We start from the raw sequence: 40,399 nt of genomic DNA, 5'->3' as shown, positions 1-40,399 counted from the left end.
TGGGTGCTTTTTGTGGGGTCCCCGCGGGTGGGGGGGCGGGGGGGGGGGGGGGCGGGGCCCCCCGGGGGGGGGGGGGGGCCCCCCCCCGGCGGGGCGGGTCAGGAGGGGAGCGAACGCCGGTCGGTCAGCGGCGTCATACGGGCCCGCGCGAGCAGCCGCGACAGCGTGCCGGCGTCCGTCAGGGGTCCGTCGATGCCGACCGAGGCGGTGTCCAGCAGCCGTTCGGCCACCGCGACACCGGCCGCGTCGGAGGACCCGCCGCGGTCGTGCAGCCCCAGGACGAACGCGGGCTCCTCGTCCGGGTCACCGGCCACGTCGACGAGCCGTACCACGAGGTCGTCGCGGTGGAAGACGGTCGCGGCGAGGACCGGGCCGTCGGGGGTGTAGACGGCGGAGGCGTCCTGCCGGGCCAGCAGCCGGGCGAGTTCGGGACCCGCGCCGGGCCGCACCGGGTAGAGCAGCGCGCACCGCTGCGGGCGGGCCTCGGCCCCGGTCGCGGACGCCACGTGGTGGACGGCCGGCATGGCCGCCAGCGTGAAGAACCGGCGGGCGGAGTGCGGGTCGTTCAGGTCGCGGTCCTGCTCCAGGTAGGGGTTGAGGGCCTCCTCGACGGCCCGCACCCCGGGCTGCCGGGCGACGTGGCGCAGCGCGGACTGCAGGTCGCCCCGCACCTCCACGGCCCGCACGATCCGGTTGCCGTGCATGAACAGCGACGTGCGCAGCAGCCGGGTGGCCTCGTCGACCTGGGCCTCGGGTGAGGCGTAGTTGGACAGCAGCTCGGCGACCTTGGCCTCGCTGCCGGGCCGCACGGTGAAGGTCAGGGCGTGCCGGACGACGTTGCTCCCGACCCGGGGAGCGGCCCGCAGCTCCTCGCCGGCCGCGGCGGGTGCCTCGGTGCCGTCGGCCAGGGTCTCCCGCAGCACGCTGTAGCGCAGGGAGCGGGTGTCGCGGACGCAGGTCTGCAGCGGCTCGACCGCCGACAGGTGCTCGTCGCTGTTGACCCACGCCAGGAAGGGCGCCGCGCTCTCCCATTCGCTGGTGAGGAGCCACTGCGTGGGGTTCTCCAGGGACTGGCACAGCTGGTCGCTGACGTGTCCCGGCACGGCCGCGACCCGGTGACGGATGCGCTCGTAGGCGTTGAGGAACTCCTGCTGCATGCCGTCGTGGATGTCCAGCATCAGCACGACCCGCACGCGGGATCCGTCGAACGCCGATATCGAGACGCCGCCCGCGTCCGCGGACACGGCGGCCGTCGCCCCGGCACCCATGGCTGCGGCATCCGCCGATCCGGCATCCGACGACACGACGGGAGAGACCGTCATCCGGCCCACCTCTTCTCGGGGGAACTTCCTCGTGGACTGGGGGAGTACGACCGTCGCCGCGCGCGCCGCGTACGGCGGGGTGCGCCGGTCGCACAAACACGATCGTGGGCCGTGCCCGCGGGGACCGCGAACCAGGCGGGACAAGCGGGTGAAGCCTGAGCCGCCGCGGGCGTCACGGGGCATGCATGAAGCCCCGGCCCCTGCATGTCACGGGAGCTGCCACTCGACGACGGCCCGACCGCGGCCCGACGCAACGGAGGACGAGCGATGAACGAAAGAGCCGGTCGATCGGAAGCCGGGGCCCACCGCGTCCCGGTATTGATCGTCGGAGGCAGCCTGGTCGGCCTGTCGACCTCGGTTTTCCTGGGTCGGCTCGGTGTCCGGCACACGCTGGTGGAGCGCCACGCCGGCACCTCCATTCATCCCCGGGGACGGGGCAACAACGTCCGCACGATGGAGCTCTTCCGGGTGTCGGGCACCGAGCCGGACATCCGGCGGGCCGCCGCCACGCTGGCCGACAACCACGGCATCCTCCAGACGCCGACCCTGGTCGGCGACGCGGGGGAGTGGCTGTTCAAGAAGATCGACCCCGGCAACGGCCTGGCCCGGTTCAGCCCCAGCGGGTGGTGCCTGTGCAGCCAGAACGACCTGGAGCCCGAACTCCTCACCCACGCCCGCCGGCTGGGCGGCGACCTGCGCTTCGGTACGCAGCTGCAGTCGTTCGACGCGGACGCCGACGGGGTCACGGCGGTCGTCGAGAACCGTGAGAGCGGCGAGCGCACCACGATCCGCGCGGACTACCTGGTGGCGGCCGACGGTCCCCGCAGCCCCGTGCGCGAGAAGCTCGGCATCGGACAGAGCGGCCCCGGCGACCTGTTCCACAACATCAGCATCACGTTCCGCTCCCGCCGGCTCGCCGACGTCGTGGGCGACCGCCGCTTCATCGTCTGCTACCTCACGGCCCCGGACGCGGACGGCGCCCTGCTCCCGGTGGACAACCGCGAGAACTGGGTCTTCCACGCCCCGTGGCACCCGGAGAACGGCGAGACGGTGGAGGACTTCACCGACGAGCGCTGCTCCGACCACATCCGCCGCGCGGTGGGCGACCCGGACCTCGACGTCGAGATCACCGGCCGGGCCCCGTGGCACGCCGCCCAGCGCGTCGCCCGCAGCTACCGCTCGGGCCGGGTCCTGCTGGCCGGCGACTCGGCCCACGAGATGTCCCCGACCGGCGCGTTCGGCTCCAACACCGGCATCCAGGACGCCCACAACCTCGCCTGGAAACTGGCCGCCGTCCTCGACGGCTGGGCCGGTGACGGCCTCCTCGACACCTACGACGGCGAACGCCGCCCGGTCGCGGAGGCCACCAGCGCCCGCGCCGCCGCCCGGTCGGCCGAGCACAGCCACCCCGGCTTCGCCCCGCCCCCGGCCGCGGGAGGCGGCGGCGGCCCGCAGCGCGGCATCCTCAACGTCGCCCTCGGCTACCGCTACCCCCAGGGCGCGGTCGTCGGCGCCGACCCGGCGACGCCGGTGGTCCCGGAGGAGCTCTCGCTGACCGGCGAACCCGGCAGCAGGGCCCCGCACCTGTGGCTGCTGCGCGGCGAGGAGCGCGTCTCCACGCTCGACCTCTACGAGCGTTCCCTCGTCCTGCTCAGCGACGCCACCGAGCCCAGCGGCTGGCACGAGGCGGCGACCCGGCTGGCCCACGAGATGAGCCTCCCGCTGACGCCGTACCGGGTGGGCAAGTCGCCGGACGCCGACCTGCTGCCCGAGAACGACGACACCGACTGGGCGAAGGCCCACGGCGTGACGCGCGGCGGGGCGGTCCTGGTGCGCCCGGACGGCTTCGTGGCGTGGCGGTCCCCGGGGCCCGCGCCGGACCCCGCGGCGACGCTGCGTCAGGTGGTGAGGTCGGTCCTGTCCCTGGCCTGACCCGCGGGCCGGGGTCCACGCCGTGCCGCCGGGCGCGTCCCCGCACGGACGTCCCGGCGGCCGGTCCCGCGGTGCACGCCGTCACCGGAGCGGCCGCGGGGCGCGGTCAGTGGCCGCGCAGCCGGGCGAGCGTGGCGTCGAGGTCGGCGCGGTGGGGCCGGTTGTGGGGGAGCCTGCCGAGCAGGGCCGCCATGCCGCAGGTGTCGGTGAGCGCCGAGAAGACCAGCCCGCCCGCGATGCCCGCGGACAGCAGCTGGAAGGCCGGGTGCACGAGCAGGCCGAGCAGGAGTCCGAGCAGGACCAGGGTCCCGGCGGTGAACCGGACCTGGCGCTCCATGCCCCAGCGGGCCTTCTGGCCGCCCGCCGGCCGGTCGAGCGGGTGCCCCTGCGCGGCCCAGGCCCCGGTGCCTCCGACGAGGGTCGCGGCCCGGACACCGTGCTCGGCGAGGACGCGGCAGGCGTTCGCGGAGCGGTTGCCGGAGGCGCAGACGACGAGCACGTCCCCGCGCTCGGCGGCGGCCCGCAGCTCGGGCAGGGCCTGCCGGAGCCGGTCCAGCGGCACGTTGTGGGCGCCCGGCAGGTGACCGCCGCCGTACTCGCCGGGGGTGCGGACGTCGACGACGGTGAGTTCGTGCAGGCGGGAGTGGGCCTGGCGGGGGTCCAGGGTGTCGGGGGCGGCGGGGGTGGTCATGGGGAGGTCCTTCCTGTGGAGGTCGATGGTGCTGCGGGGAGAGGTGCCGTCGTCGCTCACGGGAGGAGCGCGTCGACGAGCATGAAGAGGGCCACCGCGAGGAGCGCGTAGGCGAAGACGGTCTGCAGGGTCCGGCCCTTGACCTTGTCGGCCAGGCGTCTGCCGTCCCAGGCGCCGAGGACCGCCGCCGCGGTGAAGGGCCCGACGACGGCCCAGTCCAGGTGCGTCCCGGTGCCCGCCCGGGCGCCGAGGGCGGCCAGGGAGTTGACGGTGATGACGAGGAGGCTCGTGCCGACGGCCCGGCGCATGGCCAGACCCAGCACGCCCACCAGCGCCGGGACGGCGAGGAAGCCGCCGCCCACGCCCAGGAACCCGGTCACCGCACCGAGCCCGGCACCGACGGCACCGGCCTTCCCGGGGCGGACGGGGCGGCCGGACGGCTCGGTGGCCGGGGACCGCAGCATCCGCCGGGCGGCCAGCGCGGCGACGGCCGAGAAGGCCACGACCAGCGCCGTCTCGGGCACCCGGCCGGCCAGTGCGCCGGCGAGCATCGCGGGCACGACACCCGCGGCGGCGAACAGCAGCCCGGTGCGCCAGGCGACGTTGCCGTCCCGGGCGTGCCCGGTCAGCGCGGTGACGGAGGTGAGGGTGACGATCACGAGGGCGGCCGTCGTCGCGTCGGCCGGGTCGAAGTGGAGCAGGTAGATCAGGGCGGGCACGGCGAGGACGCTGCCGCCCCCGCCGAGGCCGCCCAGGGCCAGGCCGACGACGGCACCGGCGACGAGCGCGGCGATCAGGGCGGTCATGCCGCGCGGTCGGTCCGGTCGGTCACCGTCAGCCCGGCGGCGCCGGCGGCGTCGAAACCGTCGTCGACGGCCACGACGTCGCGTCCCGCGGCGTCCAGCAGCGACGCGGCGATCGCGGCCCGCATGCCGCCCGCGCAGTGCACCCACACGGTGCCGGCCGGCACCTCGTCCAGCCGCTCGCGCAGCTCGTGGACCGGGATGTGCACGGAGCCCGCGATGTGTCCGGCGGCCCGCTCGGAGTCCCGCCGTACGTCGAGGACGACCACGCCGTCCGTGCCGCGTCCGGCCAGTCCGGCGAACGTCGACCGCGGGAACGACACCGGCCGCCCGCCCTCGGGCACCCACTCCTCGGGCGTCCCGGTCGCGGCGCTCGCGGGGCGGTCGATGCCGACCCGGACCAGCTCGCGCTGGGCGGCGGCCACCTGTTCCGGCGACTCGGCGAGCAGCGTGACGGGCTTGCCCCAGGGGATCAGCCAGGCGAGGTAGGTGGCGAGCTTGCCGTCCGCCTCGAAGTTGTACGACCCGGCGACGTGGCCCTCGGCGAACGCGACGCGGCTGCGCAGGTCCACCACCCACTCGCCCGCCGCCAGCCGGGCGGCGATCTCGTCGGCGTCGGCGACGGCCGGCGGGGTCAGGTCGACCGGGGCGGGACCGCCCGCGTTGGCCGGGCTCATGTGGGTGTAGTAGGCGGGCACGTCGTCCAGCTCCGCCAGGAGCCGGGCCACGAAGGCGTCGACGTCCTCGGTCAGCGCGGCGTTGACGGCCTTCTCCCGGCCGATCGTGGTGGCGTCCCCGTCGGCCTGCGCGGAGGAGCAGAAGCTCCCGAAGCCGTGCGTCGGCAGGACGGACGTCTCGTCCGGCAGCTCCGCGGCCAGGCGGTGCGCGGAGGCGTGCTGGGCCCGGGCCAGCCGCTCGGTCAGGCGCGGCTCGACCAGGTCCGGACGCCCCACGGTGCCGATCAGCAGCGAGCCGCCGGTGAACGCCGCGACCGGCACGCCGTCCTCCCGCAGCACGTACGAGGTGTGGTGCGGGGTGTGGCCCGGGGTGGCCACCGCCCGCAGCTCCAGCCCGGTGTCGACGCCGACCGTGTCACCGTCCGCCACGGGCACCCGCGAGAAGGAGACGCCGGCGCCGGCCGGCACCAGGTACACGGCACCCGTCACCCGGGCCAGCTCCAGACCACCGCTGACGTAGTCGTTGTGGAGGTGGGTCTCCACCACGTGGGATATCCGCACCCCGCGCCGTGCGGCCACCGCCAGGACCTGGTCGATGTCGCGCGGCGGATCGACCACGACCGCGTTCCGCGCGCCGCCGGCCAGGTAGGAACGGTTGCCGAGACCTTCCAGCTCGAGGGTGTCGACGAAGAACATCCGGAAACTCCTTCACAGGGAAGATTACCCCCCCGGGTATGTCTTCCACCGTAACACGGGTACCCCGGGGGGTATATTCCATCGTCTTCGGCCACGGTCGCCGGCCGTGCGGGGACGGACGTTCGCCGCCCCGCGCCACCTGTCCCGGAGCCGTGAAGTGCGGCACTGTGTCCCCCGACTGCCCGCGCCACTCCAGGGGGGAATCCGCGTTGTGGGAGCAGCTGCCCGCGCTGACCGGTGTCGTCGTAGGAGCGGCCGGCTCCTACCTGGCCACCAGCCTCACGGAGCGGAGCCGCTGGCGGCGGGCCCGCGCGGAACGCTGGGACCAGCGCAGACTGGACACCTACGCCGCCTACGCCAACGCCCTGAAGCACCAGATCAACATCGCGCAGCGCATGGGGGCGGCCCGGGGGTTCCGGCACGCCGTCGACCCCCTGGACCCGGAGCAGGGCCTCGCCCAGCTCGCCGAGGCCGAGACGCGGCGCGCGGCCGAGTGGGAGTCCGTGCTGCTCGTCGGCGACGCCGAGACCGTCGCGGCGGCCCGCGCGTGGCACGAGGCCGTGTGGAACGTCGAGCTCTACGCGCGCGGCGACCGGGACGACCCCGCCGGCTGGGAGGACGCCGTCCGGCGCATGAGCCGGGCGCGTGACGCCTTCTACACCCTCGCCCGCCGCGACCTGGGCATCGCGGGCCCGCCCCCGCCGTCCGGGAACTGGCCCCGGGTCTGGCAGCGCGACGGGACGGCCTGACGCCCGCGGCCGGCCGCGTGATCAGTGTTGTCAGCGTTGTCAGTGCTGCCTGCCATCATCCGGCCATGCTGAACGACGCCTTGGGGACCCGGGACCGGGAAAGGGGCCCGACGGGCCCCGCCGACCTGCTGATGCGCGCGCTGACCGACCCGGACTTCGGCGAGGACGGCCACCCCGACCCGGCGGAGGTCTCCGACGAGGAGCTCGGCACCCTGCTCGTCGCGGCCCTGCGGACGGACCCCTCGGCCCCGCGCACGATGCGCACGGCCGGCCAGGCGATACGCGCCGAGGCCAGGGAACGGCAGCCGCGCTTCACACCCGCCGCCTGCCGCCGGCTGTTCGACCTGCTCGTCGAGGAGTCCGAGGAGCACGGCGGGGCCGACCTCACCCTGGGCCTGGACGCACTCCAGCACTGCACGGGACCGCTGCCCGACGTGTCCCGGCCGGCCCGCGCCCTGGTCGGGGCGCAGCTGGAGAAGGACAGCGTGCGCCGGCCGTACGCGCTGCTCGCGGTCGCGACGCTCGCCGGCGACGAGACGCTCGGCGCGGCCGTGGCACGGCTCTCCCGCGACGTCGGCCCCATCGTCGCCGACGAGACGGCCGTCATCGCCGGACTCACCCTGCCCGAACAGACGGCGCTGTCCGGGACGGACCGGGACAGCAGGTTCGTCCCGCCGCACGTCGACGCGTGGCGGCGGTCGGCCGACAGCCCGGCGTACGTGGCGTTCGCCCGCCGCGCGCTGGAGGCGGCCGCCGACCGCACCGACGCGATCCGCGCGGGCGAGATCCCCTACCGGGCGGACAAGGCCTTCACCGACCGCGAGATCACCTCGCTCGGCCAGGCCCTGCGGGTCGCACTGCTGCGCGACGAACCCTGGCTGCCCGGTCTGTTCGACCGGCTCCTGCCCGGCCTCGCCCTCGCCCCGACGGCGGCGAGGACGCTCCCCTCCCAGGCCCTGCTGTACGAAGTGGTGCGCGCCGCCCAGGACTTCCCGACACCCGAGCTGGTCACCGCGATCCGCACCGTGCGCCGGACCGTCCGGCACGCCGGGGTGCCCAAGCAGCTGGGCAGGATGCTCAAGAAGGTGGACGCCGCCCTGGCCGAACGCACCGACGTGGCACTGCGGCTGCCCCGGACGGACTTCACCGCCGTCGACGGGGGCTCCGCCGCGGGCGGCGTCCTGCGCCGGACGGCCGGGGACTACGAGGCGGTCGTCACGGTCACCGAGACCGCCACGCTGACCTGGGAGAAGGACGGCCGCCCGCTGCGTTCCGTACCGGCGCCGGTCCGCCGCGACCACGCCGCCCTGGTCAGGGAGCTGCGTGACCTGGTGAAGCGGCTGAACGCCCAGCTCGCCACCCTCCTGCGGGCGCTGGAGGGCGGCTTCACCGTCGACACCGTCGACACCGTCCCCCCGTACGGCCGGTGGCGCGCCGAGCTGGCCGGCCATCCCCTCGCCCGGACCCTCGTGGGCCGGCTGATCTGGGAGATCGAGGTCGCGCCCGGCGAGTGGCGGGCCGTGCTGCCGGAGACGGGCGAGGACCTCCCCGACGCGCCCGACGACGCCGCCGTACGGCTCTGGCACCCGCTGCGCTCCGAGCCGGACGCCGTACGGGCCTGGCGGGAGCTGCTCACCGAACGGCGCGTACGGCAGCCCTTCAAGCAGGCGTACCGCGAGATCTACCTCCTCACCCCGGCCGAGGAGCGCACCGGCACCTACTCGAACCGCTTCGCCGCCCATCTCGTCCACTACCGCCGGATGTTCGCCCTGTTCCGGGCCCGGGGATGGTCGAGCCGCCTGCTCGGTCCCTGGGACGACGGGGACGGCGACGAGGCCGAGCGCACCCTGGCGGCGGGGGAGTGGCGGGTCCGCTTCCGCCACACCTGGTCCGAATCCGTCGGCGACGACGAACTGGCCTCGACCGACCGGGTGTGCTTCGACCACCGCACGGAGGGCGCCTGGCGCGAGGCACGCCTCGCCGAGGTGCCCCCGCTGGTGTTCAGCGAGGCCATGCGCGACGTGGACCTCTTCGTCGGAGTGACCTCGATCGCCGCCGACCCCGACTGGACCGACGGGGGCGCCGGGCGCGCCTACTGGGAGCGGACCGCGTTCGGCGAGCTGACCGAGAGCGCCCTGGCACGCCGCGACGTGCTGGAGCGGCTCCTGCCCCGGCTGAAGATCGCCGACCGCTGCACGCTCGACGGCCGTTTCCTGCGGGTCCGGGGCGAGCTGCGCACGTACCGGATCCACCTCTTCTCGGCGAACATCCTGATGGAACCGGACGACAGCTACCTGTGCGTCGTCCCCGCCAGGCGCCCGGCGGACCGCGCGGTGTTCCTGCCCTTCGACGACGAACGGCTCGCCCTCATCCTCAGCAAGGCGTTCCTGCTGGCCGCCGACGACGCCATCACCGACGAGACCATCCTCCGCCAGATCCGGCGAGGTGCCTGATGGGCTCCGTGACCTTCCGGGACGAGACGGCGACGGGCAGGCTCGTCGCCGAGTGGGCGATGACCGGGCTGCCCGGACGGATGACGGTGCGGGAGCTGATCGGGCTCCGGGTCGGCGAGGAGGCCGCCCGGTACGACGCCCGCCCCGGCGACCGCTTCGACGGCCTGGTCCGCCCCGACGGCGCCGCACCGGACTCCGGCGGCCACCGTCTCCGCGCGCCCCGCCGCGTCGACGCGCGACGCCAGACCGAGGCGGCCGAGCGGGCCTTCCTCACCAACGGCTTCTTCGTCCTGAACGGCGACCGGCAACTGGAGCACCTCGACGACACCGTGGACCTCACGACCGGCCCCGTCCTGGTCTTCGTCAAGCTGATGGCCCTCGCCGGCGGCTGAGCCGGCACGTGAACCGGTGCTCGCCCGGCGGGAGGGCGGGCGCCGGTCCGGACGGCCGGGCCGCGCGCCTTCGCCACCAGGCGACCAGTACGCCGGTGAGCATGCAGCACACCAGGCCGGTCCGTGGCCCGGGTGTGCCCGGGGAGCGGCGCGGGGCGCGGGAGCCGGCCGACTCCGGCCGCCCGCGGAGCGGACTCGCCGGGGCGGCCTCGGCGGTGCCGGCCAGTTCCCGCTCGATACGCCGCCACACCCGGCCCGGAGGGGCCACGGGAAGATCCGCCTCCTCGACCGAGCGGACCGCGGTGACGATCCGGGTCATCACCCGCAGGTCCTCCCGGCAGCGTTCGCACCCCGCGATGTGCCGCAGGGCACGCACGTCGTCGGGCGGGACTCCGTTTCCCAGGGCCAGCTCCGCCAGGTGCGCCGGGTCGACATGTGGCACCGTCACCCTCCCGCCGGCTCCGCGGTGACGATCAGATTGGCCTGGTAGCCGCCGTCCTCGGGGACGAAGGGCGGCGCACAGGTGATCAGGGTCAGGACCGGTGGCCCGCCGCGGCGGAAGGCCGAGGCCGGGATGGCGTCCCTGGGCACCGTCGCGCGCGCCACGATGCGGTAGCCGGCCGGGTCGGCACCGGCCCGGCGGACCTCGACCCGGTCCCCGGGCTCCACGTCGTAGAGCGACGCGAACTCGCCGAGCTCTCCGGTGTCGCCGTCGACGTGCCCGACGAGCACCGCCGAGCCGTGGGCGCTCCCGGGGGCGGGGCCGAAGCGGTACCAGCCCGCGACGCCGGGGTCCGGCGGAACGGCCATGTCGCCCGCCCCGGTGACGCCCACCGGGCTCACCCGGGCGTCGAGACCCACCGAGCGCACCAGCACGCGCACGGGAGCGGCCGCATCGTCCACCGGCCGGGGGGAACGCGCCGCGCCCACCTGGACCGGCCGGTCGGGCGCGGCGGCGGACCGGGCGGGGGAACGGCCGAAGTCGGCCGGGGGCGACGCCTGCCGCGACGGCGCGGAGACGAGCGTGACGGCCGCCGCCCGAGCGGCGGCCGTCACGCCGAAACCGGTGAGCCGTCGTGCCACGTCACCCACGCCGGCCCGCGACCCGGCGCATCACCATCACGCCCGTGAGCGTGACCGCACCGGTCGCGGCAGCCCAGGCCAGCCACTGGTCGGAGGAGTTGGTGGAGGCCGCCGCCGCGCCGCTGCCGCCCGCGTGGACGCCCTTCGGCGCCGATTCCATGCCGCCGAGCGTCTGGGTCGCCAGGGCGAGGTTCTTGTCGGCCGCGCTGCCCCAGGCGTAGACGACGGTGTTGGTGCCCTCCTTGAGGTTCAGGTCGGCCGGGCCGATGGCCACGGTGTCGGTGCCGGCGAGCACCACGTCGGCCGAGACGGTGCCCGCGTCGACCACGGTGGTGTCCTGGTGGGGATTGGTCAGGCCCTTGAAGACCGGCTGTCCGCCCGCCCGGACGTCCACGGCCGGCGCGGCCGCCACATGGCGCACCGTCAGCCGGGACTGTCCGGCACCGACCTGGGAGACGTCGTTGACGAAGGACGTCAGCTCGGGCTTGCCGGCGGCGGAGAGGTGGGCGGCGATCGTGGCGTTCGCCCCCTCCGGTACCTTGACCTGCTTCTCGATGGTCGGGGTGCCGTCGGGCCCCTGGCCGGCCGGGAAGATCTTGATGTCGTAGGTGCCGGCGTCGAGGGACTGCGGGGCGGTCACCGTTCCGGGCTTGAAGTCGCCGAGGAGCTTGGTGCCGTTGGCGTAGACGTCGACGGTCAGTCCGGGGACGCCGTGGAAGACGGACACCGAGGCCTGGCCGGCCCCGCCCGCCGAGGGGGCGGCCAGGGCGGGGGCGGCGACGGAGAGCGCGAGGGCGCAGGCTCCGGCCGACGCGCCGAGGATGAGGGGGGTCCGGGAGTTCATGGGGATCATCCCTTCGAGGAGTTGCGTCGTTCGCGCAGTCTCATGAGTGGTTTCGGGCTCCGGCGCCGCCGCGGATGCGGGGGACGGGACCTTCTCGCGGCGCCCTAGGCGGCGGCCTCGTCGGCCCGGCCCCGGACGACCGCCTCGCGCAGCCGGTGCAGGCCCCGGCGGGTGTGGCTCTTCACGGTGCCCAGGGGCATGCCGGTGCGCTCGGCGATCTGGGCCTGGGTGAGGTCCTGGTAGAAGGCCAGGCACAGCACCTCGCGCTGGCTGCGCGGCAGCCGGGACAGCGCGTCGACCAGGAGCACGCGGTCCAGGACCTCGTCCGCCGCGCCGGCCTCGGGCCGCCCCGCGTCGGCGTCGTGCGTGACGGTGTCGATCAGGGTGAGGCGCCTCGTCCGGGCGGCCAGCGCGTCGACGATCTTCCGGCGCGTGATGCCGACCAGCCAGCCGCCGAGCGGCCCCTTCTCGGGGTGGTAGCCGTTCCGTCCGCGCCAGGCGCCGAGGAACACCTGCTGGGTCACGTCCTCCGCCTCGTGCGCGTCACCGAGCGAGCGCGTGGCCATGCCGTGGACGAGCGCGCCCCAGCGCCGGTACACGGCCGCGAACGCCCGCTCGTCGGCGGCGAGCAGACCGCGGGCGAGTTCGTCCTCGTACCGGGTCTCCTGCGGGGCGCGAGCGGGTGCGGGTGCGTCGGTGTGTCGCGTGTTCGTGGTCATGACCTGTTCCTCCTGCCGTCGGTGCCGTACGTGGCGGAGGGCCGCCCGCGGAGCGGAGGGAGACGGCGTGTGCGCCGTTGTCACCGGCTCGTGCGCACCACTCTTCAGAGGCGAAACGACGCAAGCAACATGCGTCGCTTGTGCGTCGTAAGCTGGGTGTGTGGACATCGACGACGGCACGGACGACGAAACGGGCGGGGGGCCGGCCACCGGCGGGCTGACCACCGGCGAGGTGGCGAGGCGGCTGGGGGTGGCGCCCACGACGATCCGCTCCTGGGACCGCCGCTACGGACTCGGCCCGGCCGCGCACACCGGCGGCCGGCACCGGCGCTGGACCGCCGGGGACCTGGCCCGCCTGGAGCGGATGTGCGCCCTGACGGCGACCGGACTGCCCCCGGCCGAGGCCGCCCGCCTGGCCCTCGGCGGGACGGACGCGGTCACGCCCCCGCGTGCCGAGGACGGCCCCCCTGCCCCGCCGCCGGCGGCCCGCGCGCGCAGCCGGGCCGGAGCGGGGCTGAGACTCGGCGACGCCCGCCAGGAGTGCCGGGGAGTCGCCCGCGCGGCCCTGCGCCTCGACGCCGCCGCCCTCGACGACCTGCTGACCGGCGCGATCGAGAGGTACGGCCTGGTCACCGCCTGGACGGAGGTGATCATGCCGACCCTTCAGGCGGTCGGCCGCAAGTGGGAGAGCTCGGGGGAGCGGTACGTCGAGGTCGAGCACTTCCTGTCCTGGCACGTCTCCGGTGCGCTGCGCCGCCACGCGCCTCCCGTGCCGGCCGACCGCCCCGGCACCGTCACCGTGCTCGCCTGCGCGCCGGCCGAGAACCACACCCTGCCGCTCGAGGTGCTGGCCGCCGCCCTGACCGAACGCGGCCTGCCGATCCGCATGTTCGGCGGCTCGCTGCCCGTGGAGTCCCTCGTGGCCGCGGTCCGCAGGACGGGCCCGGCCGCGGTGGGCCTGTGGGCGCAGTCCCGGACCACGGCCAGCCGCCCCCTGGCCCGGCACATCGCGGCGATGGAGTGGGGCGTGCGGGGCGCGCGCAGGAAGCCGGCCGTCCTCACGCTCGGACCCGGCTGGGCCGGGCAGACCGCACCCGGGCTGCCGCACCCTCCCGGACTGGCCGAGGCCGTCGCGGTCGTCGAGTCCGTCGTACGCAGGTGACACGACGCCCCTCCTCGGGTACGCGCATGCGGCGGCCCGGTGTTCCGGCATCCGGGTGACAGCCGGCCGGATCACGGAAGCCGCATCCGGGGACGCCCGGCGCGGAGAACAGACGATGGAGCAAGAAGAACCGGTGCCCTTGCCTGCGACTGGGAGCGGAGTGTGGACCTCGACGGCGCGCGCGTACGGGTGGCCGGTGCCACCGGTGTCCGGGGCGGTGCGCCCGCCCCCGTGGCGGCGCCCGGCGCCCCGTACCCGACCGTGCCGACCAGCGGCCTCCGCGCCCGGCGGACCGGGCCCGGACGTGCGGTGCCGGCCCCCGCCGGCGCCGCGGACCCGGACGCCGGAGCGCCGCGCACCGCCGCAGGCACCGACGCTGGAGCGCCGCGCACCGCCGCGGACCGGGCACCCGCCGCCGAACGGCGCGCCGGGTGAGCCGGCCCCCCGAGGCCGCCGGGGAACGGTGCGACGTGGCCGTCCTCGGCGGCGGCGCCGCCGGACTCAGCCTCGCCCTCCGGCTCACCGCGTCCGCCTCCCCCCTCACCGTCACCCTCGTGGAGGCCCCCGACGGACCGCTGCGCCCTCCCGAACGGACCTGGTGCTACTGGGACCGCGGCACCGCCGACTTCGACGAGGCGGTCAGCGCCTCCTGGGCCACGCTGCGGGTGCACGGCGCCGACGGCCGCCCGGTCACCGTCCGGCCGTCGCCGCTGACCTACCGCATGCTCCGGTCCACGGACTTCGAGCGGCTGGTCCACACCCGGCTCGCCCGCACCCCGGGCGTACGCGTCCTGCGCGCGACGGCCGGCCCGGTGCGCGACACGGCCGACGGCGCGGAGGTGCCCTGCACCGGCCCCGACGGCCGGACGCTGTCCCTGCGGGCACGCCACGTCTTCGACTCCCGGCCGGACCCCACGCTTCCGCCCGCCCGCACACGGCTCCTCCAGCACTTCCGCGGCTGGTTCGTGCGCACCCGCACGGACCGCTTCGACCCCGGCGTCGCCGACCTGATGGACTTCCGGGTGCCGCAGCCGCGGCACGGGCTCGCCTTCGGCTACGTCCTCCCCACGGCCCCGGACCGGGCCCTCGTCGAGTACACCGAGTTCTCCCGCACACCGCTGACCACCGAGGCGTACGAGGCGGCACTGGCGCACTACTGCCGCGACGTCCTGCGGCTCGGCGCGTTCACGGTCGAGTCGGCGGAGCAGGGCGTCATCCCCATGACCGACGCCCGCTTCGCCCGGCGGGTCGGGCCGGCCGTCTTCCGGATCGGCACCGCCGGCGGCGCCACCCGCCCGGCGACCGGCTACACCTTCGCCGCCGTGCAGCGGCAGAGCCGGGCCATCGCCGCCGCCCTGCACGCGGGACGCGCGGACGTCCCCCCGCCGCACGGGCGCCGGGCCCTCGCCATGGACGCCGTGCTGCTGCGGGCCCTGGACACCGGGCGCGTCGACGGCCCTCGCTTCTTCACGGACCTCTTCCGCCGTGTCCCGCCCGAACGCCTGCTGCGCTTCCTCGACGGCGACACGACCCCCTGGGAGGAGTGGGGCATCGGCCTGCGCACCCCCGTCGGTCCCATGCTCCGGACCGCCGTCGAACTCCCCTTCCTGCCACGCCGTCCGCCACCCGCCCCACGAACCGGAGAGAACCCCCGATGACACTGCTGCGCGACCACGAACTGGCACGCGCCTTCGACCGCGCCTCCCACACCTACGACCGCCTGACGTCCCTCAACCCCGGCTACCGCACCGACCTGCTGCGCTCCGCGCACCGCCTGCGGCTGCCCCGGGCCGGGGCCGGGCTGCACGTGCTGGACCTCGGCTGCGGCACCGGCGCCTCCACCGCGGCCCTCCTGCGGGCCGCGCCGCGCGCCCGGATCACGGCCGTCGACGCCTCCTCCGGCATGCTGCGGCGCGCACTGGCCAAGCCGTGGCCCGACCGCGTGCGGTTCCGGCACCTGACCGCCGAAGAGGTGGCGACGGCCCAGGAGGGCCCGTACGACGCCGTGTTCGCCGCCTACCTGTTCCGCAACGTCACCGACCCGGACGGGCTCCTCGGGGCCGTCCGCTCGCTGCTGCGGCCGGGCGGCCGGCTCGCCGTCCACGAGTACAGCCTCAGCGGCTCCGCCGCCCACCGGGCCCTGTGGACCGCGGTGTGCCACGGCGTGATCATCCCCGCGGGCACGCTGAGCGGCGACCGCGCCCTCTACCGGCACCTGTGGCGCAGCGTCCTCGACTTCGACACCGCCCCCGCCTTCACCGCACGCCTGGCGGACGCGGGCTTCACCGGCGTACGCGCCGCCCCCGTCGCCGGATGGCAGACCGGCATCGTGCACACCTTCACGGCCCGCAACGGCACCGGCGGCCCGGCCGCGGAGGACGCCCGATGACCGCCCGCCGCGGACGCGACCGCAAGGCCGAGATCCTCCAGCCCCCGCCCGGCCGGGCCCGGTTCGCCCCCGGCGACGCGCCCCGCGTCGCCGTGGCCGGCGGGGGCATCGCCGGCCTCGCGGCAGCCACCCTGCTGGCCGAACGGGGCGCCCGCGTCACCCTCTACGAGCGCGAGGAGTCGCTGGGCGGGCGCCTGGCCGGCTGGCCCACGCGGCTCTCCGACGGGTCCCCGGTGACCATGAGCCGCGGTTTCCACGCCTTCTTCCGCCAGTACTACAACCTGCGCGGCCTGCTGCGGCGCACCGACCCCGGCCTCGACCGCCTCCGGCCCCTGCCCGACTACCCGCTGCGGCACAGCGGCGGACTGACCGACAGCTTCGCCCGCGTCCCGCGCACCCCGCCGTTCAGCGCGCTCGGCTTCGTCGCCCTCAGCCCCACCTTCGGCTGGCGCGACCTCGCCGGCATGGACGCCCGCGCGGCCCTCCCGCTCCTCGACGTCCGCGTGCCGGAGGTCTACGAGCGCTTCGACGGCACGAGCGCCACGGCGTTCCTGGAACGCGTCCGCTTCCCCAAGGCCGCCCACCACCTGGCCTTCGAGGTGTTCTCCCGCAGCTTCTTCGCCGACCCGCGCGAACTGTCCGCCGCGGAACTGCTGCTGATGTTCCACATCTACTTCCTCGGCTCCGCGGAGGGCCTGCTCTTCGACGTCCCCGCCGAGCCCTTCCCGCAGGCCCTGTGGGAGCCGCTCGGCGACTACCTCCAGCGCCTGGGCGCCGACCTGCGCACCGGCACCCCCGTGCGCGGCGTCCACCCCGACGACGCCGGGGGAGTCCAGGTGCGGACGGACGGCACCCTGGACCGCCACGACGCCGCGGTCCTCGCCCTCGACCCCGGCGCACTGCGCGGGGTGATCGCCGCGTCGCCCGACCTCGGCACGGAGCCCTGGCGCGACGACGTCGCCGCCCTGACGACCGCCCCGCCCTTCCTCGTCTCCCGGCTCTGGCTCGACCGGCCCGTCTCCGCCCACCGGCCCGGATTCCTCGGCACCAGCGGCTACGACGGCCTCGACAACATCAGCGTCCTCGACCGCTACGAGGGGGAGGCCGCCCGCTGGGCCGCCCGCACCGGCGGCTCCGTGGTCGAACTGCACGCCTACGCCGTCGCCGCCGGAGCGGCACCGGAGACCGTGCAGAACCGCCTGATCGCCGGCCTGCACCGGGTGTACCCGGAGACCCGGCGGGCGCGGATCGTGGACGCCCGGCACGAGTGGCGCGCCGACTGCCCCTTCTTCCCGGTCGGCTCCCACACGCGGCGCCCCACCGTCGCGACCCCCCACCCGAGGGTGACCCTGGCCGGCGACGCGATCCGCAGCGACCTGCCCGTGGCCCTGATGGAACGCGCGGCCACCACCGGGTTCCTGGCGGCCGGACGGCTCCTCGCGGACTGGGGGGTGCGCGGCCAGACGCTGTGGACGGTGCCCCGGGCCGGCCGGTCCGCGGCCCTGCGCGCCCTGAGCGGCATCGGGGGCGGCCGAGCAGCCCTCGGGGGGTGATGGGGGCGGGCCGGGCACCGCCCCCGGCCCTCACCCGGGGAAGCGGCCCGTACTGCGCAGCGCCCAGCGCCGCTCGGCGTACGCGAGGTCGTCGCGCCACAGCCGTCCGGCGGTCCGGCGCATCAGCGGGCGCAGTGCGGGCGCCGCGGCCCGCGCCAGGGCGAAGCCGCGCCGGTCCGAGGCGGCGACGACCGCCTCGACGACGGCGGTCCGCGGCCGGTCGGCGCCCGCGGCCGTCAGCGGCGTGGCGTGGGTCTCCACCACCGAGGTCCGGCCCTCCCCCTCGGTGATGCGCATGACGACCGTACGGGGCTCGGGCGCGGTGAACTCCGCCCGCACCGGCACCACCAGGCGGTCCGTCACCCGGAAGGAGACGTCGACGACGAAGGCGTCGTCGTCCTCGCCCCGGGGCGGCCGGGCGACGGTCAGGTCGACGAACGAGTAGGGGTGGAACCACGACCCGTGCCAGGGGTCGAGCCGGTTGGCGACCACGTCCTCGGGCTCGCACCGCCCGACGGCCGTGAAGACGGCGTCCACCCCGCTGCCCGCGGCCGGCCGCGCCGGGACCACGGGGCGTTCCGTCGGCTCCTCACCGCCGACCGAGTCCAGCCGGACCCACACCAGCACGCCGTCGTCGTGCACCGGGTAGGGGGCCCAGCCCGCGAACGGGCCGCCGTCCAGGCCCAGTCCGTGCCAGTGGCACACCAGCGTCCCGCACACCACCCGGCTGTCCCGGAGCGGCGCACCGAGGTGCGGGCACACGCCCGGGCCCGCGCGCAGCTCCCCGGAGTCCGACCGCCACAGCACGACCTCCGTCCCGCCGACGGTCCTGCCGTACGGGCGGCCCGCGCGCACCTCGCGCGAGGCGCCGACGACGAACCAGTTGCCGGAGGGACGGGCCGAGGCCCGTTTCAGCGCGTCGGCGATCAGCGCAGGCCGGGCCTCCCGCCAGGTCGGCGACTGGTTCGCCCAGTCCGCCCGGCGGCGTCGCCGCAGCGGCGGTGTCCAGCGGGCCCGGTCCGCCCGGTCGCTCATCCCACGGTTCCCTTCGACTCGAGCGGGGCGGCGTCCGGGCGGGGCGCCCGGCGCCCGGTGCGGGCCGCACGCCGGCGCGCGGCGGCGATCTGCACGACGCCGGCCGCCGCCACGGCCGCGCGGCGCCGGCGCGACACCACCGCCCGGCGGTGCAGGACCGTGTACCCCTGGTCCGCGATGGCGTCGAGGATGCCGCCGTAGAGGGTGAACGCCGTGCGGATGCAGGGGCGCGTGCGCGGGTCGAGCATCGGGATGCCCGCTTCGGCGGCCCGGTACTCCCGTCTCGTCAGGTCCTCCGCGGCGACGAGGGCCGCCCGGATGCGCGGGTCGGTGCGGCCCGTGCGCCGGCTCCACTCCAGCAGCGGCCGGTCCACGCCGTGGGCGCCGAGCAGATCCGCCGGCAGGTAGACGCGGCCCCGGTCCAGGTCCTCGCCGACGTCCCGCAGGAAGTTGGTGAGCTGGAAGGCCACCCCGAGGGCGGCCGCGTGCGGGGCGGCCTCCTCGCGGGGGACGACCGTGCCCAGCACGGGCAGCATCTGCAGTCCGATCACCGCGGCCGAGCCGTGCATGTAGCTCCGCAGGTCGGCGTAGGCCGGGTAGTCCGTGACGTGCAGGTCGCTGCGCATCGAGGCCAGGAAGTCCGCGAACAGCGTGTGCTCGATCCCGTACCGCCCGGCGGTGTCGGCCACCGCCCGCACCACCGGTTCGTCGCCCGCGCCGGTGCGCAGCCCGTGCGCGAGGTCCCCCTCCAGGGCTTTCAGCAGCCGGTCGCGTTCGGCGGGCGTCCGGGGCCGGTCGAGGTCGTCCACGATGTCGTCCGCCCAGCGGGCGAAGCCGTACAGCGCGTGCACGGCGGGCCGGCGCTCCACCGGCAGCAGGCGCGTGGCCAGGAAGTAGCTCCTGCCGTGGCGGGCGTTGAGCCGCCGGCACTCGGCGTAGGCGGCCCGCAAGGCGGGGTCGGTGATGCCTGCGGCGTCCAGTTCACGACGGGTCATGCGTGCCTTCCGCGGTCAGGGAGACGGCCCGGGCGCCGCGCGGTGCCGGACGGGTGGGGGCGCGACGGCCGGCGGGAGCCCCGCCGGTCACGCGGGCGGCGGCGAGCTTGCCGCTGATGAGCACCGTCGGCACACCGACGCCGGGGGTGGTGCCGCAGCCCGCGAGTACGACGTTCTCCAGGCCGCGCACCAGGTTGCGCGGGCGGAACGGGCCGGTCTGGGCGAAGGTGTGGGAGACGGAGAAGGGGCTGCCCGCCGCGTGCCCCTGCGCCGCCCAGTCCAGGGGCGTCACCAGCAGCTCCTCCTGGATGCCGGCCGCGAACCCGTCGAGTCCGCGGCGCTCCAGCTCGGCGACCAGGCTGTCGCGGTAGCGCGGACCCAGGTCGCGCCACTCGGCGCCGGAGGGGCCCACGTCGGTGTTCGGGCACGGCGCCAGGACGTAGTGCAGGTGCCTGCCGGGCGGCGCCAGGCCGGGGTCGTGCGTGGTCGGCCGGGTGATCAGCAGGGAGGGGTCGCTCATCAGCCGTCCCGAGCGGGTGAGTTCGTGGAAGGTGCGTTCCCAGGCGGCGCCGAAGGACAGGGTGTGGTGGGCGAGGCCGGGCCAGGTGCGGTCGGTCCCGGCGTGCAGGACGACGGCGGACGGCGAGTGCCGCAGCCGCACCGGGCGCCTGGGGGCGCGCCCCAGCAGGGCGTGCGCGGCGGGCAGCTCGCACGTCAGCACCACGGCGTCGCAGGCGACGCGTTCGCCCGAGGCCAGCCGCACCGCGCGGACCCGGCCCCCGGACCGCTCCAGCGAGGTCGCCTCGGCCGACCAGCGGAACTCGGCGCCCGCCCCCGCCGCCGCGTCGGCCATGCCGCGGGGCAGCGCGTGCATGCCGCCCTTGGGGAACCAGACACCGGCCACGGTGTCCATGTAGGCGATCACCGCGTACGCCGCGAGGGCCCTGGCCGGGGCCACCCCGGCGTACAGGGCCTGGAAGGAGAAGACCCGGCGCAGCCGCGGATCGGACAGGAAGCGGCCGATGCGCCGGTCCAGCCGCCCGAAACCGCCCAGCGCCGCCAGCCGGGCCAGGTCCGGGTGCAGCAGCTGGAAGGGGGAGTCGAAGTTGGTGTCGATGAACCGCCGCATCTGGGCCCGGTACAGCCGCTCCAGCCAGTCCCGCAGCCCCCGGTAACCGGCCGCCTCCGCCGGTCCCGCGAACCGTTCGACCTCGGCCTCCATCGCAGCGCCGTCGGTGTGGACGTCCAGCGAGCTGCCGTCCGCGAAAGCCGCCCGGTACGCCGGGTGCAGCGGCGTCAGCTCGACGTGGCGGGCGAGGCTGTCGCCCACGGCGGCGAACGCCTCGTCGGCCAGGTCCGGCATGGTCAGGACCGTGGGCCCGGTGTCCACCTCGTAGCCGCCCAGCCGCACCCGGCCCGCCCGGCCGCCCGGCCCGGCGTCCCGTTCGACGACCGTCACGCGGCGGCCGGCACCCAGCAGATGCAGGGCGCAGGCGAGCCCGGAGAGCCCGGCGCCCACCACGACGACGTGGTCCGTGGCACCCGGGACGGTCCTCACGCCGCCTCCCCGGCGCGCCGCGGCGCGGTCCCGGCCGCCCGCTCGACCAGGGCCGCGAACTCCCGCCGCACCGACGGCGCGGCACCGGACCGGTCGAAGTGCCGCAGGCTCGCCGCGGCCAGCTCCGTGATCCTCGCCTCGACGGCGGACCGCGCGCCCGTCCGTTCGAGCGCCGCCCGCATCCGGCGCACCGTGTCGTCGGACGCGGCGCGCGCACCGGGGGCGAGCGCGTCCGCTGCCTCCCGGTCACCGGAGTCCCCGGCGAGCCGGGAGCCGACGGCGAGCAGGCAGGTGAGCTTGCGGGTGCGGAGGTCGTCGTCGGCCGGCTTGCCCGTCTCGGCCGGGTCGCCGAACGCGCCCAGGAGGTCGTCGCGGAGCTGGAAGGCGAGGCCGGCACACCGTCCGGCGGAGCGCAGGGCGTCCAGGGCGGCGGTCTCGGCACCGGCCAGGGACGCGCCCAGGGCCAGCGGCCGCTCGACCGTGTACAGGGCGCTCTTGAGGGTGGCGATGGTCACCGCCTCGTCGACCCCGGAGGCGCCCGTGGCCTGCGCGTGGATGTCCCGGTACTGCCCGGCGACCATCTCGGTCCGCATGGCCTGCCACTCGCGGTGCAGCCGCGGGCCGTGCGGCGAGCCGAGGGCCGTCTCCGTCATCAGGTCGTCCGCCCAGGCCAGGGCGAGGTCACCGGCGAGCACGGCCGCGGAGGTCGCGAAGGCCTCGGGCGGGCCCGCCATGCGCGCGTCCTCGTGCATGCGGGCGAGGTCCACGTGCACCGCCGGTCCGCCGCGGCGCAGCGGGGACCCGTCCATCACGTCGTCGTGGATGAGCGCGCACGCCTGGACGAGTTCCAGGGCCGCGCCCGTGCGCAGCACCGCCGTGGCGTCCCCCGATCCGCCGGCCGCACGCCACCCGCACCACGCGAACGCCGTGCGCAGCCGCTTCCCGCCCCGCAGCACCAGCGAGGCGACGCGGCCGGCGACATCACGGGCGAACACCGGATCGGTGTCGCGGGCCCGCCCGAGCGCCTCGTCGAGGAGGCGCCCGAGCTCCGCCTCGACGGCCCGGGCCGCGTCGCGGGCCGTGAGCGGACCGTCGACCCTCCCGACCTGTTCGGCCACCGTGGGCCGCAGTCCCAGCATGGACAACCCCTTGTCGCTCTCGATCACCCGCACACCAGTGCTTCGGCTGAGTGCCCCGCTATGGATGCGCCGACTCCTGATCGGCGGGCGGGCCGCCCGGATGACGGTCACTCCACCGGCCCAGCACCGGTTGCCTCATGGCGGTGCGTCACCGCGGGCGCCCTCCTGGCGGCGCACCTCGTCGAGGTCGGCGAGCTGCTCCAGCTGGCGCACCGGCCGGGCGGTGCGGTGGTTGTGCGCCAGCCGATCCCGGTGCCGGTCCAGGAAGGCCCAGTACCCGGCCGTGAAGGGGCAGGCGCGCTCGCCGGTCCGGTCGCCGGGCCGGTAGCGGCACGGCCCGCACAGGTCGCTCATGCGGTGCAGGTAGGCGCCGCCCGACGTGTACGGCTTGGTCGTCATCCGGCCGCCGTCGGCGTACTGGGACATGCCGACCACGTTGGGCACCATGACCCAGTCGTAGCCGTCCACGAAGCAGCGGTGGAACCAGTCCGTGACCGCGGCGGGGTCCCAGCCCCGCTGGAGCGCGTGGCTGCCGAGGACCATCAGCCGGGGGATGTGGTGGGTCCACCCCGTGTCCCGCACCTGGGCCAGCACCGTGCGCAGGCAGTTCGCCCGCACCGCGTCCGCGTCCAGCTCGTCCCACCAGGCGGGCAGCGGGGCGGTGTGCCCGAGGGCGTTGGAGCGGCGGTAGTCCTCGCCGAAGTACCAGTAGAGCTGCCACACGTACTCGCGCCAGCCGGCGATCTGCCGGACGAACCCCTCCACGCTGTTCAGCGGTGCCCGGCCGGCGCGCCACTCCGCCTCCGCCCGTCCGACGCACTCCGCGGGGTCGAGCAGGCCCAGGTTGAGCGAGGACGACAGCAGGCTGTGGCTCATCACCGGGTCGGCGGCGAGCACGGCGTCCTCGTACGGGCCGAAGGTCGCCAGCCGGTGGGTCAGGAACCGCTTGAGCGCCGCCCGCGCCTCGGTGCGGCTCGCCGGGAACGTGCGCGGCCCGTCCCGGCCCACGAAGGACACGTCGCCGTCGCGCTCCCAGCGGTCCAGGTCGTGACGCACCTCGTCGTCGATCCCGTCCTCGCGCGGCCGGTAGGGCGGCGGGACGTCGAGGACGGGGGCGTCGCGCGGCGGGGGTTGCCGGTTGTCGTGGTCCAGGTTCCACCGGCCCCCGGCCGGGGCGTCGCCGTCCATCAGCAGGTCGTGGCCCCGGCGCACCCACCGGTAGAAGTCCTCCTGCCGCAGCCGCCCGCCGCCGTGCCCGTCCGCCCAGGCCGCGAAGTCCTCCATCGGCACCAGGAACCCCCGCGCGGGTCCCACCCGCACCCCGGGCAGCGAGCGCACCAGCCGCGCCGCGGCGTACGAGGTCGGGTGGTGGACGGTGACCGTCCGGCCGCCCGCGGCCCGCTCCAGCCCCTCCCGGTAGGTGCCGGCGCGGACGTAGCTCACCCGGTCGCCCAGCTCGGCCGCCCGGTGCCGCATGGCCGACAGCACCAGGTGGGCCTTGGCCCGGTGGAAGCGGCGGCGCCGGAACACCGACCGCGACTCGATCATCAGCAGCGGCGTGTCCCGTCCCGGCCCCGCCTCGCCGGGGGTGAGGAAGTGGGGACCGAGCTGGTCGCCGAAGAGCCAGTGCACGGCGCGTCCGCCCTTCTCAGTCACGGCCGCGGGCGTGCCTGAAGCGCGCCAGCCCCTCGGCCAGGTCGATCAGCGGCCCGGGGTAGTCGAGGCCGGCGCGCCGGTCCTCGGGCAGCCGCCAGGGTTCGTGGACGAACCGGTCCTCCACGTCGCGCAGTTCCGGCACCCAGCGGCGCACGTAGGTCCCGCGCGGGTCGAACCGCCTGCCCTGCACGACCGGGTTGAGGACGCGGTGCGGCCGGGTGTCCGTGCCGGTGCCGGCCGCCCACTGCCAGTTGAGCTGGTTGTTGACGATGTCGCCGTCGACCAGCAGGTCGAGGAAGTGCCGGGCGCCGATCCGCCAGTCCACGTACAGCGTCTTGGTCAGGAAGCTCGCGACCAGCAGCCGTGCCCGGTTGTGCATCCAGCCCTCGTGGAGCAGCTGACGCATCGCCGCGTCGACGACCGGATAGCCCGTACGGCCCTCCCGCCAGGCGGCGACGTCCTCGGCCGCCTGCTCCTCGCTCCGCCACCGGTCGTGGCGGGTGCGGTAGTCCCGGACGGACGCGTCGGGGCGCGCCGCCAGCACCTGGTGGTGGAAGTCCCGCCAGCACAGCTGCCGCACGAACGCCTCCGCCCCGGGGCCGCCGTCCGCGCGGGCGCGCCGCACGAGTTCCACCGGGGACAGGGCGCCGAAGTGCAGGTACGGCGACAGGCGCGAGGTCCCGTCGGCGGCGAGCTCGTCGTGCCGCTCCTCGTACCGGGACATCCCCGACCGGGCCCACCGGGAGAACGCCTGCCGGCCCGCCTCCTCGCCTCCCGCGGGAAGCCCAGGGGACAGCCCGGAGAGCGCGTCGCGGGACGGCAGCGGCTCACCCCGCACCTCCTCGGGCACGCGCACGGTGCGCGGCGCCGGGCACGTGTCCCGCAGCCGCTCGGCGGACCAGCGGCGGAAGTAGGGGCTGAACACCGCGTAGTGGTCGGAGCCGGACGGCGTGACCCGCCCGGGCGGGAGGGCGGTGGTCACCGCGTCGTGCACGTGCAGGTCCACCCCGCGGGCGCCGAGGTGCTCGCGCAGCCGCTCCTCCCGGCGCTGCCCGTAGCCCGTCGCCGAGGCGGCCACGTGGACCTGCTCGGCCCCGCACTCGGCCGCCACCGCGGCGGCCTCCCGGGCGACCGGGCCGCTGCGCACGACCAGCCGGCCGCCCCGGCGCCGCAGCGAGGCGTCCAGGTCCGCCAGGCAGTCGGCCAGGAAGGCGCTGCGGTTGGGCGCGTCGAACCCGGCGGCGTGCACGCCCGGATCCCGGACGAAGAGCGGCACCACCTCGTCGGCCGCCGCCAGCGCGGCGCGCAGCGGCGGGTGGTCGTGCAGGCGCAGATCGGAGGTGAACAGGACGACCGCGCGGGTCATGACGTCGCTCCTAGGGGAGGGTGGGGCGGCTGCGTGCGCATCAGTGACGGGCGTTCTTCACCAGCCGGTGCCGCCCGGCGCGCGGTGCCCGGCCGCGGGCGCTCATGCCCTTGGCGGCGGCGTGCGCGATGTTGCGCGCCATCCCGCCGAACACGACGGCGTGGAACGGCGAGACGCTCCACCAGTACGCGTGCCCGAACAGTCCCCGGGGATGGAACAGCGCCCGCTGGCGGTACCGGGTGCGGCCGTCGGCGCCCGTCTCGGCGTACATCTCCAGCCAGGCGAGTCCGGGCAGCCGCATCTCGGCCCGCAGCCGCAGCAGACGGCCCGGCTCGATCTCCTCGACGCGCCAGAAGTCCAGCGAGTCGCCGACCCGCAGCCGCTCGGCGTCACGGCGTCCGCGGCGCAGGCCGACCCCGCCGACGAACCGGTCCAGCCAGCCCCGGACCGCCCAGGCCAGCGGGAAGGAGTACCAGCCGTTGTCGCCGCCGATGCCCTCGATGACCTTCCACAGCGCGGCGCGGGACGCGTCGACCGGCAGCTCCCGGTCGTCCTGGTAGAGGCTGCCGCCGGCCCAGTCCGGGTCGGTGGGCAGCGGGTCGCTGGGCGCGCCGGGCACGGACGCGGACGACCAGCGGGTGTCCACCTGGGCGTCCCGGACCTTGCGCAGCGCCAGGGCCAGGGCCTCGTCGAAGGGCAGCGGCCGGCCCGGCGGGTCGGGGACGTACCGGGCGATGTCGTGCTCGTGACAGACCACCTCGTGGCGGAGCGACTCGGTCAGCGGCCGGGCGATGGAGGCGGGCACCGGGGTGACGAGACCGACCCAGTGGCTCGACAGCCGCGGGGTGAGGACCGGCACCGGCACGATGATCCGCCGCTTCAGCCCGGCGACGACGGCGTAGCGGCGCATCATCTCCCGGTACGTCAGGACGTCCGGCCCGCCGATGTCGAAGGCCCGGTCGACGTCGGCCGGCATGGTCGCCGAGCCGACGAGGTAGCGCAGCACGTCGCGGACGCCGATCGGCTGGGTCCGCGTGTGCACCCAGCTCGGGGTCACCATCACGGGCAGGCGCTCGGTCAGGTAGCGCAGCATCTCGAACGAGGCCGACCCCGAGCCGATGACGACCGCCGCCCGCAGCACCGTGGCGGGCACCGGGCCGTCGAGGAAGATGCGCCCCACCTCAGCCCTGGAGCGCAGGTGCGGGGAGAGGGAGTGCTCGGGCACCCCCCGCGGGGTGAGTCCGCCGAGGTAGACGATCCGCCGTACGCCGGCGGCGTGCGCCTGCTCGGCGAAGATCCGGGCGGCGCGGCGGTCCGTGTCCTCGAAGTCGGAGCCGGTGCCGAGCGCGTGCACCAGGTAGTAGGCGACGTCCACGCCGCGCATGGCCTCGGCGACGGAGGCGGCGTCCGTGACGTCTCCGCGCACCGTCTCGGCGTCCGGCGCCCAGGCGTGGTCGCGGAGCTTGCCGGGGGAGCGGGCCAGGCAGCGGACCCGGTGGCCGGCCCGCAGCAGTTCCGGCACCAGCCGCCCGCCGATGTAGCCGGACGCTCCGGTGACCAGGCAGCGCAGCCGTTCGCCGGGCTGCTGTCCGTCAGTGGCTGCCACGGGTGCTCCTCTCGGGGGTGCGGTGCGATCCGCCCGTCGGTCCGATCATGGCCGCGCGCGGGCGGCCCCGCCTGTCGCGCTCACGCGGCCGGCGGCGCCGGGCAGTCGGCGGAGGCCGTCCGGCCGGGCCGCCGGCCGCCGCGGGTGCGGGCGGGCCGGCCCGGTGGCCGCCGGAGCCGTCCGACTGCTCCGCACGGGCGAACCCGGCCGGGCACCACCCGGTAGGCGCCCGGCTCGCTCCCGGTCCGGGCTCCCGCGCCGCGGGCGCGTCCGGTCCGCTCCTCCGCGACCGCCGGACGGCCGCGGGGACCGCGTGGGCCGAGGGGCCGCGGGGGCCGTCCTTCTCGCCGTGGCGTGCATACGGGTCTCCTGCCGAAGGCGTCGGACGGCACCGGCCGTCCACACCACCCCTTCGCCGCCGCCCGCCCCGGCGGATGCAGCCTTCGTCGCACGCGGCACGCTTGGCGCGACGGCCCCTAGTCCCGCCCGGAGCGGGAGGCCGCGGGGCCGTTCCGGGCGCCCGTGCCGAGCATCCCCGTCGCCCGGAACGGCTCGGCGGCGTCCAGACGGGGCAGTTCGTGCCGCGACAGCATCGTCACCACCGAGGGCATCGCGGCGCGCACGAGCTGGCCCGCCCACAGCCAGCGGGGTACGTACACCGACGGGCGGCGCCGTTCGACGGCGGTGATCAGCCGGCCCGCCACGTACTCCACGGGGTACACCCTGCGCGCCGGCGGCGGCATGTGCCCGCGCAGCTCGCGCAGCACCGGGTGCGCGTCGGCGTCCCGGACCATGTCGGTGTCGGTCCAGTTGATGTAGGCGATGCCGACGCCCACGCGCCGGTGGGCCACCTCGGCCCGCAGGGAGTGGGCGAACGACTCGGCACCGGCCTTCGAGGCGCAGTACGCGCTCATCATCGGGGCGGCGCCGATGGAGGCGAGCGAGGCGACCTGGAGGAAGTACCCGCACGTGTCGAACAGGTCCCCCATGAAGGAGCGGGCGGTCGCGGCACTGCCCACCAGGTTCACCTCGACGACCCGGCGCCACACCGCGGGATCGGACTCGGCGAACGGACCGCCCTCGGCCACCCCCGCGTTGGCGACCACCACGGACGCGGGCCCGAGCCGCGCCCGGATGTCCGCGGCCGCCAGGGCCATGCCCCGGTCGTCCGTGACGTCGACCTCCCAGCACCCGCCGGCCCCCGGCAGCGACTCCTGGACCGGCCGCAGCGTCCGCTCCTCACGCCCGAGCAGCGCGACCCTCGCCCCGCGCGCGGACAGCTCCCGCGCCATCGCGGCCCCCAGACCGCGCGCCGCTCCGGTCACGACGGCGGTCCTCCCGCGCAACGGACTCCCGCTGACCGGCATCACGACGGCTCCTCTCCGGGGGCGGCGTCCGTCCCGCTCAGCGTAAGCAGAGGCGCGCCCCGGGGCATGCGGGGCGACACCACCTCCGAAAAGCGACACACCACTCCGTAAAGCCGCAATCCGCATCCATCGGGACGGCGGCGGACGAAAGACGGTCATGAAGCTGCGAGACGAACTCCCGGTCGACCACCACCTGGCGACCGTCCACCGCTACGGAGCCGCCTTCTGCGGCCTGGTCCTGCTGACCTTCGCCGCCCTCGGCTTCGCCGACGCCCTCAGCCCCTTCGACACGTCCGGCGACACGATCGCCGGCATGACCACCAACGTGGCGCTCAGCGTCATCTCGGCGGTCGTGGGCCTCGCCCTCCTCGTCGGCGCCGCCGTCGGCGGCAACTTCGCCTCCACCCTGAACATGACGGTGGGCGGACTGTTCGTGCTGAGCGGTTTCGCCCACCTCCTCGTCCTGGACCGCGACGCCAACATCCTGGACTTCGGCATGACCAACGTGATCTTCAGCTTCGTCATGGGGCTGCTCATCGCGACCTTCGGCATGTACGGCCGCGTGTCCGGCAGGCTTCCCGACGACAACCCCTACCGTCGCCGCCGGCACGCGCGGCGAGCGGACCGGGAGACGGACCCCGCCGCACTGCCGCCCGTACGGCCCGCCCTGCTGGCCCCCGGGGAGCAGCCGGAAGCCCCCGGTGGAGGCAGGGCACTGCGCTGACGGACCGGCCCTGAACGGCCCGACGGCGGCCAGCGGGCACCGGCCGTGCCCGCGGGCCCGAGGGTCGGACCCGGCCCGAGTCCGAACGGGTGGCGGCGGGGCGAGTCGGCTCCGCGGTAGGCGGCACGCGTGGCGAGACTGACCGGCATGGACGGTGCAGGGCGGACGGTGGTCATCGGCGTGGGCAACGAGTTCCGCCGCGACGACGGCGTGGGGTGGGCGGTGGTGGACCGCCTCGCCGAGCCGGGACCCGGCGGACCCCCTCTGACCGGGGTGCAACTCGCCGTCTCCGACGGTGACCCGGCGCGGCTGCTCGGCCTCTGGCAGGGCGCGACGCTCGGCATCGTCGTCGACGCCGCCCACGCCCACCCCGGGTGCCCCGGCCGCGTCCACCGGCTGGAGGTGACCCGGGGGATGCCGGCCGCGACGGCGGCGGCCAGCTCCCACGGCATGGGCCTGGGCGAGGCCGTCGAACTGGCCCGCGCCCTGGAACGGCTGCCGGAGCGCCTGGTCGTCTACGCGGTCGAGGGCGAGGACGTCTCGGTGGGCCGGGGTCTGTCCGCCCCGGTCCGGACCGCCGTCGCCGTGGTGGCCGAGCGCGTACGGCAGGAGATCCAGCGCCACCGCCGTACCCCGACGGGGCTCCCGGCATGAGCGCGACGAGGCAGGCGCGGCACGTCGGAACCGACGCCTGGAGGCCCCTGTCATGACGTCCGACACCGCGGTCATCGACACCGACGGACTGGACGGGCTGGTGGCCGCCCTCGTCCGGCGCGGGCGCACCGTCGTCGGCCCCACCGTGCGCGACGACGCCATCGTGCTGGCCGAACTCGACTCCGCCCGCGAACTGCCCTACGGATGGGGTGTGGAGCTGGAGGCCGGCACCTACCGGCTGCGGCGCCGCCACGACCGGATGGCCTTCTCCCACAGCGCCGGCCCGCAGTCGTGGAAGCAGTACCTGCACCCGCAGCGGGTACGGCAGTGGAGCGCCGACCGCGGCCCGGACGGCACGGTCACGGTGACCGAGGAGACGGACCGGCCGCCGGCCTACGCGTTCCTGGGCGTGCGCCCCTGCGACCTGGCCGCCATCGCCACCCAGGACCGCGTACTGATGGGCGGCCCGCACACCGACGACGTCTACCGCCGGCGCCGCACCGGCGCGTTCCTGGTCGTGGTCGAGTGCGTCGAACCGGGCGCCACCTGCTTCTGCGTCTCCATGGGCACCGGCCCCGCCGCGCACGGCTCCTACGACCTGGCCCTGACGGAGGTGGACGACGAGCGCGGGCACCGCTTCTGGGCGCGCGCCGGCAGCGAGGCGGGCGCCGAGGTGCTCTCGGAACTGCCCCGCCTGCCCGCCGACACGGCCACCGCCGACACGGCCCGGGACGCCGTCGCCCGGGCCGCCGGGCGCATGGGGCGGACCATGCCCGAAGTGGACCTGCGGGACCTGATGCGCGACACGCGCGAGGCCGAACGCTGGAACGACGTGGCTGCCCGATGCCTGACCTGCGGCAACTGCACCATGGTCTGCCCGACCTGCTACTGCACCACCACCGAGGACGTCACCGACCTCACCGGTGACCACGCCGAGCGCTGGCGGCGCTGGGACGTCTGCTACGACCTCGACTTCACCCATCTGCCCGGCGGATCCGTCCGGCAGACCGGGCGCAGCCGCTACCGGCAGTGGCTCACCCACAAGATCGGCACCTGGCACGACCAGTTCGACATGTCCGGCTGCGTGGGCTGCGGCCGGTGCATCGTCTGGTGCCCGGTCGCCATCGACATCACCGAGGAGGCGCACGCCCTGAACGCCGAACGCGCCGCCGGCCCGCGGACCGGGGCGAACGGCACGGAGACGCCGGAGGGGGAGGGGCGCCCGTGACGACCACGACAGGCTTCACGGCCGGCCTGACCACCGAGCAGCGGGCACGGCTGAGCACCCTGGCCCGCCCGGTGTCCTTCCCGCCCGGGCACCGGGTGTTCGACGAGGGCGAGCACGCCGACCGCTTCTGGATCGTCTCCGGGGGCCCGGTGGCGCTCGACGTCCAGGTCCCCGGCCGCCCCGCGCCCGTCGTCGAGACGCTCGGTCCGGGCGACCTGCTGGGCTGGTCCTGGCTCTTCGAGCCCTACCGCTGGCACCTGGGCGCCCGCACCCTCGGCGCCGTGACCGCCGAGGAGTTCGACGCCGCCGCGGTGCGCACCGCCTGCGAGCAGGACACCGGCTTCGGCTACGCCGTGGCGCGCGCCGTCGCCGCCGTGGTCGGACAGCGCCTGAAGGCCACCCGGATCCGGCTCCTCGACCTCTACGCACCGCCCCTGGGAGGCGGACGGTGACCCTGCCCCGGATCTACGAGATCGCGCACCGCGAGCGGGAGACGGCCGACACCGCGACCCTCACCCTGACGCCACGCGACACGGCGCTGCCGCCGTTCCGCCCCGGCCAGTTCGCGATGGTCTACGCGTTCCCCCGCGGCGAGGCCCCCCTCTCCCTGGCCGGCGCCCACCCCGCGGACACCGCCCTGACGCACACCGTGCGGGCGGTCGGGCCCGTCACCCGGGCCCTGCACGACCTGCGGCCCGGACAGCAGGTGGGAGTACGCGGCCCCTACGGCACCCCCTGGGACCTGACCGCCGGCCACGGCCGGGACCTGCTGCTGATCGCGGGCGGCCTCGGACTGGCCCCGCTGCGCCCCCTGCTCCAGGCCGCCCTCGCCGAGCCCCACCGCCACTCCGGCGTCACCCTGCTCATCGGCGCCCGCACCCCCGCCGACCTGGTCTACCGCCACCAGTACCCCACGTGGAGCGAGCAGGGGGCCCGGGTCGCAGTCACCGTGGACCGCCCCGACGAGCACTGGACCGGAGAGGTCGGCGTCGTCACCACCCTCCTGGACCGGGTGCCGTTCCGCCCCGAACGCACCACCGCCTACCTGTGCGGCCCGGAGGTCATGATGCGCGCCACCGCCCGGGACCTCGCCCACCGCGGCGTCCCCGCCACGCACACCTTCCTGTCCCTGGAACGCACCATGCGCTGCGGCACCGGACACTGCGGCCAGTGCCAGCTCGGCCCGCTGCTGCTGTGCCGGGACGGCCCCACCGCACCCTGGGACCGCGCCGAACCCCTTCTCGCCGTCCGGGAGCTGTGACAGCCGTGACCACCGACGACCACGCACCCGACCCCGGGGCCCCGCACCGGGACGGCCGCAGACCGACCCTCGCCGTATGGAAGTTCGCCTCCTGCGACGGCTGCCAGCTCACCCTCCTGGACTGCGAGGACGAACTGCTGCCACTCGCCGAGCACCTGGAGATCTCCTACTTCCGCGAAGCCACCAGCACCGCCGCACCCGGCCCGTACGACCTCTCCCTGGTCGACGGCTCCATCACCACCCCGGAGGACGCCGCGCGCATCCAGCACGTCAGGGCCGTCTCCCGCCACCTGGTCACCATCGGCGCCTGCGCCACCGCCGGGGGCATCCAGGCGCTGCGCAACTTCGCCGACGTCGCCGAGTTCCGCGCGGCCGTCTACGCGAGCCCCGAGTACATCGACACCCTCGACGAGTCCACCGCCGTCTCCCTCAACGTGCCGGTCGACTTCGAACTGCGCGGCTGCCCCATCGACCGCGGCCAACTGCTGGAGGTGATCACCGCCTTCCTGACCGGCCGCCGCCCCGACATCCCCGACCACTCCGTGTGCTTCCCCTGCAAGCGCCGCGGCACGGTCTGCCTGCCCGTCGCGAAGGGCGTCCCCTGCCTGGGACCGGTCACCCACGACGGCTGCGGCGCCCTGTGCCCGTCCTACGGACGCGGCTGCTACGGCTGCTTCGGCCCCTCCGGATCCACCAACCTCCCCGCCCTCGTCCCGCTGCTGCGCCGCGACGGCATGACGGACACCGACGTGGTCCGGGTGCTCCGCACCTTCAACGCCGCCGCGCCCGAGTTCGCCGAGGCCTCCACCGCCCTGGAGCACACCGCCGAGCCCCCCGGGAGCGAACGGTGACCCACCGAGGCTCCCGGACGGTCCACGTCGGCGGCATCTCCCGCGTCGAGGGCGAGGGCGCGCTCCACCTCCGCGTGGACCAGGGCCACGTCACCGAGGCCCGGCTGCGCATCTACGAACCCCCGCGCTTCTTCGAGGCGTTCCTGCGCGGCCGCGCCCACACCGAACCCCCGGACATCACCTCCCGCGTCTGCGGCATCTGCCCGGTGGCCTACCAGATGAGCGCCTGCCGAGCCGTGGAGGACGCCTGCGGGGTCACGGTCACCGGCCCCCTCGCCGACCTGCGCAGGCTGCTGTACTGCGGGGAGTGGATCGAGAGCCAGACCCTGCACATCTACCTCCTGCACGCCCCCGACTTCCTCGGCCACCCCGACGCCATCACCATGGCCCGCCGCCACCGCGCCGACGTCGAACGAGGCCTCCGCATCAAGCAGGCCGGCAACGCCGTCGTAGAGCTGCTCGGCGGACGCGCCATCCACCCGGTCAACGTCCGCCTGGGCGGCTTCCACCGCACCCCCACGAGGGCCGAGCTGGGGCCGCTCGCGGAACGCCTGCGCGGGGCACGGGAGGACGCCCTGCACACCGTGGAATGGGCGGCCGGCTTCGACTTCCCCGACGCGGGCTGCGACGCGCAGCTGCTGGCCCTGGCCGAACCCGGCCGCTACGCCATCGAGGGCGGCACGCCCACGGTCATGCAGGCCCCGACCTCCGCCGGCCTCCCCCCGGACAGCACCCGCGCCCTGCCCACCCGGACCTTCCCCCTCCGCGACTTCGAACACCACGTGGTCGAACGCCCCGAACCGCACTCCACCGCCCTGTACTCGTCCCTCGACGGGCACCTGCACCTGACCGGCTCCCTGGCCCGGTACGCCGTCAGCGGACGCTGGCTGTCCCCCCTCGCCCTCCAGGCCGCACACGCCGCCGGCCTGGGCGACCCCCGCGCGGGCGACGTCTGCCGCAACCCCTTCCGCAGCATCCTGGTGCGCGCGGTGGAGGTGGTCTACGCCCTGGACGAGGCACTGCGCCTGATCGACGCCTACGAACCACCACCCGCCCCCGCCGTGCCCGTACCCGCGCGCGCAGGGACCGGCCGGGGCGCCACCGAGGCCCCGCGCGGCCTGCTCTACCACCGCTACACCCTGACCGCCGACGGCACCATCACCGACGCCGCCCTGGTCCCGCCCACGGCCCAGAACCAGGACGCCATCGAGGACCACCTCCGCACGGTCGTCCAGTCCCGCCTCGACTCCACCCGCGGCCTGACCGACCTGGACGACGCCCAACTACGCGCCCTCTGCGAACGAGCCATCCGCAACCACGACCCCTGCATCTCCTGCTCGGCCCACTTCCTCGACCTCACGGTGGAACGCCCGGGGGTCGAGGACCCCGGCCGTCACCGCTGACAGCGACCAGGCGGCGGCCGCACCGCGCGCCGGGCCATGTTCGTCAGCCCGGCCACGGCAAGCCGTGCCGACCCCTTCGGTCACGATCGGGCCGGTAGCCCTCGGCGGGGAGCGACCTGGCCCAGTCACGTTGCCCGGCGGACACCCGCTCCGGACCCGGACGCTCGACGCACGCCGTCAGACCTTGATCACCGTGATGCGCCCGCCGCACAGTGCTGTGACGTCCTCGGTGTCGGAGGTCAGGACCGTGACGGGACCGGGCGCGGTCAGGGCGGTGGCGGCGAGCATGGCGTCGATGGCGTACTTGTGGCCGTGGAGACCCGCGTCGGCGAGGAGCGCGGCAGCGTGCCGGGCGATCGACTCGGTGACCGGTTCGACGACGAGGCGGGAAAGGGTCCACTCCAGCGCCGGGCGGTTGATGCCGGGGTGCACCACTTCGACGAGGGTGGCTGCCGAAGTGATCACGCGCAGGTCATCGGCGCGGGCCAGAGCAAGCCAGCCGGTCACCGTTCGGTCTCGCAGCACAGCCTTGGCCAGCCCTTCGCTGTCGAGGACCAGGGTGCCGCCGGGGACAGCGGGGGAACGGGTCACGCCGCGTTCGCTCCGTCCCGCGCCTGCTGCTCACGTGCCTCGTGGAGCCGGTCCCGCAGGGACTGGACTTCCTCGTCCGTAATGGGTCCGTGTTCGGCCTCGGCCACCTGGATCAGCTCATTGAGGTTGTCCCGTTCGATCTGACGGGCGACAGCCGCGGCAACGTAGGCGGACAGGCCGGAGGGGCCGCTGCGGGCTTTGGCGGCTTCGGCGATGTCACGGGGCATGGTGATCGAGTACTTGCCAGTAGGCTCACTCATGCCACCAATCCTACCTATGGTCCTCTCGGCTTGGCCCTGTCTCGACCACGTGCCGTCGGCTGTCGAGCGCCGACCGCACCTGCCGCGTCGCGTGCTGTACCGCCGACGGATTGCCGCGCCGGATGCCCCGACCGGTTCGCGCCCTGCGCGTGGACCGGGGCGGGGTGGGCGGCAGCTTCGACGACCCTACGAGGGAAGAACGCACGGCGAGCGCAACGGCAGAAGGACCCCGAGCAGCCTCCGCCTCCCGAGGAGAGGCCGAACGCCGGCCGACGGACATCCCGGAAAACTCCGGGCTGACCAGGGAGTGACCCCTGATCTTGTCCACGGAACAGTCCACAGCTCCCGTGCCGGGGCATCTCGGCGTCGCATCCGCCCGCACATACGCGAAGACCCCGGCCTCAGCGTTTCCGCTGCTGACGGGGTCTTTGGGCACCTCATGTTCGGTGCCCCCGGCAGGATTCGAACGTGCGCACATGGCTCCGGAGGCCGTTGGATCTCTCGGCGCCCGTGCAGATCAGCGACCTATTCGTGGCCCACTTACGTCATTCCGTCCACGGATAGTCCACGACCGTGGGGCATCGCTAGTACTCCAACCGTAGATCACGATCTTGCTGGTTGGGGGTGACCCCGGGTATTCCACTACCAACATCAAACCGCCCAGACGTGAAGATCACGGTCTACGGCTGAAGTGCCGAAAGTGGGCCATCGGACAGTCAAATTCAATACGCGCGGCGCGCGATCACGGGACAGACATCGCTATCCGCGCCCTAAGAGCCACGCCCGCGCCTCGAAGGAATTTGCTGGGGGAGTAGCAGAGCGAAGGATAGAGTCAACTTCTCAGCCTAGTACGTCCTCTAGCTTTACGGCCTTCTTGAAGACGACAGAATGCCCAATCTTCCCCAAGGCATCAAAGTGGGCCTTGCCGCAGTCGATTTTGGCCTGTTCGGTCGGGCGCAGGCCCTCCGCGTGCAGACCGCCCTTCGTCTCGACCACGAGGTAGAGGCGTATCCCGTCGCCATCTGCAGAATCAGCGACGACCGCCCAGTCCGGGTTGTAATCGCCCAGTGGGGTTCGGATCCTAAACCAGTCAGGGAGTTTGGCGTAGACCTTGACCGAGGTGTTGAGCTCCAACTCGGTGGCGAAGTCCCGCTCCACTGTGGAATCGTGGAGGACCATCTCGTAAACGCTCTTGGCGGTGGGGGAAAGCATGTTGCGCAGGTATCCAGTCAGCGTGTGCTGATTGAACTCCTTCAGCGAGTATGCTTCCGCTCCGCGCCGTTCGTAGCTGATGCCGTCCACCACAGCCAGCTGCTTGCAGCGGTTGATCGCCTGGGCCGCGAGGTCGATGAACCGCTGGGGGTTGCGGCGGAAGTCGTCCAGCCGACTCGAGTTGGTGAGGATGCGGCAGATGCTGCGCCGGGTCAGGTGGGTGCGGTCCTGGAGTTCGGTGAGGACATCAGGGAGGACCACCGCGGAGTTGTCCAGAGATGAGATCTCGGCGCCGGCGCGCTCTTGTGCCGTGACACCACTCTCCGCCACCGAGATACCGGCTTTGCGCCACTGTAGCCGGGCCTTGGGGATCGCTGGGGCCTCCCGCAGGGCGCGGGTGCATGCGGCGATGAGCCGTTCGTTGTCGAAGTCGAGCCTGTACGTTGTCTTGGGGCTGATTCGGTCCCAGAGCGCGATGAACTCCGGGCTGTGGAGGAGTTCATGCCGGACGGATACCTCGCGGCGCTCGTCGGCGTTCTTGATGGTGAACTGGCCCGCCAGCTTGTGGAGGTGCCGCCTTGCCTGGTCAGCTACCTCGTCGAACTCCGCGGGCAGGGAAAGGTGGTCCTTCCGCAGGGCGGTGCGGAGCTTTTCCTCGATCCTGCCCCGACCGCTGATGTATCCCTCGGCGCGGAGGTGGTCCCACAGGGCTTTCGAACGCTCGAAGCCTAGGGCCGCAAGGTGACCGTCGGCTCCCGTCGTGTTCAGACTGGCAAACTCGTGCTGCTCGACGATGCCGAAGCGGATGCCGGTGTCCTCCTCGATCTCCTTCTGGAGGCGCTCGGCAAACTGTTCGTAGCTCTCGGTAGCGATCACGGTCAGGGTGTTCACGTCGAAGCCACGCACCCGGTCGCCCTGCTGATTGACGCACAAGCGCAGGCCGCGGCCAATGGTTTGCCGTCGCTCGCTCTCTGAGCGGATATCGCGCAGGGTGCAGATCTGGAAGACGTTGGGGTTGTCCCAGCCCTCGCGCAGCGCGGAGTGGGAGAAGATGAATTTGAGCGGGGTGCTCAGGCTCAGCAATTCTTCTTTCTTCTGCATGATGAGGGCGTAGGCGCGCTCTGCGTTGTCTCGGCCGGCCTGGGACGACTTCTCGTCGGTGTCCTGCCACCTCTGCTGTTTGTCAATCGAGAAATAGCCGCCGTGGACCTGTTCCGCAGTGGATTCGAGATCGACGTCGGAGAAGAGTGTGCGGTATTCGGGGAGCTGGGTGAGGCGTCGGTACTCCTCCTCGAAGATTTCTGCGTACACACCCTTGGTCTGCGTTCCGTCCGGCAGGTAGACGCGGTACCGGGCGACTTCATCGATGAAGAAGAGGCTGAGTACCTTGATGCCCTGGGGGCGGAGCATCAGCTCCTTATCTAGGTGTTCCTTGATGGTCCGACGGATCATATGGCGTTGGATAGTCAGCGGTTCGATGCCGCCCCAGGACTGTCCGTGCGTGAGGATCTGCCCGTCTTGACCAGGCAGGCGCAGTTCCATGGAGGGCGATCCATCCGCCCTGATCTCACCGATACGAAAGTTCCGGTACGCCGCGAGACCCGTGGTTTCCTCCAGGTCGTCGCCGTCTCGGACGGTGACCTCGGCTCTGCGGACTTCTCTCGCGGTCTGTTTGTTGACAGCGATCCTCGCCGTGAGGTCACCTGCCCTGTGGGAGACGTTCAGCAGTTCCACGAAAGGTCCGCCGAAGTCGTCTTCGATCGTCGCGGATGCGACCTCGATTTGCTTGACGAGTTTTCGCTCGTACGCGTCTACGGCATCCAGTCGGTAAACCATGCTGTGCTTCTCCGCATGGGTGGCAGAATAGCGCAGGGTGCACAGTGGCTGCATACGATCGAGGGCTTCCCGGCCGCGACCGTAAGGCCCGCCGTCGACGCTCTGGGGCTCGTCGACAATCACGATGGGGCGGGTGGCTTTGATCAGGTCGATCGGCCTGCCGCCGCTGATTTTGTCGCTCTCCTTGTATAGGTTGTTGACGTCCTGCTTGTTGATCGCCCCGATTGTCGTGATCATAATGCGGATTTGGGAGCTGGTCGCGAAGTCCCTGACCCTATCGAGTTTCGAGGAGTCGTAGAGGTAATAGTCGAAGGGTGTACTCGAATACAGTCCGTCGAAGTGAGGCTTCATGGTCCGGAGGGAGCTATACACGCCCTCCTTGATGGCGACCGAGGGCACGACGATGACGAACTTGGTGAATCCGTAACGCTTGTTTAGTTCGAGGATCGTGCGCAGATAGACGTACGTCTTTCCGGTGCCGGTCTCCATCTCCACGGTGAAGTTCCGCGAACCCACCGAATCGCACTGTCGCAGGCCGTTGCGGAGCTGGACTTCCCGGAGGTTGGCGAGCAAGTCCTCCTCGAAGAGGGTCAGCTTGTTGCCGACGCCCATTGCGTCGAGGTCCACGTCAAGGGTTTGGTCGTCGTCCAGCGCCTGATGCGTGACGGTGAACGCATTCCGGCAGATTTCCTGGCCTCGGAAGAGATCACAGACGGCCTCAATCGCCTGGATTTGGTAGTCGAGGTCTGCTTCAAAATGCAGCTTCATAGTGGGTCGGTCCTCCACGGCCTACAGGCTGCGGATGGCGCCGATGCCACCCTGTTCAAGAATCGCGGTCATATTGCTCTTCGCCACGTCGTCGGGGAAGGCGCTGTCGCGGAACACGACCACGCTCTCGCCCGCGGGGTCGAGCTCCTGGTGCCAGGCGACGATGCCTTTCGCGATGGGGCCAATCATCGCGGTGGTGATTTCATCCGCCAGGCAGGTGAAGAGGGTGCCGTACGCGACGGAGCGGACGGACACACCAGCGAACTCCCTTGTTTCCAGGGACTCGCACAAGTCGATTCCCGACTTGAGGAGCAGCTCATGGAGGAGGTCCTGCTCCGTCCGGTCGGGCAGGACGTGCTCAACGCTGTCGAGTAGGGTCGCCTCAAGGTCGTCAGGGTCAGGATTCCATGCCCGGATGTTGGAGGTGTCGAGCTTGAAGACGCGGTAGCCGGTGTCGCTGGGGAACAGTTCCGCGCCGGTGTTCAGCTCTTGGCCCGCGCGGCGCAGGTACTCCTTGGTCACCTCGGCGATGGTCCGCGGCTTGCCCAGCGCGTCGCAGAATTGCACGGCCCTGCTCTGGTTCCTATTGCGCGGGTCGAGGCGCTCGGGCAACTGCACCAGAATGTAGCGTCGCTGCTTTCCGTCCTCGGCGTTCTGCAGCATGGTCGCGTGGCCCGTTGTGCCGCTGCCTGCGAAGAAGTCCAGGACGATTCCGTCGCCCTCAAGACCGATTTGGATGAGGTATCGGAGCAGTTCCTTCGGCTTCGGGTACTGGAAAGGGATGCCAAGCTTCTCCAGTTCTGACCGCATCCTCTCCGTCGTGCCCATGTTGCGCAGTACGGAGACGATGTTCCGTGCTTTGCACCGTTCGCGCCGGTAATAGACCACTCCTCGGTTCGAGAGATGGAAGCTCAGCTTGTCGCCGTTGTCGTCGAGCGGCCGACAGCCGTTCGCGATGAATGCGCGCAATTTGTTGGCGTTCGCCCAGCCGCTGTAAACGCGGCACTTCTCCGTCAGCCGGCCTTCTCTGGCTCGCATCGGGTCGATCCTGATCGGATATGAGGCGGCGTACTGTCTGGTCAGTTCGCGGGTGATGTGGCGGTGCCGCACGGCCTCTTCGAAGAACTCGTCGGGAACGTCGCTGATCTCCAGGTCCAGCGTCTCGGCGAGACACGGGAATCCGGGCGGCAGTTCGATCTCGCTGGGCGGGTTGCCCGGACCGTTCTTCGTAATGGAGTTCTCGGCGTAGCCCTTCAGGAGATTGCTCTCCTTCCGGGTGTTTGGGTCGACAACATGGCCGAGGGTCATGAGGTCGGCGTTCTTCGCGTAGAGGAGGACGTATTCGTGACTGCCCTTGACCTCGAACTGGTTGTCCGTGTGTCCCTCGGTGTTCCACACGAACTGAGCGATGAAGTTTTCCTCGC

The 40,399-nt window shown here is 74.0% G+C and carries 36 protein-coding genes (1 of these 36 running past the window's edge); 16 read left to right on the top strand and 20 right to left on the bottom strand.

What is annotated here, in order from left to right:
- Nucleotides 1-98: 98 nt before the first annotated feature.
- Nucleotides 99-1,322, bottom strand: coding sequence for a SchA/CurD-like domain-containing protein (locus tag ACFWJB_RS15875; RefSeq protein WP_385459452.1), 1,224 nt, complete (start codon nt 1,320-1,322; stop codon nt 99-101).
- A gap of 267 nt (nt 1,323-1,589) precedes the next feature.
- On the opposite strand from ACFWJB_RS15875, the gene ACFWJB_RS15870 reads away from it, so the two are divergent.
- Nucleotides 1,590-3,254 (top strand): FAD-dependent oxidoreductase, encoded by a 1,665-nt coding sequence (locus ACFWJB_RS15870; protein WP_386922799.1) that lies wholly within the window; start codon nt 1,590-1,592, stop codon nt 3,252-3,254.
- 106 nt (nt 3,255-3,360) lie between these two features.
- Here the strand turns inward: ACFWJB_RS15870 and ACFWJB_RS15865 are convergent, their stop codons facing one another.
- Genes ACFWJB_RS15865 through ACFWJB_RS15855 form a run of 3 tightly spaced genes read right to left on the bottom strand, consistent with a single transcriptional unit; the run spans nt 3,361 to nt 6,121 of the window.
- On the bottom strand, nt 3,361-3,945 hold the full coding sequence (locus ACFWJB_RS15865; protein WP_385459569.1) for a rhodanese-like domain-containing protein: 585 nt from the start codon (nt 3,943-3,945) through the stop codon (nt 3,361-3,363).
- Between the two features lie 56 nt (nt 3,946-4,001).
- Nucleotides 4,002-4,751, bottom strand: a complete 750-nt coding sequence (locus ACFWJB_RS15860; RefSeq protein ID WP_386922797.1) for a sulfite exporter TauE/SafE family protein — start codon at nt 4,749-4,751, stop codon at nt 4,002-4,004.
- Complete coding sequence (locus tag ACFWJB_RS15855; protein ID WP_385459446.1) at nt 4,748-6,121, bottom strand: rhodanese-like domain-containing protein; 1,374 nt, start codon at nt 6,119-6,121, stop codon at nt 4,748-4,750. Before ACFWJB_RS15855 ends, ACFWJB_RS15860 begins: the two co-directional genes overlap by 4 nt.
- 209 nt (nt 6,122-6,330) lie before the next feature.
- Between ACFWJB_RS15855 and ACFWJB_RS15850 the strand changes: the two genes are divergently transcribed.
- The 3 genes from ACFWJB_RS15850 to ACFWJB_RS15840 all read left to right on the top strand — a co-directional run bounded on the left by ACFWJB_RS15850 (nt 6,331) and on the right by ACFWJB_RS15840 (nt 9,715).
- Nucleotides 6,331-6,870, top strand: a complete 540-nt coding sequence (locus ACFWJB_RS15850; protein ID WP_385459444.1) for a hypothetical protein — start codon at nt 6,331-6,333, stop codon at nt 6,868-6,870.
- Nucleotides 6,871-6,935: 65 nt separating this feature from the next.
- Nucleotides 6,936-9,323, top strand: a complete 2,388-nt coding sequence (locus tag ACFWJB_RS15845) for a DUF4132 domain-containing protein (RefSeq protein ID WP_386922796.1) — start codon at nt 6,936-6,938, stop codon at nt 9,321-9,323.
- A complete protein-coding gene (locus ACFWJB_RS15840) occupies nt 9,323-9,715 on the top strand; it encodes a hypothetical protein (RefSeq protein ID WP_385459440.1) in 393 nt (130 codons plus the stop codon). The genes ACFWJB_RS15845 and ACFWJB_RS15840 overlap by 1 nt, the downstream gene beginning before the upstream one ends.
- Here ACFWJB_RS15840 and ACFWJB_RS15835 read toward each other — a convergent pair.
- The 4 genes from ACFWJB_RS15835 to ACFWJB_RS15820 form a co-directional block, all read right to left on the bottom strand.
- Nucleotides 9,687-10,163, bottom strand: a complete 477-nt coding sequence (locus ACFWJB_RS15835) for a hypothetical protein (RefSeq protein WP_386922794.1) — start codon at nt 10,161-10,163, stop codon at nt 9,687-9,689. The genes ACFWJB_RS15840 and ACFWJB_RS15835 overlap by 29 nt on opposite strands.
- Complete coding sequence (locus ACFWJB_RS15830; protein WP_386922792.1) at nt 10,160-10,798, bottom strand: class F sortase; 639 nt, start codon at nt 10,796-10,798, stop codon at nt 10,160-10,162. Before ACFWJB_RS15830 ends, ACFWJB_RS15835 begins: the two co-directional genes overlap by 4 nt.
- A gap of 1 nt (nt 10,799) precedes the next feature.
- Nucleotides 10,800-11,642, bottom strand: a complete 843-nt coding sequence (locus ACFWJB_RS15825) for a DUF4397 domain-containing protein (RefSeq protein WP_386922790.1) — start codon at nt 11,640-11,642, stop codon at nt 10,800-10,802.
- 104 nt (nt 11,643-11,746) lie between these two features.
- On the bottom strand, nt 11,747-12,361 hold the full coding sequence (locus tag ACFWJB_RS15820; protein ID WP_386922788.1) for a sigma-70 family RNA polymerase sigma factor: 615 nt from the start codon (nt 12,359-12,361) through the stop codon (nt 11,747-11,749).
- A gap of 166 nt (nt 12,362-12,527) precedes the next feature.
- On the opposite strand from ACFWJB_RS15820, the gene ACFWJB_RS15815 reads away from it, so the two are divergent.
- The 5 genes from ACFWJB_RS15815 to ACFWJB_RS15795 all read left to right on the top strand — a co-directional run bounded on the left by ACFWJB_RS15815 (nt 12,528) and on the right by ACFWJB_RS15795 (nt 17,465).
- Nucleotides 12,528-13,523 carry a MerR family transcriptional regulator gene (locus ACFWJB_RS15815; protein ID WP_385470797.1) on the top strand — a complete coding sequence of 332 codons (996 nt, stop codon included), beginning with the start codon at nt 12,528-12,530 and terminating at the stop codon, nt 13,521-13,523.
- A 162-nt stretch (nt 13,524-13,685) separates the two neighbouring features.
- A complete protein-coding gene (locus tag ACFWJB_RS15810; RefSeq protein WP_386922786.1) occupies nt 13,686-13,958 on the top strand; it encodes a hypothetical protein in 273 nt (90 codons plus the stop codon).
- The gene (locus ACFWJB_RS15805) at nt 13,955-15,181 is read left to right on the top strand and encodes a lycopene cyclase family protein (RefSeq protein ID WP_385470786.1); all 1,227 of its coding nucleotides are present in this window, start codon (nt 13,955-13,957) and stop codon (nt 15,179-15,181) included. The genes ACFWJB_RS15810 and ACFWJB_RS15805 overlap by 4 nt, the downstream gene beginning before the upstream one ends.
- Nucleotides 15,178-15,912, top strand: a complete 735-nt coding sequence (locus tag ACFWJB_RS15800) for a class I SAM-dependent methyltransferase (protein ID WP_386922784.1) — start codon at nt 15,178-15,180, stop codon at nt 15,910-15,912. Before ACFWJB_RS15805 ends, ACFWJB_RS15800 begins: the two co-directional genes overlap by 4 nt.
- Nucleotides 15,909-17,465: an FAD-dependent oxidoreductase gene (locus ACFWJB_RS15795; protein ID WP_386922782.1), complete on the top strand. Its 1,557-nt coding sequence runs from the start codon at nt 15,909-15,911 to the stop codon at nt 17,463-17,465. The genes ACFWJB_RS15800 and ACFWJB_RS15795 overlap by 4 nt, the downstream gene beginning before the upstream one ends.
- A 30-nt stretch (nt 17,466-17,495) precedes the next feature.
- Here ACFWJB_RS15795 and ACFWJB_RS15790 read toward each other — a convergent pair whose 3' ends face one another.
- From ACFWJB_RS15790 to ACFWJB_RS15755, 8 genes are all read right to left on the bottom strand, one after another.
- Nucleotides 17,496-18,500 (bottom strand): DUF5914 domain-containing protein, encoded by a 1,005-nt coding sequence (locus ACFWJB_RS15790; RefSeq protein ID WP_386922780.1) that lies wholly within the window; start codon nt 18,498-18,500, stop codon nt 17,496-17,498.
- Nucleotides 18,497-19,495, bottom strand: a complete 999-nt coding sequence (locus ACFWJB_RS15785; protein ID WP_386922778.1) for a phytoene/squalene synthase family protein — start codon at nt 19,493-19,495, stop codon at nt 18,497-18,499. The genes ACFWJB_RS15790 and ACFWJB_RS15785 overlap by 4 nt, the downstream gene beginning before the upstream one ends.
- Nucleotides 19,482-21,053 (bottom strand): phytoene desaturase, encoded by a 1,572-nt coding sequence (locus ACFWJB_RS15780; RefSeq protein WP_385470776.1) that lies wholly within the window; start codon nt 21,051-21,053, stop codon nt 19,482-19,484. The genes ACFWJB_RS15785 and ACFWJB_RS15780 overlap by 14 nt, the downstream gene beginning before the upstream one ends.
- The gene (locus ACFWJB_RS15775; protein ID WP_386922804.1) at nt 21,050-22,192 is read right to left on the bottom strand and encodes a polyprenyl synthetase family protein; all 1,143 of its coding nucleotides are present in this window, start codon (nt 22,190-22,192) and stop codon (nt 21,050-21,052) included. Before ACFWJB_RS15775 ends, ACFWJB_RS15780 begins: the two co-directional genes overlap by 4 nt.
- Before the next feature lie 135 nt (nt 22,193-22,327).
- Nucleotides 22,328-23,824 (bottom strand): cryptochrome/photolyase family protein, encoded by a 1,497-nt coding sequence (locus tag ACFWJB_RS15770; protein ID WP_386922802.1) that lies wholly within the window; start codon nt 23,822-23,824, stop codon nt 22,328-22,330.
- Between the two features lie 16 nt (nt 23,825-23,840).
- Nucleotides 23,841-25,214, bottom strand: a complete 1,374-nt coding sequence (locus ACFWJB_RS15765; RefSeq protein WP_386922776.1) for a cryptochrome/photolyase family protein — start codon at nt 25,212-25,214, stop codon at nt 23,841-23,843.
- A 40-nt stretch (nt 25,215-25,254) separates the two neighbouring features.
- A complete protein-coding gene (locus tag ACFWJB_RS15760; RefSeq protein ID WP_386922774.1) occupies nt 25,255-26,820 on the bottom strand; it encodes an SDR family oxidoreductase in 1,566 nt (521 codons plus the stop codon).
- Nucleotides 26,821-27,296: 476 nt separating this feature from the next.
- Nucleotides 27,297-28,187, bottom strand: a complete 891-nt coding sequence (locus tag ACFWJB_RS15755; RefSeq protein ID WP_386922772.1) for an SDR family oxidoreductase — start codon at nt 28,185-28,187, stop codon at nt 27,297-27,299.
- Nucleotides 28,188-28,344: 157 nt separating this feature from the next.
- Here ACFWJB_RS15755 and ACFWJB_RS15750 point away from each other — a divergent pair, with 157 nt between their 5' ends.
- The 7 genes from ACFWJB_RS15750 to ACFWJB_RS15720 all read left to right on the top strand — a co-directional run bounded on the left by ACFWJB_RS15750 (nt 28,345) and on the right by ACFWJB_RS15720 (nt 34,308).
- Nucleotides 28,345-28,911: a DUF4383 domain-containing protein gene (locus ACFWJB_RS15750; protein ID WP_386922770.1), complete on the top strand. Its 567-nt coding sequence runs from the start codon at nt 28,345-28,347 to the stop codon at nt 28,909-28,911.
- Nucleotides 28,912-29,058: 147 nt separating this feature from the next.
- The gene (locus tag ACFWJB_RS15745; RefSeq protein WP_385467257.1) at nt 29,059-29,565 is read left to right on the top strand and encodes a hydrogenase maturation protease; all 507 of its coding nucleotides are present in this window, start codon (nt 29,059-29,061) and stop codon (nt 29,563-29,565) included.
- A 52-nt stretch (nt 29,566-29,617) separates the two neighbouring features.
- Complete coding sequence (locus ACFWJB_RS15740) at nt 29,618-30,793, top strand: 4Fe-4S dicluster domain-containing protein (RefSeq protein ID WP_386922767.1); 1,176 nt, start codon at nt 29,618-29,620, stop codon at nt 30,791-30,793.
- Nucleotides 30,790-31,245, top strand: coding sequence for a cyclic nucleotide-binding domain-containing protein (locus ACFWJB_RS15735; protein WP_386922765.1), 456 nt, complete (start codon nt 30,790-30,792; stop codon nt 31,243-31,245). The genes ACFWJB_RS15740 and ACFWJB_RS15735 overlap by 4 nt, the downstream gene beginning before the upstream one ends.
- Nucleotides 31,242-32,054: an FAD/NAD(P)-binding protein gene (locus ACFWJB_RS15730; protein WP_386922763.1), complete on the top strand. Its 813-nt coding sequence runs from the start codon at nt 31,242-31,244 to the stop codon at nt 32,052-32,054. The genes ACFWJB_RS15735 and ACFWJB_RS15730 overlap by 4 nt, the downstream gene beginning before the upstream one ends.
- Nucleotides 32,055-32,059: 5 nt before the next feature.
- Nucleotides 32,060-32,905, top strand: coding sequence for an oxidoreductase (locus ACFWJB_RS15725; protein ID WP_386922761.1), 846 nt, complete (start codon nt 32,060-32,062; stop codon nt 32,903-32,905).
- The gene (locus ACFWJB_RS15720) at nt 32,902-34,308 is read left to right on the top strand and encodes a Ni/Fe hydrogenase subunit alpha (RefSeq protein WP_386922759.1); all 1,407 of its coding nucleotides are present in this window, start codon (nt 32,902-32,904) and stop codon (nt 34,306-34,308) included. The genes ACFWJB_RS15725 and ACFWJB_RS15720 overlap by 4 nt, the downstream gene beginning before the upstream one ends.
- A gap of 177 nt (nt 34,309-34,485) precedes the next feature.
- On the opposite strand, the gene ACFWJB_RS15715 is transcribed toward ACFWJB_RS15720, so the two are convergent.
- The 4 genes from ACFWJB_RS15715 to ACFWJB_RS15700 all read right to left on the bottom strand — a co-directional run.
- A complete protein-coding gene (locus tag ACFWJB_RS15715) occupies nt 34,486-34,899 on the bottom strand; it encodes a PIN domain-containing protein (RefSeq protein WP_386922757.1) in 414 nt (137 codons plus the stop codon).
- Nucleotides 34,896-35,159, bottom strand: coding sequence for a CopG family transcriptional regulator (locus tag ACFWJB_RS15710; protein WP_385467278.1), 264 nt, complete (start codon nt 35,157-35,159; stop codon nt 34,896-34,898). The genes ACFWJB_RS15715 and ACFWJB_RS15710 overlap by 4 nt, the downstream gene beginning before the upstream one ends.
- 840 nt (nt 35,160-35,999) lie before the next feature.
- Nucleotides 36,000-38,993, bottom strand: coding sequence for a type III restriction-modification system endonuclease (locus ACFWJB_RS15705; protein ID WP_386922755.1), 2,994 nt, complete (start codon nt 38,991-38,993; stop codon nt 36,000-36,002).
- 3 nt (nt 38,994-38,996) lie between these two features.
- Nucleotides 38,997-40,399: the 3' portion of a site-specific DNA-methyltransferase gene (locus ACFWJB_RS15700; protein WP_386922753.1), read on the bottom strand. It continues 640 nt past the right edge of the window; 1,403 of the gene's 2,043 nt are visible here — the last part of the coding sequence; the start codon falls outside the window, past its right edge — the gene reads right to left on this strand; its stop codon occupies nt 38,997-38,999.

Source organism: Streptomyces sp. NPDC127100 (assembly GCF_042724095.1).
Taxonomy (GTDB): domain Bacteria; phylum Actinomycetota; class Actinomycetes; order Streptomycetales; family Streptomycetaceae; genus Streptomyces.
Note: the sequence above shows the minus strand (reverse complement) of the source record. Positions and strands in the feature narration are given on the sequence as shown.

Coding starts and splice junctions, on each gene's coding strand:
- ACFWJB_RS15875 (WP_385459452.1), bottom strand. CDS start 1,322: ATGACGGTCTCTCCCGTCGTGTCGTCGGATGCCGGATCGGCGGATGCC.
- ACFWJB_RS15870 (WP_386922799.1), top strand. CDS start 1,590: ATGAACGAAAGAGCCGGTCGATCGGAAGCCGGGGCCCACCGCGTCCCG.
- ACFWJB_RS15865 (WP_385459569.1), bottom strand. CDS start 3,945: ATGACCACCCCCGCCGCCCCCGACACCCTGGACCCCCGCCAGGCCCAC.
- ACFWJB_RS15860 (WP_386922797.1), bottom strand. CDS start 4,751: ATGACCGCCCTGATCGCCGCGCTCGTCGCCGGTGCCGTCGTCGGCCTG.
- ACFWJB_RS15855 (WP_385459446.1), bottom strand. CDS start 6,121: ATGTTCTTCGTCGACACCCTCGAGCTGGAAGGTCTCGGCAACCGTTCC.
- ACFWJB_RS15845 (WP_386922796.1), top strand. CDS start 6,936: ATGCTGAACGACGCCTTGGGGACCCGGGACCGGGAAAGGGGCCCGACG.
- ACFWJB_RS15840 (WP_385459440.1), top strand. CDS start 9,323: ATGGGCTCCGTGACCTTCCGGGACGAGACGGCGACGGGCAGGCTCGTC.
- ACFWJB_RS15825 (WP_386922790.1), bottom strand. CDS start 11,642: ATGAACTCCCGGACCCCCCTCATCCTCGGCGCGTCGGCCGGAGCCTGC.
- ACFWJB_RS15820 (WP_386922788.1), bottom strand. CDS start 12,361: ATGACCACGAACACGCGACACACCGACGCACCCGCACCCGCTCGCGCC.
- ACFWJB_RS15800 (WP_386922784.1), top strand. CDS start 15,178: ATGACACTGCTGCGCGACCACGAACTGGCACGCGCCTTCGACCGCGCC.
- ACFWJB_RS15795 (WP_386922782.1), top strand. CDS start 15,909: ATGACCGCCCGCCGCGGACGCGACCGCAAGGCCGAGATCCTCCAGCCC.
- ACFWJB_RS15790 (WP_386922780.1), bottom strand. CDS start 18,500: ATGAGCGACCGGGCGGACCGGGCCCGCTGGACACCGCCGCTGCGGCGA.
- ACFWJB_RS15785 (WP_386922778.1), bottom strand. CDS start 19,495: ATGACCCGTCGTGAACTGGACGCCGCAGGCATCACCGACCCCGCCTTG.
- ACFWJB_RS15775 (WP_386922804.1), bottom strand. CDS start 22,192: ATGCTGGGACTGCGGCCCACGGTGGCCGAACAGGTCGGGAGGGTCGAC.
- ACFWJB_RS15765 (WP_386922776.1), bottom strand. CDS start 25,214: ATGACCCGCGCGGTCGTCCTGTTCACCTCCGATCTGCGCCTGCACGAC.
- ACFWJB_RS15755 (WP_386922772.1), bottom strand. CDS start 28,187: ATGCCGGTCAGCGGGAGTCCGTTGCGCGGGAGGACCGCCGTCGTGACC.
- ACFWJB_RS15750 (WP_386922770.1), top strand. CDS start 28,345: ATGAAGCTGCGAGACGAACTCCCGGTCGACCACCACCTGGCGACCGTC.
- ACFWJB_RS15745 (WP_385467257.1), top strand. CDS start 29,059: ATGGACGGTGCAGGGCGGACGGTGGTCATCGGCGTGGGCAACGAGTTC.
- ACFWJB_RS15740 (WP_386922767.1), top strand. CDS start 29,618: ATGACGTCCGACACCGCGGTCATCGACACCGACGGACTGGACGGGCTG.
- ACFWJB_RS15710 (WP_385467278.1), bottom strand. CDS start 35,159: ATGAGTGAGCCTACTGGCAAGTACTCGATCACCATGCCCCGTGACATC.